Annotated in this window: 54 protein-coding genes (2 of these 54 only partly in view); 31 read left to right on the forward strand and 23 right to left on the reverse strand. The window is 72.2% G+C overall.

Annotated features, from left to right (window positions below; genetic code table 11):
- Window positions 1-701 carry the 3' portion of a threonine ammonia-lyase gene (gene ilvA, locus ASD18_RS18610; protein WP_056095850.1) on the forward strand. It extends 502 nt beyond the left edge of the window, so the window shows 701 of its 1203 coding nt (coding positions 503-1203); the start codon falls outside the window, past its left edge; it ends in the stop codon at window positions 699-701.
- 53 nt (window positions 702-754) lie between these two features.
- On the opposite strand, the gene greA is transcribed toward ilvA, so the two are convergent.
- Both greA and ASD18_RS18620 read right to left on the reverse strand, forming a co-directional pair.
- Window positions 755-1240 carry a transcription elongation factor GreA gene (gene greA, locus ASD18_RS18615; RefSeq protein WP_056095854.1) on the reverse strand — a complete coding sequence of 162 codons (486 nt, stop codon included), beginning with the start codon at window positions 1238-1240 and terminating at the stop codon, window positions 755-757.
- A 246-nt stretch (window positions 1241-1486) separates the two neighbouring features.
- Complete coding sequence (locus tag ASD18_RS18620; RefSeq protein ID WP_056095857.1) at window positions 1487-1900, reverse strand: DUF4307 domain-containing protein; 414 nt, start codon at window positions 1898-1900, stop codon at window positions 1487-1489.
- 159 nt (window positions 1901-2059) lie between these two features.
- On the opposite strand from ASD18_RS18620, the gene mca reads away from it, so the two are divergent.
- Genes mca through ASD18_RS18635 form a run of 3 tightly spaced genes read left to right on the forward strand, consistent with a single transcriptional unit; the run spans window position 2060 to window position 4106 of the window.
- Window positions 2060-2932, forward strand: coding sequence for a mycothiol conjugate amidase Mca (gene mca / locus ASD18_RS18625; protein WP_056095861.1), 873 nt, complete (start codon window positions 2060-2062; stop codon window positions 2930-2932).
- Entirely contained in the window at window positions 2929-3276 is a 348-nt protein-coding gene (locus ASD18_RS18630; protein WP_056095865.1) for a hypothetical protein, read from the forward strand. The genes mca and ASD18_RS18630 overlap by 4 nt, the downstream gene beginning before the upstream one ends.
- Entirely contained in the window at window positions 3273-4106 is an 834-nt protein-coding gene (locus tag ASD18_RS18635) for a carbon-nitrogen hydrolase family protein (RefSeq protein ID WP_056095870.1), read from the forward strand. The genes ASD18_RS18630 and ASD18_RS18635 overlap by 4 nt, the downstream gene beginning before the upstream one ends.
- Window positions 4107-4109: 3 nt before the next feature.
- Here ASD18_RS18635 and ASD18_RS18640 read toward each other — a convergent pair whose 3' ends face one another.
- A complete protein-coding gene (locus ASD18_RS18640) occupies window positions 4110-4841 on the reverse strand; it encodes a hemolysin III family protein (RefSeq protein ID WP_082574252.1) in 732 nt (243 codons plus the stop codon).
- A 208-nt stretch (window positions 4842-5049) separates the two neighbouring features.
- Between ASD18_RS18640 and ASD18_RS18645 the strand changes: the two genes are divergently transcribed.
- Window positions 5050-5811 (forward strand): isoprenyl transferase, encoded by a 762-nt coding sequence (locus tag ASD18_RS18645; protein ID WP_056095872.1) that lies wholly within the window; start codon window positions 5050-5052, stop codon window positions 5809-5811.
- 420 nt (window positions 5812-6231) lie between these two features.
- A complete protein-coding gene (locus ASD18_RS18650) occupies window positions 6232-7575 on the forward strand; it encodes a PhoH family protein (protein WP_056096473.1) in 1344 nt (447 codons plus the stop codon).
- A gap of 47 nt (window positions 7576-7622) precedes the next feature.
- Here the strand turns inward: ASD18_RS18650 and ASD18_RS18655 are convergent, their stop codons facing one another.
- Entirely contained in the window at window positions 7623-8084 is a 462-nt protein-coding gene (locus ASD18_RS18655) for a MarR family winged helix-turn-helix transcriptional regulator (protein ID WP_056095875.1), read from the reverse strand.
- A 58-nt stretch (window positions 8085-8142) separates the two neighbouring features.
- Between ASD18_RS18655 and ASD18_RS18660 the strand changes: the two genes are divergently transcribed.
- The gene (locus ASD18_RS18660) at window positions 8143-8760 is read left to right on the forward strand and encodes a class I SAM-dependent methyltransferase (RefSeq protein WP_056095878.1); all 618 of its coding nucleotides are present in this window, start codon (window positions 8143-8145) and stop codon (window positions 8758-8760) included.
- 10 nt (window positions 8761-8770) lie between these two features.
- On the opposite strand, the gene ASD18_RS18665 is transcribed toward ASD18_RS18660, so the two are convergent.
- From ASD18_RS18665 to ASD18_RS18690, 6 genes are all read right to left on the reverse strand, one after another.
- Entirely contained in the window at window positions 8771-9490 is a 720-nt protein-coding gene (locus ASD18_RS18665; RefSeq protein WP_056095881.1) for an ABC transporter ATP-binding protein, read from the reverse strand.
- On the reverse strand, window positions 9487-10515 hold the full coding sequence (locus tag ASD18_RS18670; RefSeq protein WP_082574259.1) for an ABC transporter ATP-binding protein: 1029 nt from the start codon (window positions 10513-10515) through the stop codon (window positions 9487-9489). The genes ASD18_RS18665 and ASD18_RS18670 overlap by 4 nt, the downstream gene beginning before the upstream one ends.
- Window positions 10516-10552: 37 nt before the next feature.
- A complete protein-coding gene (locus tag ASD18_RS18675) occupies window positions 10553-13351 on the reverse strand; it encodes an FtsX-like permease family protein (protein WP_056095882.1) in 2799 nt (932 codons plus the stop codon).
- Complete coding sequence (locus ASD18_RS18680; protein ID WP_056095885.1) at window positions 13348-16644, reverse strand: FtsX-like permease family protein; 3297 nt, start codon at window positions 16642-16644, stop codon at window positions 13348-13350. Before ASD18_RS18680 ends, ASD18_RS18675 begins: the two co-directional genes overlap by 4 nt.
- A gap of 166 nt (window positions 16645-16810) precedes the next feature.
- Window positions 16811-18208 (reverse strand): class II fumarate hydratase, encoded by a 1398-nt coding sequence (locus tag ASD18_RS18685; protein ID WP_056095887.1) that lies wholly within the window; start codon window positions 18206-18208, stop codon window positions 16811-16813.
- A gap of 21 nt (window positions 18209-18229) precedes the next feature.
- Window positions 18230-18865: a carbonic anhydrase gene (locus ASD18_RS18690; RefSeq protein ID WP_056095890.1), complete on the reverse strand. Its 636-nt coding sequence runs from the start codon at window positions 18863-18865 to the stop codon at window positions 18230-18232.
- Between the two features lie 139 nt (window positions 18866-19004).
- Between ASD18_RS18690 and ASD18_RS18695 the strand changes: the two genes are divergently transcribed.
- Genes ASD18_RS18695 through ASD18_RS18710 form a run of 4 tightly spaced genes read left to right on the forward strand, consistent with a single transcriptional unit; the run spans window position 19005 to window position 23377 of the window.
- Window positions 19005-20300, forward strand: a complete 1296-nt coding sequence (locus tag ASD18_RS18695; RefSeq protein WP_056095894.1) for an extracellular solute-binding protein — start codon at window positions 19005-19007, stop codon at window positions 20298-20300.
- Complete coding sequence (locus ASD18_RS18700; RefSeq protein WP_056095896.1) at window positions 20297-21256, forward strand: carbohydrate ABC transporter permease; 960 nt, start codon at window positions 20297-20299, stop codon at window positions 21254-21256. Before ASD18_RS18695 ends, ASD18_RS18700 begins: the two co-directional genes overlap by 4 nt.
- A complete protein-coding gene (locus tag ASD18_RS18705) occupies window positions 21256-22104 on the forward strand; it encodes a carbohydrate ABC transporter permease (protein ID WP_056095899.1) in 849 nt (282 codons plus the stop codon). Before ASD18_RS18700 ends, ASD18_RS18705 begins: the two co-directional genes overlap by 1 nt.
- A gap of 16 nt (window positions 22105-22120) precedes the next feature.
- Window positions 22121-23377 (forward strand): ABC transporter ATP-binding protein, encoded by a 1257-nt coding sequence (locus ASD18_RS18710; RefSeq protein ID WP_056095901.1) that lies wholly within the window; start codon window positions 22121-22123, stop codon window positions 23375-23377.
- 9 nt (window positions 23378-23386) lie between these two features.
- Here the strand turns inward: ASD18_RS18710 and ASD18_RS18715 are convergent, their stop codons facing one another.
- The 4 genes from ASD18_RS18715 to xseA form a co-directional block, all read right to left on the reverse strand.
- Window positions 23387-24319: a carbohydrate kinase gene (locus tag ASD18_RS18715; RefSeq protein ID WP_056095904.1), complete on the reverse strand. Its 933-nt coding sequence runs from the start codon at window positions 24317-24319 to the stop codon at window positions 23387-23389.
- Complete coding sequence (locus ASD18_RS18720; protein ID WP_056095906.1) at window positions 24319-24573, reverse strand: exodeoxyribonuclease VII small subunit; 255 nt, start codon at window positions 24571-24573, stop codon at window positions 24319-24321. The genes ASD18_RS18715 and ASD18_RS18720 overlap by 1 nt, the downstream gene beginning before the upstream one ends.
- A gap of 63 nt (window positions 24574-24636) precedes the next feature.
- Window positions 24637-24915 (reverse strand): hypothetical protein, encoded by a 279-nt coding sequence (locus tag ASD18_RS18725; RefSeq protein WP_056095909.1) that lies wholly within the window; start codon window positions 24913-24915, stop codon window positions 24637-24639.
- 58 nt (window positions 24916-24973) lie between these two features.
- Entirely contained in the window at window positions 24974-26230 is a 1257-nt protein-coding gene (xseA, locus tag ASD18_RS18730) for an exodeoxyribonuclease VII large subunit (RefSeq protein WP_056095912.1), read from the reverse strand.
- 165 nt (window positions 26231-26395) lie between these two features.
- On the opposite strand from xseA, the gene ASD18_RS18735 reads away from it, so the two are divergent.
- Window positions 26396-27454 carry a 4-hydroxy-3-methylbut-2-enyl diphosphate reductase gene (locus ASD18_RS18735; RefSeq protein WP_056095915.1) on the forward strand — a complete coding sequence of 353 codons (1059 nt, stop codon included), beginning with the start codon at window positions 26396-26398 and terminating at the stop codon, window positions 27452-27454.
- A 7-nt stretch (window positions 27455-27461) separates the two neighbouring features.
- Here the strand turns inward: ASD18_RS18735 and ASD18_RS18740 are convergent, their stop codons facing one another.
- Window positions 27462-28796, reverse strand: coding sequence for a DNA recombination protein RmuC (locus ASD18_RS18740; protein WP_056095918.1), 1335 nt, complete (start codon window positions 28794-28796; stop codon window positions 27462-27464).
- Window positions 28797-28874: 78 nt separating this feature from the next.
- Here ASD18_RS18740 and ASD18_RS18745 point away from each other — a divergent pair, with 78 nt between their 5' ends.
- The 6 genes from ASD18_RS18745 (at window position 28875) to ASD18_RS18765 (ending at window position 34639) form a co-directional block, all read left to right on the forward strand.
- Window positions 28875-29642, forward strand: a complete 768-nt coding sequence (locus ASD18_RS18745) for an ABC transporter ATP-binding protein (RefSeq protein WP_056095921.1) — start codon at window positions 28875-28877, stop codon at window positions 29640-29642.
- Entirely contained in the window at window positions 29618-31177 is a 1560-nt protein-coding gene (locus ASD18_RS18750) for a hypothetical protein (RefSeq protein ID WP_056095924.1), read from the forward strand. Before ASD18_RS18745 ends, ASD18_RS18750 begins: the two co-directional genes overlap by 25 nt.
- Window positions 31178-31204: 27 nt before the next feature.
- Complete coding sequence (ychF, locus tag ASD18_RS18755) at window positions 31205-32278, forward strand: redox-regulated ATPase YchF (RefSeq protein WP_056095927.1); 1074 nt, start codon at window positions 31205-31207, stop codon at window positions 32276-32278.
- Between the two features lie 280 nt (window positions 32279-32558).
- Entirely contained in the window at window positions 32559-32837 is a 279-nt protein-coding gene (locus ASD18_RS21875) for a pentapeptide repeat-containing protein (protein ID WP_235522482.1), read from the forward strand.
- A 235-nt stretch (window positions 32838-33072) separates the two neighbouring features.
- Window positions 33073-33501 (forward strand): hypothetical protein, encoded by a 429-nt coding sequence (locus ASD18_RS18760; RefSeq protein ID WP_056095930.1) that lies wholly within the window; start codon window positions 33073-33075, stop codon window positions 33499-33501.
- A 202-nt stretch (window positions 33502-33703) separates the two neighbouring features.
- A complete protein-coding gene (locus tag ASD18_RS18765; RefSeq protein WP_162251768.1) occupies window positions 33704-34639 on the forward strand; it encodes a sugar phosphate isomerase/epimerase in 936 nt (311 codons plus the stop codon).
- Window positions 34640-34648: 9 nt separating this feature from the next.
- Here ASD18_RS18765 and ASD18_RS18770 read toward each other — a convergent pair whose 3' ends face one another.
- From ASD18_RS18770 to ASD18_RS18785, 4 genes are all read right to left on the reverse strand, one after another.
- Window positions 34649-35107, reverse strand: a complete 459-nt coding sequence (locus ASD18_RS18770) for an SRPBCC family protein (RefSeq protein ID WP_056095936.1) — start codon at window positions 35105-35107, stop codon at window positions 34649-34651.
- A gap of 6 nt (window positions 35108-35113) precedes the next feature.
- Complete coding sequence (locus ASD18_RS18775; RefSeq protein WP_156388095.1) at window positions 35114-35848, reverse strand: hemerythrin domain-containing protein; 735 nt, start codon at window positions 35846-35848, stop codon at window positions 35114-35116.
- A gap of 120 nt (window positions 35849-35968) precedes the next feature.
- A complete protein-coding gene (locus tag ASD18_RS18780; protein ID WP_056095942.1) occupies window positions 35969-36508 on the reverse strand; it encodes an ATP-binding protein in 540 nt (179 codons plus the stop codon).
- On the reverse strand, window positions 36505-37812 hold the full coding sequence (locus ASD18_RS18785; RefSeq protein WP_056096476.1) for a lactate 2-monooxygenase: 1308 nt from the start codon (window positions 37810-37812) through the stop codon (window positions 36505-36507). The genes ASD18_RS18780 and ASD18_RS18785 overlap by 4 nt, the downstream gene beginning before the upstream one ends.
- A gap of 67 nt (window positions 37813-37879) precedes the next feature.
- On the opposite strand from ASD18_RS18785, the gene ASD18_RS18790 reads away from it, so the two are divergent.
- Window positions 37880-38653: a VOC family protein gene (locus tag ASD18_RS18790; RefSeq protein ID WP_056095945.1), complete on the forward strand. Its 774-nt coding sequence runs from the start codon at window positions 37880-37882 to the stop codon at window positions 38651-38653.
- Between the two features lie 43 nt (window positions 38654-38696).
- Window positions 38697-39419 carry a bifunctional 2-polyprenyl-6-hydroxyphenol methylase/3-demethylubiquinol 3-O-methyltransferase UbiG gene (locus ASD18_RS18795; RefSeq protein ID WP_056095947.1) on the forward strand — a complete coding sequence of 241 codons (723 nt, stop codon included), beginning with the start codon at window positions 38697-38699 and terminating at the stop codon, window positions 39417-39419.
- Between the two features lie 42 nt (window positions 39420-39461).
- On the opposite strand, the gene ASD18_RS18800 is transcribed toward ASD18_RS18795, so the two are convergent.
- A complete protein-coding gene (locus ASD18_RS18800) occupies window positions 39462-39950 on the reverse strand; it encodes a hypothetical protein (RefSeq protein ID WP_056095950.1) in 489 nt (162 codons plus the stop codon).
- Window positions 39951-40131: 181 nt separating this feature from the next.
- Window positions 40132-40800 carry a hemerythrin domain-containing protein gene (locus ASD18_RS18805; RefSeq protein ID WP_056095955.1) on the reverse strand — a complete coding sequence of 223 codons (669 nt, stop codon included), beginning with the start codon at window positions 40798-40800 and terminating at the stop codon, window positions 40132-40134.
- 114 nt (window positions 40801-40914) lie between these two features.
- Here ASD18_RS18805 and ASD18_RS18810 point away from each other — a divergent pair, with 114 nt between their 5' ends.
- Window positions 40915-41394 (forward strand): CGNR zinc finger domain-containing protein, encoded by a 480-nt coding sequence (locus ASD18_RS18810; protein WP_056095957.1) that lies wholly within the window; start codon window positions 40915-40917, stop codon window positions 41392-41394.
- Here ASD18_RS18810 and ASD18_RS18815 read toward each other — a convergent pair.
- Window positions 41385-41852, reverse strand: a complete 468-nt coding sequence (locus ASD18_RS18815; RefSeq protein ID WP_056095960.1) for a nitroreductase family deazaflavin-dependent oxidoreductase — start codon at window positions 41850-41852, stop codon at window positions 41385-41387. The genes ASD18_RS18810 and ASD18_RS18815 overlap by 10 nt on opposite strands.
- A gap of 385 nt (window positions 41853-42237) precedes the next feature.
- On the opposite strand from ASD18_RS18815, the gene ASD18_RS18820 reads away from it, so the two are divergent.
- The 3 genes from ASD18_RS18820 to ASD18_RS18830 all read left to right on the forward strand — a co-directional run bounded on the left by ASD18_RS18820 (window position 42238) and on the right by ASD18_RS18830 (window position 46924).
- Window positions 42238-44022, forward strand: coding sequence for an ABC transporter family substrate-binding protein (locus tag ASD18_RS18820; protein WP_056095963.1), 1785 nt, complete (start codon window positions 42238-42240; stop codon window positions 44020-44022).
- A 230-nt stretch (window positions 44023-44252) separates the two neighbouring features.
- A complete protein-coding gene (locus tag ASD18_RS18825) occupies window positions 44253-45794 on the forward strand; it encodes an ABC transporter permease (protein ID WP_056095966.1) in 1542 nt (513 codons plus the stop codon).
- On the forward strand, window positions 45791-46924 hold the full coding sequence (locus ASD18_RS18830) for an ABC transporter permease (RefSeq protein WP_056095970.1): 1134 nt from the start codon (window positions 45791-45793) through the stop codon (window positions 46922-46924). The genes ASD18_RS18825 and ASD18_RS18830 overlap by 4 nt, the downstream gene beginning before the upstream one ends.
- Before the next feature lie 2 nt (window positions 46925-46926).
- On the opposite strand, the gene ASD18_RS18835 is transcribed toward ASD18_RS18830, so the two are convergent.
- A complete protein-coding gene (locus ASD18_RS18835) occupies window positions 46927-47499 on the reverse strand; it encodes a PH domain-containing protein (RefSeq protein WP_056095972.1) in 573 nt (190 codons plus the stop codon).
- 74 nt (window positions 47500-47573) lie between these two features.
- On the opposite strand from ASD18_RS18835, the gene ASD18_RS18840 reads away from it, so the two are divergent.
- The 7 genes from ASD18_RS18840 to ASD18_RS18870 all read left to right on the forward strand — a co-directional run.
- Entirely contained in the window at window positions 47574-49376 is a 1803-nt protein-coding gene (locus tag ASD18_RS18840) for an ABC transporter ATP-binding protein (RefSeq protein ID WP_056095975.1), read from the forward strand.
- A 155-nt stretch (window positions 49377-49531) separates the two neighbouring features.
- The gene (locus ASD18_RS18845) at window positions 49532-51343 is read left to right on the forward strand and encodes an ABC transporter substrate-binding protein (RefSeq protein ID WP_156388097.1); all 1812 of its coding nucleotides are present in this window, start codon (window positions 49532-49534) and stop codon (window positions 51341-51343) included.
- Between the two features lie 106 nt (window positions 51344-51449).
- Window positions 51450-53408, forward strand: a complete 1959-nt coding sequence (gene typA, locus ASD18_RS18850; protein WP_056095981.1) for a translational GTPase TypA — start codon at window positions 51450-51452, stop codon at window positions 53406-53408.
- 7 nt (window positions 53409-53415) lie between these two features.
- Window positions 53416-54372, forward strand: a complete 957-nt coding sequence (locus ASD18_RS18855; protein ID WP_056095986.1) for a PIG-L family deacetylase — start codon at window positions 53416-53418, stop codon at window positions 54370-54372.
- Between the two features lie 5 nt (window positions 54373-54377).
- On the forward strand, window positions 54378-54794 hold the full coding sequence (locus tag ASD18_RS18860; protein ID WP_056095989.1) for a hypothetical protein: 417 nt from the start codon (window positions 54378-54380) through the stop codon (window positions 54792-54794).
- The gene (locus ASD18_RS18865; protein WP_056095992.1) at window positions 54791-55285 is read left to right on the forward strand and encodes a flavin reductase family protein; all 495 of its coding nucleotides are present in this window, start codon (window positions 54791-54793) and stop codon (window positions 55283-55285) included. Before ASD18_RS18860 ends, ASD18_RS18865 begins: the two co-directional genes overlap by 4 nt.
- Window positions 55286-55420: 135 nt before the next feature.
- A protein-coding gene (locus ASD18_RS18870; protein WP_056095995.1) for a VanW family protein crosses the window boundary here: on the forward strand, window positions 55421-56760 show its 5' portion. Its footprint extends 1966 nt past the window's final position; only the first 1340 of its 3306 coding nucleotides appear in the window; its start codon is at window positions 55421-55423; its stop codon lies beyond the right edge, outside the window.

A 56760-nucleotide genomic window follows, 5' to 3' on the forward strand; every position in this document is an offset into this window, starting at 1 on the left:
ACGTCGCCACCGTGATCGTGCCCATCGGGGGTGGCGGCCTGGCGGCCGGGGTGGTCGCCGCCCTCGCGGAGCTGCGCCCGGACGTGCGGGTGATCGGCGTCCAGGCCGCCCGCGCGGCCGCCTACCCGGCGTCGCTCGCCGCGGGTCACCCGATCCCGGCGCCGGAGCTGCGGACCATGGCCGACGGGATCGCCGTCGGGATGCCGGGGTCGGTGCCGTTCGAGATCCTCTCCTCGCACCACGTCGAGGTGCAGTGCGTCTCGGAGGAGGACCTCTCGCGCGCGCTCCTGCTCCTCGCGGAGCGCGCCAAGATGCTGGTCGAGCCCTCGGGGGCGGCGGCCGCGGCTGCCCTGATGGCCGGGGTCGGGCCGCTCACGGGTCCGGTGGTCGCCATCCTGTCCGGCGGGAACATCGACCCGCTGGTCCTCATGCGCGTGGTCCGGCACGGACTGGCCTCCGCGGGGCGGTTCCTGCAGCTGCAGGTGCGGATCGACGACACCCCGGGTGCGCTCGCGGACCTGCTGCGCGCGCTGGCCGACACCGGCGGGAACGTCATGCACGTGTCGCACGCCCGCACGGTGGGCGACCTCCAGCTCGATGAGGTCGCGATCGTGGTGCAGGTGGAGACCAAGGGGCCGGACCACTGCGAGTACGTGCTCCAGCACCTCCGCGAGGCGGGCTACCGGCTGACGGACGGCTGAGACGCGAACGAGGCGCCACCCCCGAGGGGATGGCGCCTCGTGAGCGTGGTGCGTCAGCCCGCGAAGGGCTTCGCGTCGGTGATCTCGACGGGGATCTCACGCCCGTTGGGCGCGAGGTACGTGGTCGAGTCGCCGATCTTGGACCCGTTGATCGCGGCACCGAGCGGCGAGGTGGGGGAGAAGACCTCGATGTCGGACGTCCCGGCGATCTCGCGGGAGCCGAGCAGGAACACCATCTCGTCGCCGGCCACGAGCGCGGTCACGACCATGCCGGGCTCGACGACGCCGTCGTCCGGCGGGGTCCCGATCTGGACGTTGCGCAGCTTCTCCTTGAGCTCCCGGATGCGAGCGGCCTGCTTGGCCTGCTCCTCACGAGCGGCGTGGTAGCCGCCGTTCTCCTTGAGGTCACCCTCGTCGCGGGCTGCGGCGATGCGTTCGATGACCTCGGCGCTGCCCTCGCCCTCGAGGTGCGCGAGCTCGGCCGTGAGGCGGTCGTAGGCCTCCTGGGTCAACCATGTGGCCGCAGTCGTATCGGTCACGATCGCTCCTTTCCTGACGTGTGCCGGACGTGCCGGTCTGCGCTGCCCCGGGGGGAGCAGCGCACGGCAGTCCGAGCGGGCGGACGCATCGAGGGACGCGTCCGGTGTGCGGGTACTGAGGGGTGCTACCGCCGCTCCCCGCTCGTTCTGGACGCCAGTCGTGGCGCCGGACCGGGGCGGCGGTGAAACGAACAGGATAGCAAGGACGGGCAGACGCAGGCCCCGTTCTGCCGCAGAACGGCGGCGTCAGGGCTGCTCGACCAGCTCGCAGGGCTCCACGGTCCCGCTCACCGCGAGCTCGGTCGTCTGCACGGTCGCCGTCACGCGACGGGTCGCCGAGTCGGCCGGTCCCACCTCGATGGTCCGGACGCCGACCTGGCCGTACGACTCCGACAGCGCGGTGACCGTGCACGCCACGGTCGACTCCTTCGGCTTGGTCACCTCGAACGTCACCTCGATGGCGGTCGAGTCCTCGACGTGGAACCCGACGTCCTTCCAGGACACCGGCTGGCCGGCCATGTTCAGCCCGATCCAGATCACCAGCGTCGCGCCGAGCACCGCGGCGGCGACCAGCCCGAGGCGGCCCCGCCGGACGGACCGCGCCGTGGGCTCGGGTCCGTAGCGCCCGGCCGGTGGGCGGGTGGTGGGCGACTCGGTCACGGAGCTCCTCGTGCTGGACGCGCGGCGCGCGCTCGGTGGCGCGACGAAGGCGCCGGGTAGGCGATCATTGTCTCTCGTCCAACCACCCGCCCGTGCCGAGCGGACCGCGACTCCGCGGACCCGGCGGGCCATCGGCGGGCGACCGACGGGAGGCCCGAGGTGACCGGAGAGCCGCTGCGCCTGATGGCGGTGCACGCCCACCCCGACGACGAGTCGAGCAAGGGTGCCGCGACCACGGCGAAGTACGTGGCCGAGGGCGTCGACGTCCTGGTCGTCTCGTGCACGGGTGGAGAGCGCGGCGACGTGCTCAACCCGCAGCACCCGCCGGTCGAGGGCGGCCTGGACGGGATGCGCGAGTACCGGCGCCACGAGATGGCGGCCGCCGCGGCCGCGCTCGGCGTGCAGCACCGCTGGCTGGGTTTCGTCGACTCCGGGCTGCCCGAGGGCGACCCGCTGCCGCCGCTGCCCGAGGGGTGCTTCGCGCTGGTCCCGCTGGAGGAGGCGTCGGCCCCTCTGGTCCAGCTGGTGCGCGAGTTCCGGCCGCACGTCATCACCACGTACGACCCGTCGGGCGGCTACCCGCACCCCGACCACATCATGTGCCACAGGGTCTCGATGGAGGCGTTCGACGCGGCAGGCGACCCGGACCGCTACGTCGGCCTGGGCGAGCCGTGGACGCCGTCGAAGCTCTACTACAACCACGGCTTCTCGCTCGCGCGCATGCGGGCCGTCCACGATGCCATCGTCGCCGCCGGTCGCGAGTCCCCGTTCGGTGACTGGCTCGACTCCCGTCAGGCGCGCGAGGTGCCCGAGCGCGAGGTGACCACGCGCATCGAGTGCTCGGAGTACTTCGGCCAGCGCGACGACGCGCTGCGGGCGCATGCCACGCAGATCGACCCGGACGGCTTCTTCTTCGCGGTCCCGCGCGAGCTCGAGGTCGCCCAGTGGCCCACCGAGGAGTACGAGCTGGCCGGCACGCGCGTGCCCGTCACGCTCCCCGAGGACGACCTGTTCGCCGGGCTGCGGTCATGATCGCCGTCCTGCTTGCCGCACCGAGCCCCAGCCCGTCGGACGTCACCATCGACGGGACGCCGGTCGGGTCGCCCGGGTTCCTCGGCTTCGTGTTCACGTTCGCGCTCGCGATCGCGGTCGTGTTCCTGTTCCTGTCGCTGACCAAGCAGCTGCGCATCGTCGACCGGCGGGCCAAGGCGCTGGGGCTCGACGACGACGAGGACGACCGGTCGGCCGGGCCGCACGCCGACCTCGGCCTCGTGGACGCCGGCGCGGCCGGGCCGGCCCTGGAGGTCGACGCCGACGTCGAGGTCGCGCCCAAGGACGTGCACCCCGACGACGAGCCCGGCGGGACGACCCGGTGAGCTCCGCCCCGGCGCCCCCGCAGCGACCGTCGGTGCGCGTGACCGTGGCGCAGCTGCAGGTCAGCGACGACCACACCGCCAACCGCCAGGTGGTCGAGGACGCGTTCCGCACCGCGGCGCGGAGCAGCGCAGACCTGCTGGTGGTGCCGGAGTACGCCTCGGGCTTCGACCCCCGCGGCGTCGGCTCCGAGCACGCGGAGCCGATCGACGGACCGTTCGTGACGATGCTTCGCGACCGGGCGAGGTCGACGGGCGTGGCGGTGCTGGCGGGGACCACCCTCCCGGCCGAGGGCGGCGACGACCGCGCGGTGAACGCGGTCGTGGCCGTGGACGGTGCCGGGGAGCTGGCCGGGGTCTACCGCAAGGTGCACCTGTACGACGCGTTCGGGCAGCGGGAGTCGGACCGGCTGGTGCCCGGTCCCGTGGACGCCCCTCCGCTCGTGCTCGAGATCGGCGGGCTGACCTTCGGGGTGCTGACCTGCTACGACCTGCGGTTCCCGGAGTCCGCACGTCGACTCGTGGACGCGGGCGCGCAGGTGCTCGTCGTGCCCGCCGCCTGGGCCGCCGGGGAGCTCAAGGCGATGCACTGGCGCACGCTGGCGATCGCCCGGGCCATCGAGAACACCGCCGCCGTGGTGGCCGTCGGGCAGGCCGGCAAGGGGGTCACCGGGCGCTCGCTCGTCGTGGCGCCCGACGGCGTGGTCGGGCTGGAGATGGACGAGAAGCCGCAGGTGCGGACCGTGGACCTGGACGGCGCGGCGCTGCTGCGCGTCCGGGAGCAGAACCCGTCGCTGGCCAACCGCCGGTACACGGTCGTGCCCGTGGCCTGAGGCTCAGGCGGAGCCGTAGGACGCGATCGACACCGCGACGTAGTGGCACCCGTAGCCGACCACGGTGAGCACGTGGAAGATCTCGTGGAACCCGAACCACCGCGGGCTCGGGTTGGGCCGCTTGGTGCCGTAGACGATCGCGCCGACCGTGTACGCGAGCCCTCCGCCGGCGATGAGCAGGACGATCGCGAGCCCGCCCGACCGGTAGAACTCGGGGAAGAACCAGACGGCCACCCAGCCGAGCGCCACGTACACGGGCACGTAGACCCACCGCGGTGCGCCCAGCCAGAAGATGCGCGCCAGCGTCCCGATCAGGGCGCCGGTCCACACGACGATGAGCAACGTGCGCGCAGTGTCCGCCGGCAGCAGGAGGACCGACAGCGGGGTGTAGGTGCCCGCGATGATCAGGAAGATGTTGGTGTGGTCCAGTCGGCGCAGGACGGCGGAGGTCCGGGGGGACCAGTGCCCGCGGTGGTAGACCGCGCTGGTGCCGAACAACATGATGGCGGTGAGCCCGAACACCGCCGTGGACCACTTCGCCGTCGGCGTCGGGGAGAGCACGACGAGCACGATCGACGCGACGATCACGAACGGTGTGACGCCCGCGTGGATCCAGCCCCGCAGGTGCGGCTTGATGCTCTCGGCGACCCGCTCGACGAGCCCGTCCGGCTCGTCGTGACCGCCCAGGGCCGTTCCCGGCTGCTGTCCTGGAGCGGACGCGGGGGTGGAGCTCATGGAACGGTCTCTCTTCGTCAGCGGGGAACCTACGACTCCGTAGGTTACGACACCGTAGGTAGGGGTGTCGAACCCGTGCCGGCACCCCGCCGAACGTACCGCGCGCGCGGCGCGAGCACCTCCGCCTGCGGCGGACGACCGGGCCCGCGGGGCACGCTCGGCGAGTACGGTGAGCGGGTTCCGGTCGCCTGAACCCGAAGGAGTGCGCGTGCGTCTGCCCCGTCCGCTCTACGGGCTGTACGAACGCCAGCTCGCGGCGTCGCTCCCCAAGGACGGGCTCCCGCGCCACGTCGGCGTCATCCTCGACGGCAACCGGCGCTGGGCGCGCAGCGTGGGCGAGTCGACGCGGCACGGGCACCAGGCCGGCGCCGACAAGATCGCCGACCTGCTCGAGTGGAGCGAGGACATCGGCGTCGAGGTGGTCACCCTGTGGATGCTCTCCACGGACAACCTCTCCCGGGGCGCGGACGAGCTCGAGCAGCTGCTCGCGATCATCGAGGACGCGGTCGGTGCGCTCGCCGCGACCGGGCGCTGGCGGATCCAGGCCGTGGGCGCGCTCGACCTGCTCCCCGACCACACGGTCAAGGCGCTCGTCTCGGCCCAGGACGCCACCGCCGGCGTCGTCGGCCTGCACGTCAACATCGCCGTCGGGTACGGGGGGCGGCGCGAGATCGCGGACGCCGTGAAGTCGTTCCTGCGCAAGCACGCGGAGGCCGGGTCCAGCCTGGACGAGCTCGCCGAGGCGTTCGACGTGGAGCACATCGCCGAGCACCTGTACACGAAGGGCCAGCCGGACCCCGAGCTGGTGATCCGGACCTCGGGGGAGCAGCGGCTCGGCGGCTTCCTGCTCTGGCAGAGCGCGCACTCGGAGTTCTACTTCTGCGAGGCCTACTGGCCCGACTTCCGCCGCGTGGACTTCCTCCGTGCGGTCCGCGCCTACGCCGCCCGGGAGCGGCGCGGCGGGCGCTGACTCCGTCCGGGTTAATTGTGTCGGGGGCCGACGAGCCTCCCGCGGCCCCGACAGCCGCCCTCACCTGGGGTTCTGCTGCGTACTGCTGATCGGCGGCCGGGACCGCCAGGTGAACAGCGTGTAACCACTTCGCGTGTCGTGGTGGTGGCGTCGGACCTCGGGCTTATGTTCCGCCGTAGAGGACAGCGACCGTTGTCCCCGGGAGGCCAGCCCATGGAGCATCCGCTCCGGGAGGAGGGCCGGATCCGGCCCTCTGTTCCCGGAGGGGCCGACCGCCCCCGTCCCGTCGCCGTACGTCGGTGCGTGGTCCTGCTCTGGCAGGACGCCGGTGTCCGGTGCCCGTCACGGCGCACGTAGCGCCGGAGGGAGCCTGCCGTGGTCAGCAAGGCGCAGAACGACCCCCAGTCCACGACCGACCAGCTGGACGTCCACACGGCCGATGGCCGCAAGACCCACGTGCTCGACACCTCGGTGCTCCTCTCAGACCCGCGGGCGATCCTGCGGTTCGCGGAGCACGACGTCGTCCTCCCCGTCGTCGTCATCACGGAGCTCGAGGGCAAGCGGCACCACGCCGAGCTCGGCTACTTCGCCCGGTCCGCGCTGCGGATGCTCGACGACCTGCGGATCGAGCACGGCCGGCTCGACACCCCGATCCCGCTGAACGACGAGGGCGGCACCCTGCGGGTCGAGCTCAACCACACGGACTCCTCCGTGCTCCCGGACGGCTTCCGCCTGGGCGACAACGACACCCGGATCCTCGCCGTCGCGGCCAACCTGGCGGCCGAGGGGCGGGACGTCATCGTCGTCTCGAAGGACCTCCCGATGCGCGTCAAGGCGTCGGCCGTGGGGCTGTGCGCGGAGGAGTACCGCGCCGAGCTGGCCGTCGACTCCGGCTGGACGGGCATGGACGCCCTCGACCTGGCCGAGCAGCAGATGGCGGCGCTCTGGGAGCACGAGTCGGTGCCCCTGGCTGAGGTCGCGAGCGGCTTCAGCGGGGGGAACCAGACCCCCAACGACATGCTCTGCCACACCGGCGTCGTCCTGCACAGCCCGCGCGGGTCGGCCCTCGGCCGGGTGACCGCGGACAAGCACGTGCAGCTGGTCCGCGGCGACCAGGACGTGTTCGGCCTGCACGGCCGCAGCGCGGAGCAGCGGATCGCGATCGACCTGCTGCTCGACGAGGAGATCGGCATCGTCTCGCTCGGCGGGCGCGCGGGCACCGGCAAGTCGGCGCTCGCCCTCTGCGCCGGCCTGGAGGCGGTGCTGGAGCGTCGGCAGCACCGCAAGGTCATGGTGTTCCGTCCCCTGTACGCGGTCGGTGGCCAGGACCTCGGCTACCTGCCCGGGAGCGCCGACGAGAAGATGAACCCCTGGGCGCAGGCCGTCTTCGACACCCTCGGGGCGCTGGTGTCCAAGGAGGTCGTCGAGGAGATCATGGACCGCGACATCCTCGAGGTCCTGCCGCTCACCCACATCCGCGGGCGCTCGCTGCACGACGCGTTCGTGATCGTCGACGAGGCGCAGTCTCTCGAGCGCAACGTCCTGCTCACCGTGCTGTCCCGGATCGGGCAGAGCTCGCGGGTGGTGCTCACCCACGACGTGGCCCAGCGCGACAACCTGCGCGTCGGCCGGCACGACGGGGTCGCCGCGGTGATCGAGGCGCTCAAGGGCCACCCGCTGTTCGCGCACATCACGCTCACGCGCTCGGAGCGGTCGCCCGTCGCGGCGCTCGTCACCGAGCTGCTGGAGGGCATCGAGGTCTGAGCGGCCTCCGGACGCCCGGGCTCCCTGCACGCAGGGGGCCCGGGCGTTCAGCTGTGCCGGTGTGCCGCGTCCAGCTCCCGGACCAGAGCGCCGAGCCCGACGCGGAGCGCGTGCCGCTCCTGCTCCGTCAGCCCGGCGAGCAGCCGGCCGTGGTGCTCCCGGAGCTCTGCGCCCACGCGCTCGGCGACGTCGCTGCCCTGCGCGGTGAGCTCCAGGCGGTACAGGCGACGGTTGTCGGCCTGGCGCTCCCGCCGCAGCCACCCGCGCCCCTCCATCCCGGCGGCGAGCCGGCTGACCGTGCTCTTCTCCAGCCCCATCCGGTCGGCGAGCTCCTGCTGCGACAGGGGCCCGGCGGCGGCCAGCTCGCCGAGCGCGAACGTCTCGGACATCGAGAGCCGCACGCCGGCGTGCTCGTGGGGCGTCTGGACCGACTCCAGCAGGCCGCTCGTGCGCGCGAGCTGCTGGAAGAACCGGCTCAGGTCGTCGTCAGGAAAGGTTGTGTTGTACAACTGTTGCGCCTACTGTCGTCGTAAGAGTTGTGACGCACAACTGTAGGGGAGAAGCTCCATGACCGACACCGACCACCACCAGCACGGGCGTGGCCGTCTGCACGGCCGCCTGACCCCGCACGGCCACGGGATGGGGCCGATGAACGACCCAGGCCGGTACGAGCGCGTCTCCGGTCACCTGTCAGGCCGGCTCTACCGTCGCGTCGCCCGCGACGTCGCTGCCCTGCGGCTCCCCGCCGGAGCGCGCGTCCTCGACGTCGGCACCGGACCCGGGACGATGCCGCGTCGCATCGCCGAGTCCGCTCCCGGGCTCAGGATCGACGCGATCGACGTCTCGACCGAGATGATCGCCTGGGCGCAGCAGAGAGCGACGCCCGGCGTGACCTTCGCGGTCGCCGACGTCGCGGAGCTGCCCTGGCCCGACGCCACCTTCGACGTCGTCGTGTCCACCCTCAGCCAGCACCACTGGGCCGACGTGGACGCGGGCCTGCGGGAGGTTCGACGGGTGCTCCGGCCCGGCGGGCAGGCGTGGGTCTACGACGTCCGGTGGGCGCTCCCGCAGGAGGAGTCCGTGGCCGCGTCGCTCGGGACCGGCACGTCCGTCGTGCGCGAGCGACGGCTCGCCCGCACGTCGTGGCTGAACCCCGTCGGTCGCCTGGTGCTGCGTCCCGTCTGACCCGTGGGCGTCAGCCCTCGACCAGCCGCCCGTCGGCGATGTGCAGCACGCGGTCGGCCAGCGACACCATGAGCGGGTCGTGGGTGGACACGATCGCGGTCATCCCCTCGGCCTCGACCACCGCGCGGATGAGGGCCATCACGGCGGTGCCGGTCTCGGTGTCCAGCTGACCCGTGGGCTCGTCGGCCACCAGCAGCCGCGGCGAGTTGGCCAGCGACCGGGCGATCGCCACGCGCTGCTGCTGACCGCCCGACAGCTCGCCGGGACGCTGCAGCGCGTGCGGGCCGAGGCCGACCAGGTCGAGCAGGAGCTGCACGCGAGCCTCGCGGTCCTTGGTGGCCAGCTTGCGCAGCCGCAGGGGCACGCCGACGTTCTCCGCGGCGGACAGGACCGGCACCAGGCCGAACGTCTGGAACACGAACGAGACGACGTCCCGCCGCAGCTCGACCAGGCCGCGCTCGTCGAGCGTCGAGACCTCGCGCCCGTCGACGACCACGCGTCCGCCGTCCGGACGGTCGAGGCCGCCGATCACGTTGAGCAGCGTGGTCTTGCCCGAGCCCGATCGCCCGACGAGCGCGACCAGCTCGCCCGGTGCGATGGTGAACGAGACGTCCTGGAGCGCGTGCACGGCGGCCGAGCCCGTGCCGTAGGTGCGGCTGACGTGCTCGACCCGGACGACGGCGTCCGTGCCGGCGGGTGCGGTCGTCGCCGTCGTGGTGGGGGCGGTCATCGGTCGGCCTCCTGCTCGGTGGGAGTCGCCTGCGTGTGTGTCGCCGAGTGGCGGCCGCCCGGCCTGGGCGCCGTCGGCGCGGGCCGGTCCGGCCAGAGCGACACGTGCGACTCCTCGAGCGCCAGCCGCACGTGCCCGACGAGGTTCAGGGCCTCGCGGTACTCCCGCGGCAGCTGCACCCGGCCCGCCCGGTCGAGCACGGCCAGCTCCTCGGCGACGACGTGCTCGGTGCCGTCGTCGCGGGTGTGGGTGCGCCGCACGACCTCCGAGCTGGTGCGTCCGTCGCGGATGGCCACGGTCCGCTGCACGTGCTCGCTCACGCCGGGGTCGTGCGTGACGACCACGACGGTGGTGCCGAGCTCACGGTTGACCGTCCGCAGGCCCTCCAGGACGTCGTGCGAGGTCGCGGAGTCCAGCTCCCCGGTGGGCTCGTCGGCGAACAGGACCTGCGGGGAGTTGGCCAGGGCGACCGCGATCGCGACACGCTGCTGCTCGCCGCCGGACATCTGACCCGGCCGGCGGTCTGCGCAGTAGCCGACCCCGAGGACGCCCAGCAGCTCCGTGGCACGTCGGTCACGCTCCTTGCGGCGCACCCCGGCGAGCGCCATGGGGAACGCGACGTTCTCCGTCCCGCTCAGGTACGGCACCACGTTGCGGGCGGTCTGCTGCCAGACGAACCCGACCATCGACCGTCGGTACTCCACCCGCTGCGTGCTCGACATCGCCATGAGGTCCCACGGGCCCACCCGCACCTTGCCGGCGGTGGGGACGTCCAGCCCGGACAGCACCGACAGCAGGGTCGACTTCCCCGAGCCGGACGCGCCGACGATCGCCACCAGCTCGCCGTCCTCGACGAGCAGGTCGAGGCCCTGCAGCGCCTGCACCTCGACACCCTCGGACTGGTAGATGCGCACCAGGGAGTCGCACACGATCAGCGCGTGCTCCCCGAAGGCACCCGTGCGCTGACGCGCTCGCGCCTCGAGCGCGCCGAGCGTCGGCTCCTCGATCGTCTGCACCGCGTTCATCAGGACCTCCTGCGCATCGTGCCGGTGTATGTCACGTTCATCGCTCGCCCACCCGGAGCACCTCACCCAGCCGGTCCCGCCGCCGGACCGCGGACTCGACGCCGACCGCGACGGCAAGCGCGCCCAGCACCACGACCGTCGCCCCCACGATCGGAACCCACGTGACCTGCAGCGATGTCGCCGCGGGGTCACCCGTGAGCAGGTCGAGCCCGAGCGCGCCGGTGAGCACCCAGGGGACCGCGACACCGATCACCGTCCCCGCGAGCACCGCGGCGAGCGCCAGCGGGGCCAGCTCGCCGAACGTCATCGCGCGTGCGGTCCGGGCGTCGAGCCCGAGCGTCCGGAGCGCGGACAGCGTGCGGCCGCGCTCGCGGCTCGTCGCCACGACGGTGAGCACCAGACCCAGGGCCGCGTAGCCGGCGAGGACCAGGCCCGTCGCGACGAGCAGGGCGAGCAGGCCCGCGTTGAGCGGCGACGCCCGCCAGGTGCTCAGCCACTCGTCGCGCTCGGTCACGGTGATCCCGGGGGAGCCGGCCACTCCTGCGTCCCGCACGGCGGACACGGCACCGGGACCGTCCACCCAGGTCGTCGTCGCGGGCAGCTCGTCCCCGGAGGCCTCCTCGAACACGCTCCGGTCGACGACCACCACACCCTTGGCCACCGACAGCGTCGACGCGCTGGTCGGCAGGACCGGGGGGTTGTCCGCAGTACCGACGACGTCGAGGTCGACGAACTCCTGCGCGCCCATGAGTGCGGGTGCGATGAGCTCGGACGTCCGCTGGAGGGTGGGCGAGATGAGTGCCGGGACCCCGCCGCCGCCGGCCGACCCGAGCGCCGCCAGGCCGGGGTCCACCGCACGGTCGTGGGCGACGAGGATCTGCGCCAGGGGGGCGGAGTCGACGAGCAGCACCCGCGCCTTGACCCCGCTCGACCGCCCGAACGTCCGCTCGCTCAGGACGGCGGCGCCGGCGACGGCCGTGACACCGGGCGCATCGCGCAGCATGTCGACCACCGCCGGGTCGAGCTTCCCGTCGATGCGGACCTGCGCTCCGACCACGATGTCCGCGGCGGCGCCCTGCCCCGCGGTGACCGTGACCGCGGTGGTGCCGCAGAAGACCACGAGGGCGATGGCGATCGTCAGGGTGAGCAGGGGGACTCGCGTCCCGGCGGTGTGCCCGGCGCGGGCGGTCGCGACCACCGGTACCAGCGACCGCTGCCGGGCGGCGAGGCCGGACAGGCCGCGCAGCAGCGGCGGGAGCGCGCGCGCCAGGAGCACGGTGGCGGCGCCGGCCAGGAGGACCGGGGTGGCGGCGAGCAGCAGGTCGACGCTGCCCGTGGCGGTCTGCACGAGCCCGCGCCCTCGCGCCGACACCAGCGCCGCCACGGCGACCGCCACGAGCGCGAGCTCGGCGGTCAGGCGGCGCGCGCGGCGACGGCCGAGCACGCGCTCGCGGTCCGCCCGGTTGGCGGGCAGCCGACGTCCCGTCCAGGCGCCGGCCACCACCACCGCGGCGGCGATCGCGGGGGCGGTCGCGGCGACCAGCACGATCGCCGCGGCCACGACCCAGGTACCCCGGGGATCGGGCGCGACCAGCCACGCCCCGGCGGCACCGACGGCGGTGGCGAGGGCGACGATCGGCACGCTCTCCACCAGCCCGCGCAGACCGACCGACGCGACCGACGCACCGCGGGCGCGCTCGGCGAGCAGGAACGTCTCGCGCCGGACCACCAGCAGCCGCGCGGCGAGGACGAGCGTCAGCGCTCCCACCGCCCCGAGGCCCACGAGGAGCACCGAGGTCTGCGCCGTCCCCGCGAGCAGGCGGGCGTCGGCCGCCCGCAGCACGGTGTCCAGCTCGCTGTCGACCGACGGCGTCCGCCCGTCCGACCCGGTCAACGCACCCGGCATCGCGATGATCTGGGTGACCGCTCGGGCGACCGCCCCCGTGTCCGTGGCGCGCAGGTCTGCCGGGTCGGCCGGGAACCGGAACGCCATGGTGACCGACTTCGTGGACTGCATCGCGAGCATCGCGTCGGGCAGGGAGGCGTCGGACGTGAGGAGACCAGCGCGGCCGACGACGTCGGCCACTGCGGGCGGCGGCTGGAGGTCCAGGAGGTCGTCGAAGGTGGACCACACGGGCGACGCGGGGTCGACCGGCTCGTACAGCCCGGTCACGACGGCCACGGCCTCCCCGCGGGTGGGGCCGTTGAGCGGAAGACGGGCGCCGACGGTGATCCCGAGCTGGTCCGCGGCCGCGGCCGACATCCCGACCTCGACCAGGCGCGGGTCCGGCGAGCCCACCGGGTGCTCGGGGGTCATGCGCGGCTCGACCCCCGTGATCCACCGGACGACGGGGTCGGGGGTGGCCGGGGTGCCGAGGTGCACGATCCGGGTGGCCACGAAGCCGTCGGCCAGCCGCGCGGTGAGCGGGGAGCTCTGGACCGCGGTGACCACGGGCCCGGTCACGACCTGGACGGGCTCCGGGAGCGACTTCCGCATGCTCGTCGCCGCGTTCGCCACCAGGGTCGACGCGTTGTCGATGCGCGCGGGCCGCCCGGTGGAGTCGACGGAGGCGAGACCCGGCCCACTGCCCAGCACCGTCACCACGTCCGCCGCCGGTCCGGCGTCCCGGACGGCCTGCTGCACGCCCGCGTCGGCGGTGCGAAGCACGATCCGGGGGACCGCCAGCGCGATGAGCACCGTCACGGCGAGCACGACGGCCGCCAGGACGAGCAGGCCGGCGTCCTGCCGGCTGCGTCGGCGCGCGACGAGTCCCGCACCCGCCGTGGTCGCGTGCCAGCCCACCGCGGTCCGCGCGCGCAGCGTGGTGCTCGTCATCGCTCGTCCCCCAGCCGCAGGAGCTCGCCCGACGCCCGGCGCAGCAGCGAGCTGGTGGTGAGCGCGACAGCGCCGCCGACCAGCACGACGAGGACGACGACGAGAGCCGCCTGCGTGGGCCACGGCCACTGCACGACCACCGACGGGACGGGCCGCCCCCCTTCGGCGGACACGGTGACCAAAGGCGCGACCACCTGGCCCAGGACGGCACCGAGGGCGAGTCCCGCGAGCAGGCCCAGGACGCCGAGGATCCCGTGCTCCACCAGGACGGAGCGGACCAGGCCGGACCGCGCGGTCCCGAGCGCCTGCAACCGGGCCAGCTCGAGGCGACGGGTGCGGACCGCCACGGTCGCGCTCATGGCGAAGCCCGCGACCGCGAGGGCCACCGCGGCGACGGTCACGATCCACAGCGCGGCCTGGACCCCGACGCGCAGCGGCCCGTCGATGGCGACCTCGCGTGCCGTGACCCGGTCCACGGCGACACCGAGGTCCTCGTGCCGGACGTGCTCGGCCAGGCCGGGCGCGCTGGCGTCGGGGACCTGGAGCCACCACTCGTCCAGCAGCGCGCTCGTCGACGAGCCGAGCAGCGCCGCGCGCGTGAGCAGATCCCGGTCGACCAGGACGGCGGAGCCCTTGGGCAGACCCGGCAGGTAGGCGACCTCCCGCTCGACGACGACCGGCACGCGCACCCCGTCCAGGTCGAGCTGGAGCTCGTCGCCCTTCTCCACGCCGAGCGCGGCCACCAGCGTGTCGGTCACGACGACCGGGATCGGACCCGGCGCCGCGAACGTCGCCGCCGCGAACCCCGAGCGCCCGAAGAGGACCTCGAGCGGGTCGATCCCGCCGCTGACGAGCAGGACCCCGCCGTCGGTCCGGACCGACATCAGGGGTCGGTTGTTGTTCTCCTGCAGCGCACCCTGGACGGTCCACGGCGCCGCGGTGATCGCGACGGGGGTCACGGTGTCCTCGGTGGCGCCTGCGGCTCGCTCGACGACGCGCAGCTCCCGCACGCCGACATCCAGCCGCACGTCGGCCATGCCCTGCCCGAACAGGTCCGCGGGGTCCTCCGGGTCGGTGAGGACCTGCGCCACGATCCCCACCAGCTCCAGGCCCGGCGAGGTCGCCGGCAGGGTGACCGCGACGTCGTCCGTGACGCCGACGAGCGGGAGCGGCTCCAGCTCGACCGGGGTCCGTGTCCCGAGAGGATCCTCGAGCACCACGCTGACCAGCAGGACCCCGCTGACGGCGGGGGACAGGGAGGTCTCCACGTCGAGCAGGAGGCTGGTCGGTGCACCCGGGAGCACGATGCCGGTCGCCGGTTCGGCGGGTCGCAGGGGTGCCGTGATCGTGTCCCAGGACGGTGAGATCCGACCGCGCAGCAGGGCGGTCGCCTGCGTGGTGTCGATGGCGAGGAGGTCGACCGAACGGCCCCGGCTCTCGCCGGGGGCGTCGGCCGGGTGTCCCATGGTGACGGAGCGGAACGTCACCGGGCTGAGCGCCTGCACGTCGGCCAGAGCGTCGACCGTGGTCGCCTGCGCGATCCCCGAGCCGTCCACGCGGTCCAGCCGCACGTCGGTCCCCACGGCGAGGTCCACCTGGTCGCCCTGCGACGTCCGCCACGTGTCGAGGAAGGACTGCGAGAACGAGCCCACCGCCAGCGCCAGCGTGAGCAGCAGCACCGCCCCTGCGGCCCGGCCGGGTCGGCGACCGACCTCCCACGCGGCGAGCGGAGCGATGAGCGACCGGCTGCGGGTGGCCAGCCGCTCGCCGGCGCGCGCGACCAGGGGCAGCAGCCTCAGCGCGAGGACGGCGCCGGCGAGCAGCAGCAGGGCGGGCGCCGCCACGAGGACGGGGTCGAGACGTCCCGAGCCCGCCTCGACGACGGGCGACCGGTAGGAGCGCAGCTGCCACACGGCCAGGGCCGCGAGCACCACGAGCGCGAGGTCCGCCCCGGATCGGGCGAGACCGCCGCGGCCGTCCTGGCGCACGAGCTGCTGCTCGGCGTCGACGACGCTGCCGCGGCGCCGCAGCAGCGGTCCGAGCAGCACGCCCGCGAGGACGAAGGACGAGACGACGCAGGTGATCCACAGTGACGCGGGGCGGCCCGGGTCGTGGTGCAGGCCCGCCTCCGCGAGGAGACCGACGGAGGTGATCGCCTGGAACAGCAGGACGGCCAGCCACGGCGACACGAGCGTGGTGACCAGCGCGACCCCTGCGGCCTCGAGCGCCGCGAGCCCCAGGAGCTGGCGGCCGGACGCCCCGCGGGAGGACATGAGCGTCTGTTCCGGGGCGCGGCGGTCCGCGAGCAGGCGCGCCGCCAGCAGGAGGACGGTGACCGCGAGCACCACGAGCATGAGCCCGACGATGACGAGGCTGACCCGGGTCACCGCGAGGTTGCCCTGCGCCACGTCGATCGTGGCAGCCAGACGCGAGCGGAACTGGGCGGTGACCACGTCGAACTCGGTGTCGGCGACCAGCGTGGCCTGGGCATCGTCGAGCCGCTCCCGCACCGCCTCGACGGCTCCGGGCGGACTGTCCGCGAGCTGTGGGGACGCGACCAGCCTGGCCGTGGCGACCGACCCCGTGGCGGTGAGCGCCTCGGGTGCGACGACGAACGGACCCCACGCGTCGGTGGCGACGAAGCCGAAGGAGCCGGGCACCGGGTACCGGGGATCGTGCTGGGCGCCCTGCAGGAGGTCACGGGTCCAGAGGCTGCGCGGCTTGCCCAGCTCGTGGATCCCGACGACGACCGCGACCGTGCTCTGCTCGTAGGTGGTCAGGTTCCGCAGCGGCAGCTCGGTGCCGACCGTCCAGCCGTACCGGTCGGCCGCGACCTTGGGCACGGCGACCTCGACGCGGCTCTCGTCGGCCCCCGGCCCGGGCCAGGCGCCCGCGGCCAGCGTGGCGTGGTCCGGGATCTCGGGGTTGACGGCCAGGTAGGCCATGGGTGAGCCGACCGTGTCGCCCTCGGACAGCAGCCGGTAGAGCGGCGAGGTGAGCCACTGGGCACGCGTCGACGGGATGCCGCCGAGGAGCTCGTCGAGGAAGGCCTCGCCGGCCTCGGTGGCGCCGAGCGGGCTGCCGCGCTCGAGCGTGAGGTCGATATCGATGTCGGTGGCCGCAGCGGGCGCGCGCGTCAGGGCGGCGTCCATCGCGCGGTTCTCGCTGGAGAACAGGAGCAGCGCGAACGTGCCGAGCAGGCTGGCGCCCACCAGTGCGACGGCGAGGACCGTGGCCAGGAGGGTCCGTTGAGCGGCGGCGCGATGGCGCAGCACGCGCAGGCTCCAGCCCATCCGACCCCCTCGTGACCTCGTCGTCCGACCGCGGGCGCGCTCCTGTACCGGTCAGGTGCGCGCGGTCCAGCGAGCGTAAACGAGCAGGCCGTGGGTGTGGGAGCGATTCCGCAGACCGTGACCGAACGGTGACGTGGCCCCGGGGAGCCACGTCACCGCACGGCGGTCAGCGCTGCGGCGGGCGCGTCATGCTCAGCACGTCGAGCGCACTGTCCAGCTGCTCCTCGGTGACCTCGCCGCGCTCGACGAAGCCGAGGTCGATCACCGCGGCGCGGACCGTGATCCCGTGCTTCACTGCGTGCTTCGCGATCTTCGCGGCAGCCTCGTACCCGATCACGCGGTTGAGCGGCGTGACGATCGACGGCGACGACTCGGCCAGGGCGCGGGCGCGCTCGACGTTGGCGACCAGACCGACCACCGTCTTGTCGGCGAGCAGCCGCGACGCGTTGGCCAGCAGCCGGACCGACTCGAGCACCCCGGCGGCGATCACGGGGATCTGCACGTTGAGCTCGAACGAGCCGCTGGCACCGGCCCACGCGACGGTGGCGTCGTTGCCGACGACCCGCGCGGCGACCATGAGCACGGCCTCGGGGATGACCGGGTTGACCTTGCCGGGCATGATCGACGAGCCCGGCTGCAGGTCGGGGATCGCGATCTCGCCGAGGCCGGTGTTCGGGCCGGAGCCCATCCAGCGCAGGTCGTTGCAGATCTTGGTGAGGCTGACCGCGATGGTCCGCAGCGCGCCGGACAGCTCGACCAGCCCGTCGCGGGAGCTCTGCGCCTCGAAGTGGTCGCGGGCCTCGGTCAGCGGCAGGCCCGTGTCCTCGCGCAGCAGCTCGATCACGCGCTGCGGGAACCCGGCGGGGGTGTTGATCCCCGTGCCGACGGCCGTGCCGCCCAGGGGGACCTCGGCCGCGCGGGGGAGTGCCGACTCGAGCCGCTCGATGCCGTACCGGATCGCGGCGGCGTACCCGCCGAACTCCTGCCCGAGCGTGACCGGCGTGGCGTCCATGAGGTGCGTGCGGCCGGACTTGACCACCTGCGCCCACTCGACGCTCTTGGCCTCGAGCGCCTCCGCGAGGTGGCCCAGCGCGGGGACCAGGTCGCGTACGACGCCGGCGGTCGCGGCCACGTGCACCGACGTGGGGAACACGTCGTTGGAGGACTGCGACGCGTTCACGTGGTCGTTCGGGTGCACGTCGCGGCCGAGCCGCCGCGTGGCCAGGGTGGCCAGCACCTCGTTGGTGTTCATGTTCGAGCTGGTGCCCGACCCCGTCTGGTAGACGTCGATCGGGAAGTCGCCGTCGTGCGCACCGGACGCCACGTCGTCGGCGGCCGCGACGATGGCGTCGGCGATGTCCTGGTCCAGGACGCCCAGCTCGGCGTTCGCGCGGGCCGCGGCCTTCTTGATCCGGGCCAGCGCCTCGATGTGGCTGCGCTCGAGGCGGCTGCCGGAGATCGGGAAGTTCTCCACGGCACGCTGCGTCTGCGCGCGGTAGAGGGCGTCGACCGGGACGCGCACCTCACCCATCGTGTCGTGCTCGATGCGGTACTCAGAAGTCATGCGTGCCATCCTGCCGCACGTCTAGACCTCGACGTCCCCCAGCGACTCGGTCAGGTGCACGGTGCCGTCGGCCAGCGTGTACTCCAGCCCGACGATCGCCACCCGCCCCTCCTTGACCGCCTCCGCGAGCGAGCGCGAGTAGCCCTGGAGCATCTGCACGGTGTGCCGCACGTGCTCGTGGCCGAGGACGGCCGGGTCGAGGGTGTCGAGGGCGCCGAACCCCCCACCGGCCAGGTTGACGATGCTCGGGATGACCCGGTCGACGATGGCGCGCACGAAGCCGGTGGGCAGCTCGCCGGTGGTGAGCGCGGTCGTCGCGGCCGCGACCGCGCCGCAGCTGTCGTGCCCGAGGACGACGACCAGCGAGGCGCCGAGCACGTCCACGCCGTACTCGATCGAGCCGATGACGGTGGTGTCCAGCACGTGCCCGGCGGTGCGCACCACGAACACGTCGCCGAGCCCCTGGTCGAAGATGATCTCGGCGGCGACGCGCGAGTCCGAGCAGCCGAAGATCACCGCGAACGGGTACTGCGCGACGCTCAGCTCGGAGCGGTGGTCGACGCCCTGCGACGGGTGGAGCATCTCCCCGCGGACGAACCGCTCGTTCCCCTCGCGCAGCGCGGACCAGGCTTCGGCAGGCGTCGTGGGTCGTGGCACGGCGTCATGCTCGCAGGTCCGCGCACCGTCCGCAGGCTGCGTTCCAGCACTCGGTCGGCCCGTTCCGGTGGCGTGTCTTCACCCGGAGGGTGTAGCCAAGGGGGTGAGACGCCGACGTCTCCGCCTGAGGGGGTGTTCCGTGGGACGACGCAGACGAGCTCTGGCCCTCGTCACCGGGCTGGCGGTGGCAGTCCCGCTGGCCGCGTGCGCAGGATCCGGGTCGGGGACTCCCGTGCTCACCTGGTACATCAACCCGGACGACGGCGGACAGGCGGAGATCGCCAAGCAGTGCACGGAGTCCGCGAACGGCGAGTACGTGATCGAGGTGTCGGTCCTCCCTCGCGACGCCAGCGCCCAGCGCGAGCAGCTCGCCCGACGCCTGGCCGCCAAGGACTCGTCGATCGACATCATGAGTCTGGACCCGCCGTTCGTCCCCGAGATGGCCGAGCCCGGGTTCCTGGCGCCCGTGCCCGACGACGTGGCGCAGCGGGTGACGGAGAACGTCGTCGCAGGCGCTCTCGCCGGGGCCACCTGGGACGACAAGCTCGTCTCCGTCCCGTTCTGGGCGAACACCCAGCTGCTCTGGTACCGCAAGTCGGTCGCCGCGGCGGCGGGGCTCGACCCGGCCAAGGCACCGGTGACGTGGGACCAGATCATGACCGCGTCCCAGGACCAGGACAAGTACCTCGCCGTCCAGGGCACCAAGGCCGAGTCGCTCACCGTGTGGATCAACGCCCTCGTCGCGTCCGCCGGGGGTTCGATCCTCGAGAACCCCGAGGCTCCGGCGGACGAGCTGACGCTCGGGCTGGAGAGCCCGGCCGGCGAGGCCGCCGCGACGATCATCGGCACCATCGGCAAGGAGAACCTCGGCGGTCCCGCCCTGCCGACGGAGGACGAGGGCGCGTCGCTGTCCATCTTCCAGGGCGACAAGGGCTCGTTCATGGTCAACTGGCCGTTCGTCTGGTCCGCCACGAAGGCCGGCGTCGAGGACGGCACGTTCGAGCAGGCTCTGCTCGACGACGTCGGCTGGGCGCTGTATCCGCAGGTGACCGAGGGGCAGCCGAGCGCACCCCCGTACGGCGGGATCAACCTCGGGATCGGAGCCTTCAGCAACTACGTCGACCTGTCCTACAAGGCGGCGGAGTGCATCGTCACCCCCGAGCACCAGGCGCAGTACTTCGCGACGAACGGCAACCCGCCGTCCAACACCGAGGCCTACGACGACCCCGCGGTCACCGAGGCGTTCCCGATGGCGGACGTCATCCGGGAGTCGCTCGAGCTCGCAGTCCCGCGGCCGCAGACGCCGTACTACAACGAGGTGTCCACCGGCCTGCAGCAGACCTGGCACCCGCCGAGCGCGGTCGACCCGGCGACGACGCCGACGGAGTCGACGGACCTGATCACCGCCGTGCTTCGAGGGGAGCAGCTGCTATGACCACGGTCGCCGACAAGAGACCGGATCTGCGCGACGCCGCCGCGAAGGCCGGCCGCAGCGATCGGGCGAGGTCCGAGGCCCGCCTCGGCTGGCTGCTCGCGGGGCCCGCGTTCATCGTCATGCTCGCCGTCACGCTGTACCCGATCCTGCAGGCCTTCTACGACTCGCTCTTCAACTTCCGGCTCACCGCGCCGGACGACAGGAGCTTCACCGGCCTGAACAACTACGCCGTCGTGCTCTCCGATCCGCTCTTCTGGCAGGCGCTCGGTGTCACCGTCTTCATCACGGTCGTGACGGTGGTGATCGAGCTGCTCCTCGGGTTCGCGCTCGCGCTCGTCATGCACCGCGCCATCACGCAGCTCCGCGGCCTGCTCCGCACGGCGATCCTGGTGCCCTACGGGATCATCACCGTCGTCTCGGCGTTCGCGTGGTTCTACGCGTTCGACATCAACTCGGGGTACGTCAACCACTGGTTCGCCTGGGTGCCCGGGATCAGCACGGACCTCAACTGGTTCGCCCAGCAGGGCACCAGCCTCTTCGTCATCATCATGTCGGAGATCTGGAAGACCACGCCGTTCATCTCCCTCCTCCTGCTCGCCGGACTCTCGCAGGTGCCGACCGAGCTGGAGGAGGCGGCCGAGGTCGACGGCGCGACGTGGTGGCAGCGCCTCACGCGGGTGGTCCTGCCGAACATGAAGGCCGCGATCATGGTGGCGGTCCTGTTCCGGGCCCTCGACGCGTTCCGCATCTTCGACAACGTGTTCATCATGACCAACGGGGCCAACGGCACCGAGGTGCTCTCGCTCCTGGCGTACCGGACGTCGATCGGGCGGCTGGAGATCGGCCTCGGGTCGGCCATCTCCGTGCTGCTCTTCCTGTGCGTCATCCTGATCTGCTGGATCGCGGTCAAGCTGTTCAAGGTCGATCTGGCCGGCGGCGCGAGGGGGGCCGGCTGATGAAGCAGCTGTCGACCAGGGCCAAGATCGCCTGGGCGCTCATCACGATCTTCGTCCTCGCGTACGCCCTGTTCCCGATCGTGTCGATCTTCGCGACGTCGTTCAAGCTGCCGAGCCAGCTCAACCTCGGGCTGTTCTGGCCGAAGACCTGGACGACCGTGAATTACGAGGAGATCCTCGCGCCGGGCGGGTCCGCGCAGACCCTGTTCCTGTCCTCGCTGCGCAACTCGATCGGGATCTCGCTGATCGCCACGGCCATCGCCGTCGTGCTGGCCACGCTCGCCGCCTACGCGATCGCGCGGCTCGACTTCCCGGGCAAGCGGATGGTCCTGCTCACCGCGCTGGGCGTCTCGATCTTCCCGGTCATCTCGATCGTCACGCCGCTGTTCAACCTGTGGCGGAACATCGGCCTCTACGACACCTGGCTCGGCCTGATCATCCCGTACCTCTCGCTGACCCTGCCGATCTCCATCTGGACCCTCGCGGCGTTCTTCCGCCAGATCCCCTGGGAGCTCGAGCAGGCCGCGCAGGTGGACGGGGCGACCACGTGGCAGGCCTTCCGCAAGGCGATCGTGCCGCTCGCCGCGCCCGGCGTGTTCACCACCGCGCTGATCGCGTTCTTCATCGCGTGGAACGACTTCGTCTACGGCATCTCGCTCACGTCGACCGACCGGGCCCGTCCCGTCCCGGCGGCGCTGGCGTTCTTCACCGGCGCCTCGCAGTTCGAGGAGCCGACAGGCTCGATCTCCGCCGCCGCCATCATCGTGACCATCCCGGTGGTCATCCTCGTCCTGCTCTTCCAACGCCAGATCGTGTCCGGCCTGACCCAGGGCGCCGTCAAGGGCTGACCACGAAGGAGATCCGATGGCCGCCATCACTCTCAAGGACATCGTCAAGCAGTACGGCGACGGCTTCCTCGCCGTGAAGGGCGTCAGCCTGGACATCGCCGACGGCGAGTTCGTCATCCTCGTCGGGCCGTCCGGCTGCGGGAAGTCGACGCTGCTGCGCATGATCGTGGGCCTCGAGGACATCACGGCGGGCGACCTGCACATCGGCGGAAAGAGGGTCAACGACAAGGCCCCCCGCGACCGGCACCTGGCGATGGTCTTCCAGAACTACGCGCTCTACCCGCACCTGACCGTCTTCGAGAACATCGCGTTCCCGCTGCGCCTCCAGAAGGGCCAGTTCACCGACGCGCAGATCAAGGACAAGGTCGAGTTCGCCGCGAAGACGCTCGAGCTGCAGGACCACCTCGACCGCAAGCCCGCCAACCTGTCCGGCGGTCAGCGGCAGCGGGTCGCGATGGGCCGCGCGATCGTCCGTGAGGCGGAAGCGTTCCTCTTCGACGAGCCCCTGTCCAACCTCGACGCCAAGCTCCGTGGGCAGATGCGCACCGAGATCGCGCGCATGCAGCGCCGCCTCGGCACGACCACCGTCTACGTCACCCACGACCAGACAGAGGCCATGACCCTCGGCGACCGGGTGGCCGTCTTGCGCAAGGGGGAGCTCCAGCAGGTGGCCAGCCCGCGCGGGCTGTACGAGCAGCCGGTCAACCTGTTCGTCGCCGGCTTCATCGGGTCGCCGCCCATGAACTTCCTGCCGGGGGAGATCAGCGGGTCGACGATGACGCTGCCGTTCGCCGAGGTCCCGATCTCCGCCGACCTGGCCCCCAAGCTGCAGGGCAAGGACATCGTCATCGTCGGCATCCGTCCCGAGCACTTCGAGGACGCCGCGCTCGTCGAGGACGCCAAGAAGGGCACCGGTGTCACGTTCAGCGCGCCCGTGGACGTCACTGAGTGGCTCGGCTCCGAGCTCTACGCCTACATCCCGTTCGACACGAACCCGCACGTCGCGACGACGCTCGAGGAGCTCGACCGCGACCTGGACGGCGAGGGGCTGCGCACCCAGCTGATCGTCGCCCTCCCGTCGGAGACGAAGATCCGGGACGGCGCCGACGCGGAGCTCTGGTTCGACCCGGCCCGGATGATGGTGTTCGACCCGGAGAGCGGCGAGAACCTCACGTGGAACGGCACGGCCGCCGAGGCGCTCGACCGGGAGAACGAGGCCGACCGCAAGGCGTCGCTCGAGCGGGCGCAGGCACGGGAGAAGGCTCGCGCCTGACCGACCCCGTCAGGCCAGCTCGGCGAGCCGCGGCGGGTTGGCCCCTGCCCGCGACACCGTGATCGCCGCGATCCGCGCGCACCGCTCCAGCACCGCCTGGACGGTGGCCGCGTCGACGTCGACGAGCGCCTGACGACGACCCGCGCCGAGCAGCCCGGCCGACCACAGCCCGTCGATCAGGCCGCCCATGAACGAGTCGCCGGCGCCGACGGTGTCCGCCACCTGCACCTTCGGGGCCTCGACCGAGATCCGCGCGCCCGCCGACGTGCTGGCGAACGCCCCCTCACCGCCGTGCGTCACGACGACGAGCGACGGCCCGGACCGGCTCCACTGCTCGGCGATCTCCGCCGGCGCTACGCCCGGGTGCAGCCAGGCGAGGTCCTCGTCGCTGACCTTGACCACGTCGGCCAGCCGGACGAGCGCGTCGACCACGGGAAGCGCGTGCGCGGGTGAGCCCATGAGCACCGGGCGCAGGTTCGGGTCGTACGTGATGGTCGACGTCGCCCGGCGCCGCGCCACGATCTTCGCGACCGCGGCTCCGCCGGGCTGCAGCACCGTCGCGATCGACCCGGTGTGGACGACCACCGGGTCTCCCGGGTCCTCGTCCCACGTCTCGGGCAGGTCCCACTCGAGGTCGAACTCGTAGGTCGCCGCGCCGGTCTCGCCGATGTGAGCGGTCGCCACGGGCGTGCGCAGGGCCGAGCGGTTGCCCTGCAGGACGTTCACCCCCGAGCCGCGCAGGTGGCGGCGGACGAGGTCGCCGTCGGTGTCGTGCCCCAGCCAGGTGAGCAGGTCCACGCGCCGACCGAGACGCCCGAGGCCGAGCGCCACGTTGGCGGGGCTGCCGCCCGGGTGCTGGGCGCGGCTGCCGTCGGGACGGGTGACGACGTCGATCAGCGCCTCACCGAGGACGAGGGCGCGCTCGACGGGGGGCGTGGTCATCAGGACTCCTCGTCGGTGGTCGCGGCGGTGTCACGCACCGCGCTGAGCCGCTCACGTGCGCCGTCGAGCCACTCCTGGCAGCGCTTGGCGAGGGCCTCGCCTCGCTCCCAGAGGGTGAGTGACTCCTCGAGGGTCGCGGCACCGGCCTCGAGCCGGGCGACGACCGCGACGAGCTCGTCGCGGGCCTCCTCGTAGCCGAGGGCGGCCACGTCGGCGTTCGGGTCGGACGGTGGGGACTGGGACGGCTTCGGCACGGGGACAGTCAACCAGGATGTGCCCACACCGTCGGCGACCCGTTCATTCGGTGAGGGTGCGCGTCAGAAGAACAGCTCGACGGCAGCCCGGATCGTGCCGCGCACCGCACGACCGACCGCGCGGAACACCCCCACCCCCGAGCTGCGAGCCCGCCGCACACCCGCGACGAAGAACACAGCCAGGCCGATCACCGCGATCGCGACGGCACCGATCAGGACGGCCCCGGGCCACCCGACGACCCAGTCGAGCGCGAACACGAGTCCCGCGGCCATCATCGCGACGAGAGTGACCAGCAGGACGGGAACGCGCGCCGGTCGTCGATCGCTCGTCCCGCCGCTCATCGCACCCCCGTCCGGATGGCCGCGACAGTAGTGGACCGCCGGTGTCGACGCCGGGGGTTCAGGGACTGACGACCTGGGCGGCGAGCTCTCCGCGGGCGACGCGGATGCGCAGCGGGTCGTCCACCTCCACGTCCGCGGGGTCGCGCACCACGTGCCCGTCGGCCCGGCGCACCACGGCGTACCCGCGGTCGAGCGTGGCCGCCGGCGAGAGCGCGCGCACCTGGGCTGCGAGCCCGGCGACCTCGGCCCGGCCGTGCACGAGCGCGGTGTGCAGGGAGCGCCGAGCGCTCTCCCGCAGGGCGACGACCCGGTGCTCGTGCACGTCGACCAGCGTGGTCGGGTTGGCCAGCACCGGCCGGCTGCGCCAGTGGTCGAGGCCGGTCTGCTCCCGGGTCAGCCGCATGGTGAGCGCGGCGCGCGCGCGGAGCCGGGCCTGCGACACGCGTGCGCGCTCCTCGCTGACGTCCGGCACGATCCGCTTGGCGGCATCGGTCGGCGTGGACGCGCGGAAGTCGGCGACGAGGTCCAGCAGCGGCGTGTCCAGGTGGTGGCCGATCGCGCTGACCAGCGGGGTCCGGCACGCCGCCGCCACGCGCACCAGCGACTCGTTGCTGAACGGCAGCAGGTCCTCGAACGAGCCGCCGCCGCGCGCGACCACGATCACGTCGACGCGCGGGTCCCGGTCGAGCTCCGCGATGGCCGCGCTGACCTCGGGGACCGCGCGCGGACCCTGCACGGTCACGCGGCGGATCTCGAACTGCACCGCCGACCAGCGGGCGCGGGCGTTGGACACCACGTCGTGCTCGGCGTCCCCCTGCTGCGCGACGATCAGCCCCACCACCGTGGGCAGGAACGGCAGCGCGCGCTTGCGCGACGGCTCGAACAGCCCCTCGGCCCCGAGGATCCCCTTGAGGTGCTCGATCCGGGCCAGCAGCTCGCCCAGCCCGACCAGCCGGACGTCGTCCGCCGCGAACGTCAGCGTGCCCTTCTTGGCGTGGAACTGCGGCCGGGCGTGCACCACGAGGTGCGCGCCGTCGGCGAGCTTGTCCGCCAGCTTGTCGATGGCGAAGGCCGGAGCCGTCACCGACAGGGACATGTCGAGGTCGGTGTCCCGGAGCGTGAGGAAGTAGAGGGTGTTCCACTTCTTGAGGTTGAGCACCTGCCCCTCGACCCACACCGGCGGCATCTTCGCGATGTAGTCGGCGATCTTGGGCGCGAGGTGCCGGACCGGCCAGGGCCGGTCCGGGGTGGTGTCCGCGGCACGCAGCGGGGGCGGGCCGGCCGTCGCCGGGGTGCTCTGGGGGCCGGTGCTCACGCGCCCAGCCTGCCTCATCGCACCCACAGGCCCGGTCACGCCGGTCGCCACGGCCCCGTCGCGGGCGACCGCCGTGTGTCGACGCCGTGCGGGTCGGGTGCAGGTCACACCCGCAGGACGCCTCCTGGCAGGGGCCCTCGCGACCGGCCGATCTAGACTCGGACCGTGACCTCCCCGACCGTCTCCGCCACCGGCGCGCCCGGCACCGCGACCGCTCCCCGCAAGCGCGTCCTGCTGGCTGCCCCTCGCGGCTACTGCGCCGGCGTCGACCGCGCGGTCATCGCCGTCGAGAAGGCCCTCGAGCACTACGGCTCCCCGGTGTACGTGCGCAAGGAGATCGTGCACAACAAGTACGTCGTCGAGACGCTCGCGGCCCGCGGTGCGGTGTTCGTGAACGAGACCGACGAGGTGCCCGAGGGCGCGCGCGTGGTGTTCTCCGCACACGGCGTCTCCCCGGCCGTGCACGCGCAGGCGGCCGCGCGGAACCTGCAGACGATCGACGCCACCTGCCCCCTGGTCACCAAGGTGCACAAGGAGGCCGTGCGGTTCGCGTCCGAGGACTACGACATCCTGCTCATCGGCCACGACGGTCACGAGGAGGTCGAGGGCACCTACGGCGAGGCACCCGACCACATCCAGGTGGTGAACTCCCCGGACGCGGTCGCCGACGTGGTGGTCCGTGATCCCGACCGCCTCATCTGGATCTCGCAGACGACGCTCTCGGTCGACGAGACCATGGACACCGTCCGCCGCCTGCGCGAGCGGTTCCCGAACCTGCAGGACCCGCCCAGCGACGACATCTGTTACGCCACCCAGAACCGGCAGGTCGCGGTCAAGAAGCTGGCGCCCGAGTGCGACCTGGTCATCACCGTCGGTTCCGCGAACTCGTCGAACTCCGTGCGGCTGGTCGAGGTGGCCCTCGATGCCGGCGCTCGCACCTCCTACCGCGTGGACAAGGCGTCCGAGATCGACCTCGCCTGGCTCGACGGGGTCACGACCGTGGGTGTCACGTCCGGCGCCTCGGTCCCCGAGATCCTGGTCCGCGACGTCCTCTCGCTGCTCGCCGAGCACGGCTTCGGCGACGTCGAGGAGGTCCGCACCGCCACCGAGGACCTCATGTTCTCGCTGCCCCGCGAGCTCCGCGCGGACCTCAAGGCGGCCGGCAAGGCCCCCGTCACCCCGCGCCGCGACGGCCGCCGCTCCCTGGACGTCCAGCCCGCCTGACCGCGCGTCACGCCGTCGAGGCGTCCGTCGTCGGGAGCGCGGCCTCCGCGCGCAGCGCTCGCTCGTCGCGGTCCGCGCGGCCGTCGAACATGACGATCTGCTCCTCCGCCGACGCCACCAGCTCCGGCGCGCTGACCGCCGAGAGCTGCGGGTTCACCGGGTCGGGCGTCGGCAGGTCGGCGTCCACCACGTGCAGGTCCGCGAACCGCCGTGCGCTGACGAGCACGCGGGTCTCGAGCGAGGACACCGTCTGGTTGTACGCGCCGGCCGCCGAGTCGATGGCCCGCCCCAGCTTGGCCAGGTGCGATCCCATGGTGGCCAGCCGCCCGTGCAGCTCCTTGCCCAGCGACAGCACGGCCTGGGCGTTGCTGGCCAGCGCGTCCTGCCGCCACGCGTAGGACACCGTCCGCAGCAGGGCGAGCAGGGTGGTTGGCGTCGCGATGACGACGTTGCGCTCGAACGCGTACTCGATCAGCAGCGGATCCTGCTCGGCGGCCGCGTGCAGGAACGACTCGGCGGGCACGAACATCACGACGAACTCCGGCGCGGGGGCGAACTGGTCCCAGTAGCGCTTGGCGGACAGGTCGTCGACGTGGGCCCGGACGTGCCGGGCGTGCGCCGCCAGCCGCTCGGTCCGGACGCGCTCGTCGGTGGCCTGCGCGGCGTCGAGGAACCCGAGGAACGCGACCTTGGCGTCGACCACCACGTTCTTGCCGCCCGCGAGCTTGATCACCATGTCCGGCCGCAGCAGCCCGTCGTCGGTCCGTACCTGGTCCTGCTCCACGAAGTCGACGTGCGCGAGCATCCCCGCGGCCTCGACCACCCGCTTGAGCTGCAGCTCGCCCCACTTGCCGCGCACCTGCGACGACCGCAGTGCCGTGACCAGCTGTGCGGTCTCCCCGCGCAGGTGCTCGGAGGCCTGGTGCATCGCGCGCACCTGCTCCCCGAGGGCCGCGTGCCCTGCCGCGCGCGCCTGCTCGGCGGTCGACAGCTCGGCGCGCACCTGGTCGAGCGTGCGCGACAGCGGCTCGACCATGGCGCGCACGGCCTGCTCCCGCTGGGCCAGCTCCCCGACCTGCGTCTGGTGGTCGGCGGCGAACCGCTGGTGCGCGAGGGCGAGGAACTGGTCGCTGCTCGTCGCCAGCGCGTCGGCGGCCAACGACCGGAACTGGTCGGCCAGCCGGCCGGAGTCGGCAGCGGTCCGCCGCTCGGCCTCGAGCGTCGCCCGCGCCCGGGCGGCCTCGATGTCCGCCGCCCGAAGGCGGGCCGACGCGAACGTCCAGCCGACGAGCACGCCGACGACGGCACCGATCGCGAGTCCGAGCAGCAGTCCTGTGTCCATGCGAGCAGGCTGGCAGCACCCACTGACATCCGTCGGAAGGGGGAGGATCCGAGCCTCCGGCGCCACTACGGTGGTCCGATGTCGAACGCACCCGCCCTCGAGCTGCGCGGACTGTGGCGCAAGTTCGGGGACAAGATCGCCGTCGCCGGGATCGACCTCGTCGTCCCCGCCGGATCGTTCTACGGACTCGTCGGCCCCAACGGCGCGGGCAAGACGACCACGCTGTCGATGGCCACCGGCCTGCTGCAGCCCGACTTCGGCACCGTGCTGGTGCACGGGCAGGACCTGTGGGCGTCACCCGTCGAGGTCAAGGGCATGCTCGGTGTGCTCCCCGACGGCGTGCGCCTGTTCGACCGGCTCACCGGCGAGCAGCTGATCACGTACGCGGGGCTGCTCCAGGGCCTGGACCGCGAGACCGTCGCCGCGCGTGCGACCGACCTGCTGGCCGCGCTGGACCTGACCGCCGACGCCAAGAAGCTGGTCGTCGAGTACTCCGCGGGCATGACCAAGAAGGTGGCGCTGGCCTGCGCGCTCGTGCACGCCCCGCGGCTCCTCGTGCTCGACGAGCCGTTCGAGGCCGTCGACCCGGTGTCCGCCGCCAACATCCGCGACATCCTCGCCTCGTACGTCCGCTCGGGCGGCACGGTCATCGTGTCCTCGCACGTGATGGACCTGGTGCAGCGGATGTGCGACCACGTCGCGGTGATCGCCGCCGGTCACGTGCTGGCGGCCGGCACCGTCGACGAGGTCCGCGGCGACAGCAGCCTCGAGGACCGCTTCGTCGACCTCGTCGGCGGCCGGGTGAGCGGGGAGGGTCTCGCGTGGTTGCGCACCTCGTCCGCCTGAAGCTGACCCTGCTGCGCAACGGTCTGCGGCGCAGCGCGTGGCAGGTGGTCGGTCTCGTCGTCGCCGTCGTCTACGGCCTCGGAGCGCTGGCCGTCGTGGTCGCGTCGATGGCGGTGCTCAGCGTGCAGGAGCCGGACATCCGCGGGCTCGTCGTGGTGCTCGTCGGGTCCGTGCTGGTGCTCGGGTGGTGGCTGGTGCCCCTGCTCGCGTTCGGCCTGGACTCGACCCTCGACCCGGCGCGGTTCGTCACGTTCGCGATCCCGCAGCGGTCGTTGCTGACGGGGCTGGCGCTGGCCGGTCTGATCGGAATCCCCGGGGTGGTGAGCGCGGGCTCGGCGCTCGCGCTGGCGGGCGTGTGGTGGCGCACCCCGGCGGCCCTCGTCGCCGCCGTCGTCTGCTCGGTCATCGGGCTGGCCACCTGCGTCATCGGCGCGCGGGCGACCACCTCGGCGGCGTCCACGCTCGTCGCGAGCCGACGCTTCCGGGAGGTGATGGCGGGGGTCGCGGTGCTCCCGTTCATCGTCGTCGGACCGATCCTCGGCCGGTTGTCCGAGAGCTCGGCGTTCAGCGAGGCGACCGTCGAGCGGATCGCGGAGGTGCTGTCCTGGACCCCGCTCGGTGCAGCCTGGGCCGTCCCGGGCGACGTCGCCGACGGTCAGTGGGCGACGGCGGCTGCACGGTTCGGGATCGCCGTGGCGACGCTGGCGGTGGTGGTCGTCGTGTGGGACCGGGCCTTCGCCCACGCGCTCGTGAACCCCGCCCACGAGAAGGTCTCCACGCGGGGCCACGGTCTCGGTTGGTTCGACCGGCTCCCCGCGACCCCGCTCGGGGCCGTCACCGCACGCTGCCTCACCTACTGGGCGCGCGACCCCCGGTACGCCCTCGCCGTCGCGATCGTCCCGGTCCTCGCGATCGTCTTCTACGCGGTCCGTCCGGGCGGGGACCTGGTCCTGCTGATCGGCCCGATCGCGGGATACCTGATGGGCTGGGGCATCTCCGCCGACGTCGCGTACGACGGCACCGCCTTCTGGACGCACGTGGCGGCGCCCCTGCGCGGCAGCGCCGACCGGCTGGGCCGGGTCATCGCGGCGGGTGCCATCGCGGTGCCCGCGGTCCTCGTGCTCACGGTCGGGTCGGCGCTGCTGGCCGGGCAGCCGGGGGTCATCCCTGCCCTGCTCGGGCTCTCGCTCGGGGTGCTGCTGACGGCGCTCGGCGGGTCGAGCGTGCTGTCGGCGCTGGTCGTCTACCCGGTCCAGCTGCCGGGCGAGAACCCGTTCCAGACGAGGCAGGGCGCGTCCATGGCGACCGTCGTCTCCCAGTTCGCCGGCTGGCTCGCCGTCATGGCGCTGAGCCTGCCGGAGATCGTGCTCGGGGTGGTCGCGGTCCGCGGCGGATCCGAGGCGCTCGGCTGGGTGACCCTGGCCGTCGGGCTCGTGCTCGGGTCGGTGCTGCTCGCGCTGGGCGTCCGCATCGGCGGACGCACCCTCGACCGCACCGGACCGGACCTGCTGCGCAAGATCGTTGCGTTCGCCTGACGAGAGGCCCCCGTAGACTTCCCCCCCGTGGCACTCACCATCGGCATCGTCGGCCTGCCCAACGTCGGCAAGTCCACCCTCTTCAACGCGCTGACCCGCGCGCAGGTCCTCGCGGCGAACTACCCGTTCGCGACGATCGAGCCCAACGTCGGCGTCGTCCCGCTGCCGGACCCGCGGCTGAACACGCTCGCCGAGATCTTCGGCTCCGAGCGGATCCTCCCGGCGACCGTGTCGTTCGTGGACATCGCGGGCATCGTCAAGGGCGCCAGCGAGGGGGAGGGTCTGGGCAACAAGTTCCTGGCCAACATCCGCGAGGCCGACGCCATCTGCCAGGTCACGCGCGTGTTCGCCGACCCGGACGTCGTGCACGTCTCGGGCGACGTGAACCCCAAGGACGACATCGAGATCATCGCCACCGAGCTGATCCTCGCCGACCTGCAGACCCTCGAGAAGGCGATCCCGCGCCTCGAGAAGGACGTCCGCGCCAAGAAGGCGGACGCCGGTCTGCTCGCCGCGGCCCAGGAGGCGTTCGCGATCCTCGAGAAGGGTCAGACGCTCTCGCAGAGCGGCAAGAAGATCGAGCACCTCGACGAGCTGCAGCTCATGACGAGCAAGCCGTTCATCTACGTCTTCAACACCGACGACGCCGGCCTGGCCGACACCGCGATGCAGGACGAGCTCCGCGCGCTCGTCGCCCCCGCCGACGCGATCTTCCTCGACGCCAAGTTCGAGTCCGAGCTGGTCGAGCTGGAGCCCGACGAGGCCCGCGAGATGCTCGCCGACAACGGCCAGGAGGAGGCCGGCCTGGACCAGCTGGCCCGCGTCGGCTTCCACACGCTCGGCCTGCAGTCGTACCTGACCGCCGGCCCCAAGGAGTCCCGCGCCTGGACGATCCACCAGGGCTGGACCGCCCCGCAGGCCGCCGGCGTGATCCACACGGACTTCCAGAAGGGCTTCATCAAGGCCGAGGTCATCTCGTTCGACGACCTCGTCGACGCCGGGTCCGTCGCCGCCGCGCGCGCCGCCGGCAAGGCCCGCATCGAGGGCAAGGACTACGTGATGGCCGACGGCGACGTGGTGGAGTTCAGGTTCAACGTCTAGCTTCTGTCGATTTCTAGCCGAAGCGCGTGTCTGATCGGGCCGCCATCCACGCCGCAGCGCGGGAATGGCCCAGGCTGGCTCGCGCGGCTCGGTCGGACTTCTCCACACCTGTGATTCAGACGCGCCTTCGGTTTGTGTCCGCGAGTACTCTCCCGGCATGAATGCGAAGGGTCCGGGCGAGAAGGGCGACCGTAGTGCGCTAGCAGGCGCCAGCTATGGCACGACGGTCCGCCGGTTTGATTTTTCCAAGGCGGCGTTGTCCTCGGTGTCCGGGCCGAAAATGCTGCGGCTTGACCGATGTACGTTCGCGGGAGCCGACCTGCGTCACGCCACTCTCGACGGATGGCACTTCACGTTGTGCGATCTGACCGGTGTGAGCTTCCGGGGAGCGTCCCTACGAGGAGCGTGGTTCGCTGGGTGCGACCTGAGTGGGGCGGACTTGCGCGATACGGACCTGACAGATGTGCAGTTCGGGTCCGTGGGAGTCGGTGACGGCGCGATCGACACACGGCTTGACCGCGTTCTTTGCGACCCCGGCGTTGAGTTGACCTTGTCCTAGTTCCCTTCTGGCGCCCAGTCCTGGTGGCCCGAAATTGCGCGTCACCGCATGGTGTTGGTCGGTGACATGCGCGGTGGAGTTCCGCTTCAACGTCTGACGCCGTCCCGAAACCCTGCGCGCCGAGCGGGTGAACCTCTGTCAGTTGTCCCGGTGCGCCCCGGTTCGGGCGGGCGACTTCCCTCCGGCGCCGCACCGACCCGACCTGCGGTGCCGAGGGCGCCGTACGCTCGCAGACATGAACCAGGCCGAGGATCTCGCCAGTGTGGAACGTCTGTACGCAACGCTCGACACGAGCGCGCTCCTGGCGCTCCTGCCGTTGATCGACACGCTCTCGGAGCGGGTACGACAGGAGATCGAGCGCATCGGCGGGCCCGTCACGTCCATCTCGGAGGCGCAGAAGCACGCCGCCCTGTTCGAGTCCGTCACGGCGGGTCTCGCGGGCCTCGCGAACCAGTGGCCGGGCAGCGACGCCTTCCAGGAGATGCAGGCGCAGGTGGACGCCGACAAGGCCAAGCTCCAGGCCCGAGCCGACTCGGCCCGCGCGTTCGAGGCCGAGGCCTTGGACAGGACATTCGTGTACTCGATCAACCTGCACCAGCGCCGGCAGCTCGCGATCTTCGAGCTCGAGCGGCGCGGCGTCCTGCCGACGTGGTTCAGCGCGTAGGTCGCTGGCGGGACGATCGCCGCGTCGACGGCAAGGACGACGTGATGGCCGACAGCGACGTGGTGGAGTTCCGCCTCAACGTCTGACCGCCTGCTCCCTCGCCAGATGCTCTCCCCTTCGGCGCGGGTTACCGTGCAAAGAGCTCGAACTCGATCCGGGCAACGAGGCCCGGTCGTGCCCTGGGGAGGCACCGATGGAAGCCATGTATCGATCCTGGGCCCGGACGCTGCGCGGCGTGATGGTCGCGACGTTGGTCGTTCTCGGCCTCGTCGTCGCTGGTGTCGGTACCGCGGCCGCAGCACCGCCGGACCGGCACGGCAGAGGGGTGCCGACGAGCAAGATCTCGGTCCAGCTCTGGACCTTCGCCGAGTACATCGGCTTCGGCACCGACGCCGCCACGATCGCCCGGACCGACGAGGTGCTCGGCCGCCTCGCGGACATGGGGTACCGCAACGTCGAGCCGTTCACCCTGAGCGGGATGACTGCGCAGCAGTACCGCGCGCTCCTCAACAAGTACCGGCTCAAGGCGTCCGCGCGGCACGTCGACGTGGGCACGCCCGAGAACCCGGCCGACATCGAGCAGATCCTGCGGGACAACCGGACCCTGGGCATCACGTACTTCGGTTCCGGGTCCACCCCGATCTTCCCGCCGGTGTACACCACCGAGGCCGAGTGGATCGCGTACGCCGAGTACCTCGACGGGCTCGGAGCCGTGGCGCGCAGGCACGGCCAGACGCTGATGGTGCACAACCACGACATCGAGTTCGAGACGGTCTTCGGCGGCCGGACGGTGTTCGACATCCTCATGGCGTACACCGAGCCGAAGAATGTCGTGTTGCAGCTCGACCTCTACTGGGCGACCAACGGCGGCGGTGTCGACAACCCGATCGCCGTGATCGAGCGGTACGGCAACCGGATCAAGCTGTTCCACGTGAAGGACATGGCGGCCGGTCCGTTCCCGGGTCGGATCGAGGTCGTCGGCGACGGGATCATCGACTTCCCGCCGATCTTCCGAGCCGCGGGTGGGAGCACGAAGTACTACGTCGTCGAGCACGACCCGCGGTTCGGCGACCCGACGTTCGACCCGTTCGAGGCGGCCCAGGAAGGCTTCGACTATCTCGACCGCGTGAGGTTCTGAGCAGGAGCGTCACGTCTGGCGAGTGCGAGCCCGGTCCTCCGCGTCGAGCACCCGGCGCAGGCCGGTGAAGTCGCGCAGCAGGATCCGCGCCAGCACGAACGTCGGCAGGAGCGCCACCAGCCGGAGCCAGTCGGCGACGTCGCCGCCGTAGTCGGCGTGGATCCGCGTGCCCCCGGCGTCGGGCGTGAGCGCGTACTCGACGCGGGAGTTCCACGGCGACGTCGAGTGCCAGACGACCCGCCGTTCGGGCTCGAGGACCTCGAGCACGTCGGTGAACCGGATCCGGAACGGCCCGATGCGGTCGACACCGGCCCACCGGTTCCCCACCTGCAGCGGACCGCTGTCCAGCGGGCGACGGGAGTCGACCGCGGGCGCGAACTCGGGCCACCGACCGGGATCGGCGAAGTACGGGTAGACGCGTGACGGCGGGTGATCGAGGTGCACGTCGAGGACCACGCGTCGCCACATCTGTCGTCACACCATCGAGGGCACGGGACGGTCCGGGTAGAGCTCCCTCATGGCGTTGTCGTACCTCCGCTTCATGAGGAGCGCGTACAGGAGCCGGATCGGGGCGGGCACGTTGGCGCGGACCCAGTCCTCCCGCTCGGCCTCGGGGACGCTCGCGATCAGCAGGCCGACCTGCAGCGACATGACGTCCTTCCCGAGCTCCTTGCGGTGCGCCATGAGGGTGGCGCGGGTGTGCTCCTCCATGAAGTCCCACTCCTGCTGGGACATCACCTCGCCCGCGACCGGGAGGATGTCGTCCTCCTCCTGCCCGAGGTGCGCCGACAGCAGGTCACGCAGACCCTCGATGTCGGTGGCGAAGGCATCGCGGAGGCCGGCGTCGGCGGTGGCGACCCAGGGCTCCAGCTGTGGCTCGATCCGCGCGAGCCGCACCGCGACCTCGGCGTGCTGCGCCCGCATCTGACCGACGTGCAACGAGCAGGCGGGCTCGCGCGCCTCCAGCCTGTCCCAGAGCACCATGTCCTCGGTCTCGTGGTGCATGTGCAGCGCGAAGAAGTCGAGGTAGGCGTAGCGGCCGACGATCGCCGAGCGTGCGGTGTCGCCGGGCCCGACCTCGCGCACCAGCTGGGGGAGCTCCCGGTACAGCCAGCGGAAGATCCGGTGAACGAGGATCATGCCCGACGTGTCGCAGCCGGGGTGCTGCCCCGCGGGCACCGGCCCGGGGGGAGGCAGTTTCTTGGCCATCCCGTCCTCCACCCGATCATCGACTTCGACATCGCGGCGCGAGCCGAACGTTACTCCCACCCCCCGGCGCGCCACATCACCCTCGACGCAGGCACGCGGCTGACGAGGACGTGGCCGAGCTCAGGTCACCACCGCAGGCCAGCGGTGCGTGCGCCACTCGTCCCACGTCGCGAACCCTGCGGGCGGGTCATCGAGTGGTTCGCTGCCGTCGACCTCGCCCGGCGTGGGGACGCTGATCGCGGCGGCCCACGTGGCGAGCTCCTGGTCCGACATGTGCCACGTGGTGTGCGGCTCGTCGGCGTGCCGCTGGTCGAGGCGTCGTCTCTGCTCGGCCGGTGTCAGCTCGAAGTAGCACAGCTCCACTGCCGCACCCCGGGCCGCTGCCGCGTGCCGAAGAGCGGAGCGCTCGTCCCGTGCCCAGAGGCCGAAGTCGAGGACGACGTCGATGCCGAGCGCGAGACCGCGCAGCGCGATGTCGATGAGCCGGCCCTCGATCACGTCGGAGGCCTCCGGCGGGTTCGCGAGCCCGTAGAGCGCCTTCACCCACTCGTCCTTGGTGAGTCGGAGCGCGCCCCTCTCCGCCTCGATCCGCCTCGCCTCGGTCGTCTTCCCCGTGCCAGGCAGCCCCACGGTCAGGAACAGGGTCGGTCGTCTCCTCACCGCGGAACCCGGTCCAGCAGGTCCGGCCCGATCTCGTCGACCGACCGCACCCCGGACAGCGCCATGGTCAGGTCGAGCTCGGCCCACAGGTGCTGCATCACGGCTCGGGCGCCTTCGGCGCCGGCGAGGGCCAGGCCGTAGACCCACGGCCGACCCACCAGGACGGCTCGCGCGCCCAGTGCGAGCGCAGTCACGACGTCCGCGCCGCTACGGATCCCGCTGTCGAAGAGCACGGGAACCCGCCCGTCGACCGCCCCCACCACCGCCGGGAGGGCGTCGAGCGAGGCGATCGCACCGTCGATCTGGCGCCCGCCGTGGTTGGACACGATGATCCCGTCGACCCCGTGGTCGAGCGCGAGGCGCGCGTCGTCGGCGTGCTGGATCCCCTTCAGCAGGAGCGGCAGCGACGTCCGTTCGCGCAGCCGGGCCAGGTCGTCCCAGGTGAGGGACGAGCGCGAGAACACGTCGAGGAACGTCTCGACGGCAGCTCGGGGGAAGGGGGAGCGCAGGTTGTCCCGCAGGCGGCCGGGGTAGTGGCCGGCCATCGAGTGCAGGGCGCGGACCGCGGAGGGGGTCGGACGCGGCGACGGCTCCTCGGTCGGTCGCGGTGCGGCCACGCGGGCCTCGACCAGGCGGCGGAACACGGGGTCGCTCGTGTACTGGGCGATGCCCTCGCCGCGCGCGAACGGCAGGTAGGCCAGATCGAGGTCACGGGTGCGCCAGCCGAGCACGTGCGTGTCGAGCGTGACGACGATCGCCTCGCTGCCGATGGCCTCGGCGCGGTGCACGAAGGAGTCGACGACGTCGTCGTCCTTGCTCCAGTACAGCTGGAACCAGCGCGGCGCGTCGCCGAGCGTGCCGGCGACGTCCTCCATCGGGACCGAGGCCTGCGACGAGATCACCATCGGCAGGCCCAGCGCCCGCGCCGCCCGCGCGACAGCATGGTCGGCGTCGGGGTGCGCGAGCTCGAGCACCCCGATCGGGGCGAACAGCAGCGGTGCGGGCAGCCGGCGGCCGAAGAGCTCGACCGACGCGTCCCGCTGCTCGACGTCGACGAGCATGCGGGGCACGATCCTGTGCCGGTCGAACGCGTCGAGGTTCGCCTGCGCGGTGCGCTGCCGGCCGGCGCTGCCGTTGACGTAGGCCCATGCGACGTCGGTCATCCGCCGCCGGGCGGCCGCCTCGAGCGCGGCGGGCTCGACCGGGACGACGGGCCGTCGCCCGTACACACCCGCGCGGTAGATGCGGGACTGGACCGTGCGGCCGACCGAGGGGAGTGTCCTGGGGGAAGCGTCGTCGCTCACGTCCTGCAGTCTGGCACCGGACGTCACCCGCTCGACCGGGGAACTGTCACGGTGGTTGCCTTGTCGCATGGGTGTGGTGGAGGAGCTGATGGCGATCGAGAGCGACCTCGCGCGGGGCCGCGGCGTCGCGTACGAGCGGGTGCTCCACGCGGACGCGCTGGTGGTCGTGCCCGGTGCGGTGCTGACCCGCGACGAGTGCGTGCGTGCCATGGACGCGTCGCCCGGGTGGGACGAGATCGAGCTCGGCGAGCCGCACCTGGTCGAGTCGAGGACGACCGCGACGGTGGTGTACCCGTTCGTCGGCAGGCGGAGGAGCACGACGTACCGCGCGACCCTCTCGTCGACCTACGCGCGGGACGACTCCGGACGGTGGCGGCTGCTGCTCCACCAGCAGACTCCGCAGGACGAGCCGACGCGCCACTCGCTGCCGGGTCCCACGCAGATCAACCTCGTCGTCGCCGACGTGGCCCGCGCCGGAGCGTTCTACCGGGACCTCGGCTGGGACGTCGTCGACCCCGTCGACCCGCACGCCGAGATCAGGTTCGAGGGGCTGAAGGTCGAGCTGGACGAGCGGTCGTCGGTGGCCTACTGGAACAGCGGCAACCCCGACGACGCCGCGGCGGCGACGGTCCTGTCGATCCATCTGGCGAGCCGCGACGAGGTCGACGCGGTGTGGACGCGGATGACCGGCCTCGGGTACGAGTCCCGGCAGCGGCCGTTCGACGCGTTCTTCGGATCCCGGTTCGCCGTCCTCGCGGACCCGGACGGCCATCAGATCGGGCTCCTGAGCCCCTGGTCCGACGAGCACCGGTTCGACCCGGCGGGGCCGGCGCCGCTCTGAAATCGACGTGACCGGCGGCCGCCGCGCACCTAGCGTCGCGCGCATGGCCGACGACGGATTCGAGGTCCCCCGCCTCGTGCAGCTGTACGACCCGCTCGACCCCGACCGCAGCGATCTCGAGGTCTACGCCGCGATCGTCGACGAGCTCGGGGCGCGCAGCGTGCTCGACGTCGGCTGCGGCACCGGCACGTTCGCACTGATGCTCGCGGCACGCGGGCTCGAGGTCGTCGGGGTCGACCCCGCGCGGGCGTCGCTGGACGTGGCGCGCCGGAAGCACGGAGCGGAGAGCATCCGGTGGCTGGAGGGCGACGCGACGACGTTGCCGCCGCTCGAGGTGGATCTGGCGACGATGACCGGCAACGTCGCTCAGGTGTTCGTGACCGACGGGGAGTGGGCGGCGACGCTCGCCGGCGTCCGCGGCGCGCTCGCGGACGGCGGCCACCTGGTGTTCGAGACCCGCATCCCGGCGCGCGAGGCGTGGCGGGAGTGGACGCGGGACGCGACCTACGAGTCGTCCGACGTCGACGGAGTGGGACGGGTGGAGACATGGGTCGACGTGACCGAGGTCGTCGGCGACCTGGTGACCTTCCGCGCGTCCTACGTCTTCGCGTCGGACGGCGCCGTCCTGACCTCCGACTCGACGCTGAGGTTCCGGGATCGCGAGACCGTCGAACGGTCGCTGGCAGAGGCCGGCTTCACGGTGGTCGACGTACGCGAGGCGCCGGACCGGCCCGGGCGAGAGATGGTCTTCGTCGCTCGCCGATGACGGCGGAGCGGGTCGCGACCCTCGCCGCGACCCGCTCGGGTCTCAGCTGACGGGGAACCCCGCGGTCGTGCACGCCGTGACGATCGTCCCGGACACGGTCGGGTAGTCGAGCGTCGCGGTGTTCGCGCCACCGGCCTCGGCTGCGTCGAGGGCGCCCTGCACCCGGTCCTGGATCGACGTGTAGGCGGCGGCCAGCTCGTCAGGGGACACCTTGATCGCGTCGGCCAGTGCCGAGGAGATCGAGGCCAGCTCCTCGGTCTGCTCCTCGTCGAGCGCGGTCCCCGCGTCCTGGGCCTCCATGACCGGGACGACCGCGACCACACGCGCGTTCAGCGAGCCCGCGCCGCCGTTGAAGAAGCGGCCGCACGCGAGCGCGGCGTTCGGCTCCACGGGGGCGGCCGAGCTCTCGGCCGGGGCCGACGACGACGACGACTCCGAGGACGTCGGGGCCGCATCCTCCCCGGCGTCGGAGCAGGCAGCGAGTGTGGTGACGGTCAGGACGGCGACGAGGAACGTGGCAACGCGCTTCACGGTGGATCTCCTTGCGGTGGTTCGACGAACGGGGCCGTGTGCGGCCCACCCCCTGGTTACCAGCCGGTAACAAAGTCGCCCCGCCGCTGTCCGTCACGCGGACGGCGAGGCTGCGCCCTCCCGAGCATTCGCCGCACGAATCCGCCCTGCAAGAGAAATCTGCGTGATCGACGCCACGGTTTCAGCCGTAGATGCGGGCCCGGTGCGCCGCGAACTGCCGCTTGCCGATCAGCCGCCACAGCACGCGCGCGGGCGCCGGGAGGTTGGTGCGGAGCCAGCCCGCCTGCTCGTCGGCAGGGACGACCTCGAGGATCCAGCCCAGCTGCAGGAACAGCCGGTCCTTGGGGATCGCGGACATCCCGTGCTCGTGCAGCAGCCCCCACTCGCGCTGCGACATGACCGTCGCCGCGGTGGGCAGGATCTGCGTCTCCTCCTGGCCGAGGTGCAGCAGGAGCGTGTCGCGGACCTCGTCCAGCAGGGCAGCGACCGCCTCGCGCTCGGTGGAACCCGCGGCGGCCTCCCAGGCGTCCATGAGGTCGTCGAGGCGGTCCAGCTGCGCCGCCGTCGCCGCGTGCTGGACGCGCATGAGGCCGACGTGCAGGGCGCAGGAGGGAGCCCGCTGCTCGAGGGTGTCCCAGAGCAGCAGGTCCTCGCCCTCGTGGTGGTGGCGCAGGGCGCCGGCGAGCTCGCGCACGTGGTCGGACACGGGGAGCATCCGGTCGGTGTCGCGGTCGGCCACGCCGCGCACCAGCACGGGGGCATCGGTGAACGCGCGCCGGAACAGCGCGTGGATGGTGAGCATGTCGGAGGTGTCGCAGCCGGGCTTCTCGGTGCTGGTGACGGTGGTCATCGTGCGTCTCGCTCTCGTGCGTCGGCTCGTCGGATCAACTGTGCGTCACCAGTAAAACCAGTACGCTGGTGATGACTATGGTGGCGAGCCGTCGACGACGTCAAGGAGGTTCCCGTGCCCGACCAGCTGCTGCGATGGGTCGAGCTGGACAGCGAGCCCGGCGTGGCCCCCGGCTCGGTCGAGCGCGTGCGCGCGCTGCTGAACACCGACGACCGGTTCCACGGCGTGGACCGTCTGGTCGGCGCGCCCGCCGACCTCGTCGCGTTCCGCGACACCCTGCGCCGCTACCTGTCCTCCGGTGACGCGACAGAGCTGGACGCGCTCGCGGCCGCTCACCCGCTCGTCGTCAGCTTCGGCGGTGGTGCCTCCCTGGCGCCCGCGGGTGACGACGCCGTCGTGGCCGGACTGCTCGCGGAGGTGCACCGGGCGCACGCGGCGGGGGACTGGTCCCGGCTCAAGGCGTGCGCGAACCCCGACTGCCAGTGGGTCTACTACGACGGCTCCCGCAACCGCTCCGGCCGCTGGTGCTCGATGACCGAGTGCGGCGACGTGATGAAGGCCCGCGCCTACCGCCGGCGCTCGCGTCAGTCCTGAGGGCTCAGGCGGAACACGCGGAGCTCCCGTCCGGCGCGTGCGGCGTAGTGCTCGTACCCGGGCCAGACCGCGAGCAGGGCCGGCAGCAGGCGGGCGCGCTCGTCGTCGTCGGCCAAGGTCGCGACCACGGGCGTCGTCACCCCGGCGATGGTGACCGTGGCCCGCGGGTCCGCCAGGAGGTTCCCGGACCAGGCGGGGTGGTGCTCCTGACCCCAGTTGGAGCCGATGAGCACCCAGCCGTCGCCGTCGACGGTGTACAGCAGGACCGCCTCCCGCGGCTCCCCGGACCGACGGCCGGTCGTCGTGAGGATCAGCTGTGGAAGGCTCGGCCTGCCCAGGGTGCTCCACCGCCCGCGGGACGCCTTCTGCAGCCGGCGGTCGAGGCCGGACGTCGCCCGTCCTGCGCGGGCGAACCACCGGGTGCGGCCGAGCCGGCGGACGGCCGAGGTGAGATCCATCGGACGAGTGTCCCCGACGGACGCGTTCTGTGACCCACGTCTCTGCAGGTGAGGCACGTCGTCCCGCGGACGGACCCCCTATAGCAGACCAGCGCGCCGCCCGCGTCGCCGCTGGAGTCACACCACCCCTCCGGCCCCGGGATCGGACACGTTACGGTGATGTTTCCGCGGGTCGCCATCTCGCATCCTGGACGGTACTGGCCAGTATCAATCAGGTAACGATCCGGCGTCAGGCTCACACCAGGCCGATATGTCCGAGCCACCGTGACTTACCTTGTCTCTCAACTCACGGCGGACGCGCTTCACGCCGGACCGCCTCAGCCCCGCAGCGTCATCGCACGGTTGAGGCGCGCAGGTCAGCGTCCACCCCTTCCCAGGAGGAACATTGAAGATCAGGCGAATCAGCGCCGCGGCTGCGGTCCTCGCAGCCGGCGCCCTGGTGCTCACCGCGTGCTCCAACACCCCGACGGACACCGCGTCGCCGTCGGAGTCGGCTGCCGCGACGACGGGCGGCAACATCGTCGTCGCCGAGACGAACGAGTTCTTCTCGTTCAACTCCTCGACGGCCAACGGCAACACGGACATCAACTCGAAGATCTCGCTCGCGACGAACTCGAACTTCTACTACATCGACGGCGACCTCAAGGTCCAGCGCGACGAGTCGTTCGGCACGATCGAGAAGACGAGCGACGACCCGCTGACGGTCACGTACACCGTCAACGAGGGCGAGACCTGGTCCGACGGTGAGCCGATCGACGCTGACGACCTCATCCTCGCGTGGGCCGTGTACTCCGGCTTCTACGACGATGGCGGCAACCCGGACGAGGAGGGCAACCCCACGACCGGCACCAGCTACTTCAGCTACGCCGGCTCCACGGAGGGCCTGAGCCTCACCGAGTTCCCCGAGATCGGCGAGGACGGTCGCAGCATCACGCTGACGTACTCCAAGCCGTTCTCCGACTGGGAGGTGTCGTTCGGTCTCGACCGCCCGGCCCACGTCGTCGCCAAGGGTGGCGGCCTCGCCGACGGCCAGGCGCTCATCGACCTCCTGAAGGACAAGCCCCGCGGCGACGCGGCGGCCCCGGTCGCGACGGACACGGCGCTCAAGGCCGTTGCCGACTTCTACAACACCGGCTTCGACTCCCGCACGCTGCCCAGCGACCCGTCGCTGTACCTGTCGAGCGGCCCGTACATCGTCTCGGACGTCGTCGAGGGCCAGTCGGTCACGATGGTCGCCAACGACAAGTACGAGGGTGACTTCGGTCCGAAGCTCGACGAGATCACCGTCCGCACCATCGCGGACCCGTCCGCCATGGTCCAGGCCCTGCAGAACGGTGAGGTCGACGTCATCTCGCCGCAGGCCAACGCCGACACGCTCGCCGCGCTCGAGGGTCTCGACGGTGTCGACGTCCACAAGGGCAACCAGCTCGCGTACGACCACATCGACCTGAACTTCTCGGGTGTCTTCGCCGACCAGAACGTCCGCAAGGCGTTCCTCAAGACGATCCCCCGCCAGGCGATCCTCGACGCGATCATCACGCCGCTGGACCCCGAGGCCAAGGTCCTCGACTCCCAGCTGTTCGTGCCGGCCCAGGACGGCTACGCCGACGCGATCGCGAACAACGGCTCGTCCGACTTCGCCGAGCCCGACATCGCGGGTGCCAAGGAGCTCCTCGCCGGCGCCACGCCGACGATCCGCATCCTCTACAACGTCAACAACCCGAACCGCGTTGACGCGTTCACGCTGATCCAGCAGTCCGCCACCGAGGCCGGCTTCATCATCGACGACCAGGGCGACGCCAAGTGGGGCTCGCGCCTCGGCGACGGCTCGTACGACGCGTCGATCTTCGGCTGGATCAACTCGGGTGTCGGCGTCAGCGGCGTGCCGCAGATCTTCGGCACCGGCGCTGCGTCCAACTTCAACGGCTTCACGGACCCGTCCGCGGACGAGCTGATGGGCGAGCTCATCACGACCACGGACGTCGACGAGCAGACCAGCCTGCAGCAGGAGATCGACGCGAAGATCTTCGCCGCCGACTACGGCCTGCCGTTCTTCCAGAGCGTGGGTGTCGACGCCGTCGCCGAGCGCGTCGAGGGCATCGACGCGTACAACCCCAACCAGAACGGTGTCTGGTGGAACGTCTGGAACTGGAGCGTCAACGACGGCTGACCCTGGCCGCAGTAGCGCCTCACCGGACGACTGTGTGACAGTCGCCTGAACGACCGAAGGTGCCGGGTCGCCCGCCTCGCGCGGGGGGCCCGGCACCTTCGGGTCCGCCCTCAGCACGCTGACCAGGGACGACGGGGTCCGTGGACGTGCGCGGGCGGCGACTGAATTACGCTTGACTACTCCCGGCACGCGGTTCGGCGTGCCGCCCCGACACCGACACCTGAGAAACGATGACCACCTACATCCTTCGACGGTTGCTCGCGTCCCTGCTGATCCTGCTGGGCGCGTCGTTCATCGTCTACATGCTCATCGCCTACTCGGGCGACCCGCTGGCCGAGATCCGGTCGAGCAACTCGCCGAGCAAGGCCGACCAGATGGCCCGACGCACCGAGCTGCTGCACCTCGACGTGCCCCCCGCGCTGCGCTACTTCATCTGGCTCAGCGGCGCCGTCAAGTGCGTCGTCCCCTTTGCGGGCCAGTGCGACCTGGGCGTCACGCTCCAGAACCAGCCGGTCACCGCAGCCCTGGCGAACGCGATCCCGACGACGCTGCAGCTGGTGACGACGGCCGCGCTCCTGGCGATCCTGCTCGGCGTGACGATCGGTGTCATCACCGCGCTGCGGCAGTACAGCACGCTGGACTACTCGGTCACCTTCATCACGTTCCTCTTCTTCTCGCTCCCCGTGTTCTGGGTCGCGGTCCTGCTCAAGGAGTTCGGGGCCATCGGCTTCAACGACTTCCTGAGAGACCCCTTCATCGCGAACAGCACGATCCTGGTGATCTCGCTGATCGTCGGTGCGGTGTGGACCGTGATCATCGCCGGCACCCTCAAGCGGCGGCTGCTGACCTTCGGCGTCGCCTTCCTGGTCACCGTGCTGGTCCTGTACTACCTGTCCGTGACGCGCTGGTTCACGACCCCCCAGCTGGGTGTCGTCATCGTCGCCGTCACCGGGATCGCGGCCGCCTACGGCTTCACCGTGCTGTTCGCCGGGCTGCAGAACCGCCGGGCGCTCTACTCGGCCCTCATCACGGTCGGCATCGGGCTCGTCATGTACTTCGCGATCCAGCCGCTGCTGGCCAACGCCAACCTGTGGATCATCATCGGCCTCGGCATCCTCGCCATCGGCGTCGGGCTCCTGGTCGGTTACCTGATGGGTGGCTACGACCGAGGCCAGTCGATGAAGGCTGCGGCGCTCACCAGCTTCGCGGTCGCGTTCCTCATCCTGCTCGACCGGTACATGCAGGCGTGGCCCGCCTACATGTCGAACCCGCGGATCAGGAACCGGCCCATCGCCACGATCGGTGCGGAGACCCCCGGGCTCGAGGGTGACTTCTGGATCCAGGGCCTGGACAAGTACACGCACCTGATCCTGCCGACGATCGCGCTGATCCTCATCTCTCTGGCGTCGTACACGCGGTACTCGCGGGCGTCGATGCTCGAGGTGATGGGTCAGGACTACGTCCGCACGGCGCGCGCCAAGGGCCTCTCGGAGCGTGTCGTCGTCACGCGACACGCGTTCCGCAACGCGATGATCCCGCTCGCGACCATCGTGGCCATCGACATCGGCGGCCTCATCGGCGGCGCGGTGATCACCGAGAACGTCTTCTCGTTCAAGGGCATGGGACAGCTGTTCCTCACCGGCCTGCACAACATCGATCCCAACCCGGTCATGGGCGTGTTCCTGGTGACAGGCATCACCGCGGTGACGTTCAACCTGCTGGCCGACCTCACGTACTCGGCCCTCGACCCGCGAGTGAGGGTGAAGGCATGACCGCCATCCTGGAGAACACGGCGGACGTCCCGCCGAACCCGACCACCCCGGAGAACCCGGAGGATGTCAAGGGCCTCAGCCAGGGCCGGATCGTCCTCAAGCGCTTCTTCGGCCACACGGGAGCGGTCGTCAGCATCGTGGTGCTGCTCTCGGTGCTCGTGCTGGCCATCTCGGCGATCGGGCTGGGCCCTATCCCGGGCTGGTGGAAGTACTCCTACCTGCAGACGCCGCCCCTGGTGAACGGTGGCAAGCCCACCCTGCAGGTCTTCCCGTTCTCGCTGGGTGAGCACCCGTTCGGGCAGGACCGCGTCGGTCGCGACCTGTTCGCGATGACCATGCGCGGGACCCAGATCTCGATGTTCATCATGGTGCTCGTGGGCGCGATCGCTGCGCTCGTCGGTGTCCTCATCGGGTCGAGCGCGGGGTTCTTCCGCGGCAAGACCGAGGCCGTGCTCATGCGGTTCACCGACATGATCATCATCATCCCGGCGCTCATCGCAGCGGCGGTCGTGGCCAACTCGGCCAAGAGCGTGATCGCCCTGGCACTGTTCCTCGGCCTCGTGTCGTGGACCGGCATGGCGCGCCTGGTGCGCGGTGACTTCCTCACCCTGCGCGAGCGCGAGTTCGTCGACGCCGCGCGGCTGGCCGGCGCCTCGAACAGCCGGATCATCTTCAAGCACATCCTGCCGAACGCCGTGGGTGTCATCACGGTGAACACGACGCTGCTCATGTCGGCCGCCATCCTCACGGAGACGGCGCTGAGCTACGTGGGACTCGGTGTGAAGTCCCCGGACGTGTCGCTGGGTTCCCTCATCAGCGCCAACCAGGCGGCCTTCGCGACGCGCCCGTGGCTGTTCTGGTGGCCGGGCATCTTCATCGTCGTCATCTGCCTGACCATCAACTTCATCGGCGACGGTCTGCGCGACGCGTTCGACCCGCGCCAGAAGAAGTTCGCGCTGCGCCGGGTCAAGGAGACGCGCGACCGGCCCGACCTGTACCCGGGGAGCAAGGCGCCCGACCACCTCACGACCGGGGGGTCGACCACGATCGCCGCCGGCGGCCTGTACGAGTCGCTCGACCGGCCCGCGGACATGGGCGAGGACAACGACGACGGTGAGGGCCGGCGGTGACGTCAGGTCAGCGCCACGACCACCACACCGAGCAGCGCGAGGGCCAGCAGCACGATCGCCACGCGGTTCCAGTGCGTGACCACCGGGGTGTCGTCCGCGACGCCGATGGGCAGCTGCTCGTTCTCGGCAAGGTGCTCCCAGCGGCGCCGCACGATGCCGGCCACGTGACCGGACGGTGCGCCGGGCAGGTCGCCGATGGCGACGGCGCCTCGCGCGTCGCGCGCGGTGCGGGGCATCCCGGTCAGCTCGTCGTTGCCGGCGGTGAGCACCTGGTGGCGGCCCGGACCCGGCGCCGCCCACGCGCGGTAGCGCCCGTGGGGGGTCACCAGCGTCAGCGAGTACTGGGTCTCGACGTTGATGAGCGCGGCCCACGGCACCGTGACGGTGCGCAGGGGGTTGACCATCGTCACGCCCTCGTCGGAGACCTCGACCCGCGGGTGCCAGAACACCAGCCACGCCAGCAGGCCGAGCCCGATCGCCAGCGGCAGCGCCCGCAGCACCGCGCCCGTCCCGTCCTCGAACCCCCGTGCGGCCGTCAGACCCGCGATCACCGCCCACGAGGCGATCGTGGACACATATCTGCTGCGCGGCCTGTATGTCAGGTCGCCACTCTCGGCACGCATGCCCGCATGATCTCAGGAGTCACACGATGACCGATACGACCGACCAGGGCGCACCCGTCCTCCAGGTCAAGGACCTGTCCGTCGACTTCGCCGTGGACAAGAAGTGGATCCCGGCGGCGATCGACGTCAGCTACGAGGTCCACGCCGGCGAGGTCCTCGCCATCGTGGGCGAGTCGGGCTCGGGCAAGTCCGTCAGCTCCATGGCCCTCCTCGGCCTGCTGCCCAAGAACGCGCGCATCACGGGCAGCATCAAGCTGATGGGCCAGGAGATGAGCGACATGTCGTCGTCGAAGGTGCGGGAGATCCGCGGCAACGACATCGCCATGATCTTCCAGGAGCCCATGACGGCGCTGAACCCGGTCTACACGATCGGTGCGCAGATCATCGAGGCCCTGCGGCTGCACAACATGATGTCGCCGACGGAGGCCCGGGACCGGGCGCTCGAGCTGCTGACCATGGTCGAGCTGCCGGACCCGGTCAAGGCGTTCAACTCCTACCCGCACCAGCTCTCCGGCGGCCAGCGGCAGCGCGCGATGATCGCGCAGTCGCTGTCCAACGACCCGGTGCTGCTCATCGCCGACGAGCCGACCACCGCGCTCGACGTGACGGTGCAGGCCGAGATCCTCGACCTCATGCGCAACCTGCGCGACCACCTGCACTCGGCGGTCATCCTCATCACGCACGACATGGGCGTGGTCGCGGACCTGTCCGACCGCATCGCGGTCATGCGTCGCGGCCTGATCGTCGAGACGGGCACCGCGCGGGAGATCTTCACCAACCCGCAGCACCCGTACACGCAGGAGCTGCTCGCGGCCGTCCCGCACCTCGGTGCGGCGGACTCGACGGGCGAGGAGATCGACCTGACGGCGGCCCTCGCGGCGGCGACCGGCAACGAGGACGCCATCGCGGTGGACGCCGAGGAGCTCGCGCGCCGGGAGGCGGCGAACCGCAAGGCGCTGGAGGTCTCCGAGCGGGCGCGGCGGGCGGCCGAGGTCGAGGGCACCGCCCCGATCCTCGAGCTGGTCGACGTGGCCATCGAGTACCCGAAGCAGGGCCGCATCCCGGCCTTCCGCGCGGTCGAGGGCGCCAACCTGATCATCCGCCCGGGCGAGGTCGTCGGACTCGTCGGCGAGTCCGGGTCGGGCAAGACCACCATCGGGCGCGCGGCCGTCGGCCTGCTGCCCGTCGTCGAGGGCACGCTCACCGTGGCCGGCGTCGAGCTGACCAAGCGGGACCCGAAGAAGCTGCGCTCGCTGCGGCGCAAGGTCGGCATGGTCTTCCAGGACCCGTCGTCGTCGCTGAACCCGCGGCTCCCGGTCGGCGAGAGCATCGGCGAGCCGATGTACCTGGCGGGCGTGGCCAAGGGCGACGCCCTGCAGAAGCGGATCGAGGAGCTGCTCGACCAGGTGCAGCTGCCGCGCAGCTACCGCAACCGCTACCCGCACGAGCTGTCGGGCGGGCAGAAGCAGCGCGTCGGCATCGCCCGCGCCATCTCGCTGTCGCCGGAGCTGCTGGTGGCCGACGAGCCGACGTCCGCGCTGGACGTGTCGGTGCAGGCCACGGTGCTGGAGCTGCTGCAGGACCTGCAGTCGCGGCTGAAGTTCGCGTGCCTGTTCGTCACGCACGACCTGGCGGTGGTCGACGTGCTGGCCGACCGCATCGCGGTCATGCGGCGCGGCGTGATCGTGGAGCAGGGCACGCGCGACGCGATCCTGCGCAACCCGCAGGAGTCCTACACGCAGCGGCTCATCGCCGCGGTCCCCCTGCCGGACCCGGAGAAGCAGCGCGAGCGCCGCGAGCTGCGGGCGCTCCTGCTCGACCGCTCCTGACACCGGCGCAGTGACGGACCTCGCGGGCCCGGTCGGATTGCTCCGACCGGGCCCGCGTGGCGTCCGCGAGGTGGACGAGATGTCCGGGAGAGTTCAGTTGCGGGTGTGATCGTCCGATATCGCTCGCATGGGTGGTTTCGTCCGGAGCGGAGGTCGTGGTGCGGCGTAGGTGGCTGGCTGGGTCGGGGGCCGTGGTCGCGCTGGTGATGGTGGCGGCGTGCACCTCGGAGACGCCGGAGCCGACGCGCACGGACACCGTGGTGGTCGCCGTCGCGGCACCGTTCACCTCCCTGAACGGCGGCACGGCGGAGGGTCGAGGGCCGGGCAGCACCCTGGTGCGCTCGCTCGTGCAGGCCGGGTTCGTCTCGCTCGACGAGGACGGCTCGGCGGTCCCCGACGCGGGCTTCGGCACCGTCGAGAAGATCAGTGACGCACCCCTGACCGTGAGGTACACGATCGACCCGGCGGCGACCTGGTCCGACGGCACCGCCGTGACCACCGCGGACCTGCTCCTGGAGTGGGCGGCGCGCAGCGGCCAGCTCGACGACGTGACGCCCGAGCTCGACGCCCAGGGCGGGGTCATCAACAACGACGCGCTCGACGCCGGCGTGGCGTTCGCGGCCGCGTCGCCCGCGCTCGTGCAGGCGCAGCAGCTGCCCGCCGTGGAGGGCGCGACGCTCACCCTCACCTACGCCACGCCCGTGGCGGACTGGCAGGTGGCGCTCGACGTGAACCTCCCGGCCCACGTGGTCGGGCAGGTGGCGCTCGGGGTGGAGGACCCGGCCGAGGCGGCCGCGGCGGTGTCCGCGGCCATCGCCGCGGAGGACAAGGACGCGCTGAGCTCGATCTCGAAGACGTGGCGCGCGGACTTCGACGCCGACGCGCTCGCGCAGCACGTCGACCAGGCGGTCTCGACGGGGCCGTACGCGGTCGACCTGATCGTGCCGGGGGAGCGCGTCGAGCTGGTCCGCAACGACGAGTACCAGGGCGACGGTGCGGCACGGTACGAGCGCGTCGTGGTCCGTAGCGACCTGGACCCGCTCGACGAGGTCGAGGCCCTGGCGGCCGGGTCGGTCGACGTGGTGACGCCGGCGGACACGACCGACGTCCTCGAGGCGCTGGCGGGGGTGGCCGGTGCGCAGGTGCGCACGGGTGGCGACAGCACGCTCCAGCTCCAGCTCCAGTCCGCCGGTGGAGGGGCGTTCGATCCCGCGTCGTACGGAGGGGACGCCGCCGTCGCGTCGGCCGTGCGCCGGGCGTTCCTGCTCACCGTGCCGCGGGACGCGCTCGTCGCGACCGTCGTCGCCCCGCTGTGGCCGGAGGCGGTCGTGGCCGGGGCGGTGCTGCCGTCGGTGGGTCCGGACGCCGGGGGTGACGTCGCGCCGAGCGGGCCGGCGGACATCGCGGGGGCGCGCCGGCTGCTCGCGGAGGCCGGGGTGACCGCGCCCGTGACGGTGCGCCTGCTGGCCAACACCACGGACCCGCTCCGCGCCAAGATCCTCGCGCTGATCACCGCCTCGGCGTCGGACGTCGGGTTCGAGGTCGAGCCGTACACCCCGGTCGAGGGACTCGGCCCGGACCTCGCGAACGCGGCCTCCGCGTGGGACGCCGCCCTGGTGCCGGTGCCCCAGGCCGACCTGCCGGTCGACTCGGTGGTCGCACGGTGGCGGACGGGCGGCGCGACGAACGTCACCGGCTGGACCGACGCCGCGACGGACGCCGCGATCACCACCCTCGCGCAGGCCCTCGACCCCGCGGCCGTCGAGGACCAGCTCGCCTCCGCCGCGCAGAGCCTGGACGCCGGTGGGGCGGCGCTCTCGCTGGTCCGGCAGCCGATCGTCGTCGCCACCCGGGGGTCCGCGGCAGCGACCGCGGGCAGCACGCCCGCCGCACCCGACGTGCAGCCGTTGGCGCTCGGCCGTGCGGACCTCACGGACTGGTGGTCCTGGGCGCGCACGGGCGCCTGACGTGGGTCCGGTCACCTTCTGACGCACGCGGACGGGTGGGCGGGTAGAATCGATCGGCGCGGCCGACGACTCGGCGCGCTCCCCACCTTCTGAGATGAGTTCCCCCATGTCTGAGCCCACGACTGCGCCGGCAGCGCACACGTCGTCTGCCGGAACGAGCGTGCGTGCCGACCTGCGCAACGTCGCCATCGTCGCCCACGTCGACCACGGCAAGACGACGCTGGTCGACGCCATGCTGTGGCAGTCCGGCTCCTTCGGCTCCCACGCGCACGTGGACGAGCGCGCGATGGACTCGGGTGACCTGGAGCGCGAGAAGGGCATCACGATCCTCGCCAAGAACACGGCGATCCGGTACACGGGTCCCGCGGCCGCGGAGATCGGCGAGCCCGGCGGCATCACCATCAACGTCATCGACACCCCCGGCCACGCTGACTTCGGCGGCGAGGTCGAGCGCGGCCTGTCCATGGTCGACGGCGTCGTCCTGCTGGTCGACGCGTCCGAGGGTCCGCTGCCCCAGACGCGCTTCGTGCTGCGCAAGGCGCTCGTCGCCAAGCTGCCCGTGATCCTCGTCGTGAACAAGACCGACCGCCCCGATGCGCGGATCACCGACGTCGTGCACGAGGCGACCGACCTGCTGCTCGGCCTGGCGTCCGACCTGCACGAGGACGTCCCGGACCTGGACCTCGACGCGATCCTCGACGTGCCCGTCGTGTTCGCCGCCGCCAAGGCCGGCCGCGCGTCGCTGAACCAGCCCGCCGACGGCGGCCTGCCGGACTCGGAGAACCTCGAGCCGCTGTTCAAGACGATCCTCGAGCGCATCCCTGCGCCCACCTACACCGAGGGCGCCCCGCTGCAGGCGCACGTCACCAACCTCGACGCGTCCCCGTTCCTCGGCCGCCTCGCCCTGCTCCGGGTCTTCAACGGCACGATCCGCAAGGGTCAGACCGTCGCGTGGGCCAAGGCCGACGGCACGCTGGCGAACGTCAAGATCACCGAGCTGCTGGAGACCAAGGCGCTCGAGCGCGTCAGCACGGAGTCCGCGGGACCCGGGGACATCGTCGCCGTCGCCGGCATCGAGAACATCACCATCGGCGAGACGCTGACCGACCCCGACGACCCGCGTCCGCTGCCGCTCATCACGGTCGACGACCCGGCGATCTCCATGACCATCGGCATCAACACCTCGCCGCTGGCCGGTCGCGGCGGCAAGGGCCACAAGGTCACCGCCCGCCAGGTCAAGGACCGCCTCGACAAGGAGCTCGTCGGCAACGTCTCGCTCCGCGTGCTGCCCACCGAGCGTCCCGACGCCTGGGAGGTCCAGGGCCGCGGCGAGCTGGCGCTGGCCATCCTGGTCGAGCAGATGCGCCGCGAGGGCTTCGAGCTGACCGTCGGCAAGCCGCAGGTGGTCACCAAGAAGGTCGACGGCCACGTGCACGAGCCGGTCGAGCGCATGACCATCGACGTCCCCGAGGAGTACCTCGGCGCGGTGACTCAGCTGCTCGCGCAGCGCAAGGGCCGCATGGAGACCATGTCCAACCACGGCACCGGCTGGGTCCGCATGGAGTTCCTGGTCCCCGCCCGTGGCCTCATCGGCTTCCGCACGCGGTTCCTCACCGACACGCGCGGCACCGGCATCGCGTCGTCCATCGCCGAGGGCTACGAGCCCTGGGCCGGCCCGATCGACACCCGCATCAACGGGTCGCTCGTCGCGGACCGCGCCGGCGCGGTGACGCCGTTCGCCATGATCAACCTGCAGGAGCGCGGCTCGTTCTTCGTCGAGCCCACGCAGGAGGTCTACGAGGGCCAGATCGTCGGCGAGAACTCGCGCAACGAGGACATGGACGTCAACATCACCAAGGAGAAGAAGCTCACCAACATGCGCTCCGCCACGGCGGACAACTTCGAGAACCTCGTCCCGCCGCGCAAGCTCACGCTGGAGGAGTCCCTGGAGTTCGCCCGCGAGGACGAGTGCGTCGAGGTGACGCCGACGACGGTGCGCATCCGCAAGGTGGTCCTGGACCAGACCGAGCGCGCGCGCATCACGGCCCGCTCCAAGCGCTCCTGATCCCTGGATGACGGCAACATCCGGCGGTCTCGTCGCGGTGCACGCGCACCCGGACGACGAGTCGCTGACGACCGGCGCGCTGCTGGCCACGTGGGCAGCGTCCGGTCGTCCCGTCACCGTGGTGACCTGCACGCGCGGTGAGCGCGGCGAGGTCATCGGTGAGCGCCTGGCCCATCTCGAGGGAGACGGGCCGGCTCTCGCCGCGCACCGCGACCGCGAGCTGGGCCGTGCGCTGGCCGCGCTCGGCGTCCGCGATCGCGGCTACCTCGACACGATCCGTGGGTCCGTCGACCAGCGCTTCGAGGACTCCGGCATGGAGTGGGTCGGGACCGGGCGGGCCGGGCGTCCCGACGAGATCCCGCCGGGCGCGTTCGTCGGCGTGGGCCTCGAGGAGGCCGCCGAGCGCCTCGCCCGCGTGCTCCGCTCCCGCCGGCCCGAGGTCGTCGTCACGTACGAGCCCGACGGCGGCTACGGGCACCCCGACCACGTCCGCACCCACGAGGTGACCCAGTGGGCCGTCGACTTCGCGCGGTCGCGTGCGGACGACGCGTCCCCGGCGTTCGACGTGCCGGTGGTCCTCTGGTCGGTGCAGGGGCGCCTCGCCCTGCAGCGCGGCATGCGCGCCCTCGGTGGCGACGCGGTCCTCGCCGCCCTCGGCGGGTTGCGCGACGACCTGGAGCTGCCGGACCCGACGGCGGAGCTGCCGTCCGTCGCGGTGCCGGACGACGAGATCGAGCTCGAGGTCGACGTGCTGCCCGTGCGCACCCGCGTCCTCGATGCCCTGCGCGCCCACCGCACGCAGGTGCAGGCGGTGCGCGCCATCGACGACGACAGCGCCCTCGTCGGCTGCTACGCGCTGAGCAACCGCATCCTCGCGCCGGTGCTGCCGACCGAGACGTACCGGCGAGGGACGGGCGGCTCGGGTGACGTCGCCTGGCCCGACGGCGTCCGCCCGGTAGCCTGACGCGCGTGCAACGCCTCTCCTCCGGTGCCCTCGGCACGGCCGCCCTGGCGCTGGTGCTCGGCGTCGTCGTCGGTGCACTCGGCACCGTGATGCATCGCAGCATCGAGCCCTGGGGCGTCATCCTCTGCCTGGCACTGGCGTTCGCCGGTGCCGTGACCGCTCGGGCCTGGGCGGGCTTCGGGGCGCTCGCCGGCTACGCGCTCGGCCTCGTCGTCTCCGTCCAGGTGCTCTCCCAGCAAGGTCCCGGGGGAGACGTCCTCGTGCCTGACGGTCAGGTGATCGGCTGGGTGTGGGTGCTGGGGTCCATCGCGGTCACGATCCTGGCAGGCGTCCTGCCGAGCGGGCTGTTCGACGACCGACCGCGCGCACCGAGGCCGCACCCCGCCGCGACGGACACCGACGCGGCGGACGCGGCGCCGTGAGCGAGGCCGTCACCCCTGACGCGTTCCGCGCGGCGGTCGGACGACTTCCCGCCGGGGTCGCCGTCATCACCCTGAGGTGGCGCGGCACCCTGCACGCGATGACGGCCAGCGCGATCACGTCGGTGTCCCTCGAGCCGCCCATGCTCCTGTTCTGCGTGCACACCGACGCCCGGTTCCGGGACGCGCTCGACGACGTGGACACCTGGTCGGTGAGCGTCCTGGCCGACGACCAGGCGCACACCGCCGACTGGCTCGCCTCCCCGGGCCGCCCCGCGATCGACCAGCTGGCCCGCGTCCCGCACCGGCCGGCCCCGGTCTCCGACGCGGTGTGGGTCGACGGCGCCGCGGCGTGGTTCGACTGCCGGACGGCGGCGGTGCACCGCGCGGGCGACCACGACGTGGTGGTCGGGTCGGTACTCGCCGCGGAGCAGGGGTCGGCGGAGGCGGGCGGGCTCGTGCACGTGCGCGGACGCCTCCGCCCGGTCCGCTGACGGGTCCGCGGCACGGCCCGACGCGCGTCCGGGTGAGATGGTCCGTCGCAGGTGGTGGCGCGGGCCTGCGGCTCAGGCTGGGCACGTAGACTCGCGCGGACGCGTTGTGCGCGTGTGGAGCAGCAGGGGAGCAGGATGAGCAACGGCACCGACCGCGACGAGCCCGGGCAGCGCAGCGACGACGAGCAGCAGACGCCTGCCGTGGCCGGCGCGACCCGTCCGACGTCCGACCCGGTCTGGCCGGTGTGGGGCGGCGCGGGTGCCGTGACTGCAGCGGCCGAGAGCCCTGCCGACGAGACCGCCGCCGACGAGCCTGCAGCGGACGATGCTCCTGACGAGGCCGCGGGCGACGAGCCTGCCGGTGACGAGGCGACGGGCGCCGAGCCGGCAACCGACGGCGTCGCGGGCGACGAGGCGACGGCTGAGGAGCCGGTCGCGGCGGTCGAAAGTGCCGATGGCGACGAGCAGTCGAGCCCCGACCCCGACCCCGACCCCGAGTCGGACGCGCTCGGTGCCGAGGTGCCCGCGAGCGACGAGTCCGCCGCGGAGGACCCGGTCGCCGAGGACGCGGTCGCTGACGATGCCGCCGGGACGGTCGGCGCCGACGAGCAGACGACGCAGGACTCGGACGACTCCGTGGTCGTCGACGAGCGCGACGGCGTGGACGCAGACGAGCCCGGGGAGTCCTCCGAGGGAGCGACGCCGGTCGCTGCGGAAGACCCGGCCGAGCCGGACCCGGAGGTCGCCGAGCTCGACGATCTCGAGGCGGACGAGGCCCCCGGCGACGAGGTTGCGCTCGACAAGACGGACGCCGACGAGGTCGCGCTCGACGAGACGGACGCCGACGAGGTCGCCCTGGACGAGGCGGACGGGGTCGACGTCGCGCCCATCGAGGCTGACGACATCACGGTTGCGCCGGATGAGGTGGGCGTCGACGAGGTCGCGCTCGACGAGACGGACGTCGACGAGGTCGCGCTCGACGAGACGGACGCCGACGAGGTCGCCCTGGACGAGGCGGACGGGGTCGACGTCGCGCCCAGCGAGGCTGACCCCACCGCCGTTGTGCCTGACGAGGCGGTCGCCGACGAGGGTGCGCCGGTCGAGGCGGACGACGACGAGAACGCGCCCGACGACGAGAACGCGCCCGACGACGCTGCGGTGTCGGAGTCGGTCACCCCGGCCGAGCCGTCCGCGGAACCGACGGATGCCGGCACGACCCCTGCGGGAGCGACCACCCCGACCGCGTCGGCTCCGAGCGCGCCCGAGTCTCCGGCTTCCGGGCGCGACGATGCGACTGCGGTCATCGCCCCGGTCGTCGCGGCAGCCGCTGCGAGCGCGGGGACGCCGTCGGCCGCCCCCGCCCCGGCCTCCCCGCCGGCTGCGCCGCCCGCCCCGATCGGCACGCTCGCGGCACCGGTGACCCGCACGGTCCCGGTCAAGCCGGGATCGGCCCCGGCCGTCGTCGCCGCGTCCGC

The organism is Cellulomonas sp. Root137 (assembly GCF_001426725.1).
Classification (GTDB): Bacteria; Actinomycetota; Actinomycetes; order Actinomycetales; family Cellulomonadaceae; genus Cellulomonas.

Excerpts from the sequence above, each read along its gene's own strand:
- ASD18_RS18675 (WP_056095882.1), bottom strand. The coding sequence starts at position 13,351 with ATGACGAGCACCACGCTGCGCGCGCGGACCGCGGTGGGCTGGCACGCG.
- ASD18_RS18855 (WP_056095986.1), top strand. The coding sequence starts at position 53,416 with ATGACGGCAACATCCGGCGGTCTCGTCGCGGTGCACGCGCACCCGGAC.
- ASD18_RS18815 (WP_056095960.1), bottom strand. The coding sequence starts at position 41,852 with ATGGATCTCACCTCGGCCGTCCGCCGGCTCGGCCGCACCCGGTGGTTC.
- ASD18_RS18630 (WP_056095865.1), top strand. The coding sequence starts at position 2,929 with ATGATCGCCGTCCTGCTTGCCGCACCGAGCCCCAGCCCGTCGGACGTC.
- ASD18_RS18640 (WP_082574252.1), bottom strand. The coding sequence starts at position 4,841 with ATGAGCTCCACCCCCGCGTCCGCTCCAGGACAGCAGCCGGGAACGGCC.
- ASD18_RS18670 (WP_082574259.1), bottom strand. The coding sequence starts at position 10,515 with ATGAACGCGGTGCAGACGATCGAGGAGCCGACGCTCGGCGCGCTCGAG.
- ASD18_RS18795 (WP_056095947.1), top strand. The coding sequence starts at position 38,697 with ATGGCCGACGACGGATTCGAGGTCCCCCGCCTCGTGCAGCTGTACGAC.
- ASD18_RS18740 (WP_056095918.1), bottom strand. The coding sequence starts at position 28,796 with ATGGACACAGGACTGCTGCTCGGACTCGCGATCGGTGCCGTCGTCGGC.
- ASD18_RS18825 (WP_056095966.1), top strand. The coding sequence starts at position 44,253 with ATGACCACCTACATCCTTCGACGGTTGCTCGCGTCCCTGCTGATCCTG.
- ASD18_RS18775 (WP_156388095.1), bottom strand. The coding sequence starts at position 35,848 with ATGGCCAAGAAACTGCCTCCCCCCGGGCCGGTGCCCGCGGGGCAGCAC.
- ASD18_RS18830 (WP_056095970.1), top strand. The coding sequence starts at position 45,791 with ATGACCGCCATCCTGGAGAACACGGCGGACGTCCCGCCGAACCCGACC.
- ASD18_RS18745 (WP_056095921.1), top strand. The coding sequence starts at position 28,875 with ATGTCGAACGCACCCGCCCTCGAGCTGCGCGGACTGTGGCGCAAGTTC.
- ASD18_RS18685 (WP_056095887.1), bottom strand. The coding sequence starts at position 18,208 with ATGACTTCTGAGTACCGCATCGAGCACGACACGATGGGTGAGGTGCGC.
- ASD18_RS18765 (WP_162251768.1), top strand. The coding sequence starts at position 33,704 with ATGTATCGATCCTGGGCCCGGACGCTGCGCGGCGTGATGGTCGCGACG.
- ASD18_RS18805 (WP_056095955.1), bottom strand. The coding sequence starts at position 40,800 with ATGACCACCGTCACCAGCACCGAGAAGCCCGGCTGCGACACCTCCGAC.
- ASD18_RS18665 (WP_056095881.1), bottom strand. The coding sequence starts at position 9,490 with ATGACCGCCCCCACCACGACGGCGACGACCGCACCCGCCGGCACGGAC.
- ASD18_RS18660 (WP_056095878.1), top strand. The coding sequence starts at position 8,143 with ATGACCGACACCGACCACCACCAGCACGGGCGTGGCCGTCTGCACGGC.
- ASD18_RS18705 (WP_056095899.1), top strand. The coding sequence starts at position 21,256 with ATGAAGCAGCTGTCGACCAGGGCCAAGATCGCCTGGGCGCTCATCACG.
- ASD18_RS18790 (WP_056095945.1), top strand. The coding sequence starts at position 37,880 with ATGGGTGTGGTGGAGGAGCTGATGGCGATCGAGAGCGACCTCGCGCGG.
- ASD18_RS18725 (WP_056095909.1), bottom strand. The coding sequence starts at position 24,915 with ATGAGCGGCGGGACGAGCGATCGACGACCGGCGCGCGTTCCCGTCCTG.
- ASD18_RS18710 (WP_056095901.1), top strand. The coding sequence starts at position 22,121 with ATGGCCGCCATCACTCTCAAGGACATCGTCAAGCAGTACGGCGACGGC.
- ASD18_RS18760 (WP_056095930.1), top strand. The coding sequence starts at position 33,073 with ATGAACCAGGCCGAGGATCTCGCCAGTGTGGAACGTCTGTACGCAACG.
- ASD18_RS18715 (WP_056095904.1), bottom strand. The coding sequence starts at position 24,319 with ATGACCACGCCCCCCGTCGAGCGCGCCCTCGTCCTCGGTGAGGCGCTG.
- ASD18_RS18700 (WP_056095896.1), top strand. The coding sequence starts at position 20,297 with ATGACCACGGTCGCCGACAAGAGACCGGATCTGCGCGACGCCGCCGCG.
- ASD18_RS18770 (WP_056095936.1), bottom strand. The coding sequence starts at position 35,107 with ATGTGGCGACGCGTGGTCCTCGACGTGCACCTCGATCACCCGCCGTCA.
- typA (WP_056095981.1), top strand. The coding sequence starts at position 51,450 with ATGTCTGAGCCCACGACTGCGCCGGCAGCGCACACGTCGTCTGCCGGA.
- ASD18_RS21875 (WP_235522482.1), top strand. The coding sequence starts at position 32,559 with ATGCTGCGGCTTGACCGATGTACGTTCGCGGGAGCCGACCTGCGTCAC.
- ASD18_RS18680 (WP_056095885.1), bottom strand. The coding sequence starts at position 16,644 with ATGGGCTGGAGCCTGCGCGTGCTGCGCCATCGCGCCGCCGCTCAACGG.
- ASD18_RS18840 (WP_056095975.1), top strand. The coding sequence starts at position 47,574 with ATGACCGATACGACCGACCAGGGCGCACCCGTCCTCCAGGTCAAGGAC.